The sequence below is a fragment of the Streptomyces bluensis genome, assembly GCF_014650715.1.
GTDB classification, from domain to species: domain Bacteria; phylum Actinomycetota; class Actinomycetes; order Streptomycetales; family Streptomycetaceae; genus Streptomyces; species Streptomyces bluensis.
This window is the reverse complement of record NZ_BMVM01000017.1, coordinates 57,672-114,326: the sequence shown is the minus strand read 5'-3', so window position 1 is coordinate 114,326 and position 56,655 is coordinate 57,672. Positions and strand designations below refer to the sequence as shown.

Sequence of the window (56,655 nt, the reverse complement as noted above, 5' to 3'; positions counted from 1 at the left end):
CGCCGATCCGGAGAGTCGGGTCCGACCAGCGGAGCCTTATGGCCGCCGGGCCCTTCGTGTGCCGTACGGCGTTGGCGACCAGTTCCGTTGCGGCGAGTTCGGCGGCTTCGGTGAGTTGGGGCAACTCGTGGAGGGCGAGGATCAGTCGGAGGGCGCGGCGGCAGATCGTGACGGCGCGGGGGTCGGTGGGGATGGAGAGGGTGTAGGTCCAGGGCTCGTCGGGTGCGGTGGGTTCCCCGGGTTCGGGCATAGGTAGCTCCTGGTCTGGGAGTGGGGGGTTGGAGAGTCGGGCTGCGCTGCGGTCGCGGGCGGTGGCTCTGCCGCGGCCGCCGTGGCAGGGCGGGGCGGTGCGCTTCCGGGGTCCCGGCGTTCCGCAGTGTGTGCGTCGCGTCACTGAACGTAGGGCCAAATGTTTCGCCGAAGCAAGTCGTTCGCGTAACCTGACACCCGATCGGGGTCGTTCAACCTCCGGTATCGCCAGTGCTCTTGGGGAATGAGAAGGCATATGCCCGCAAGGATCCAGCCGACTGCCCGTCAGGTGCGCGTGGGCACCGAACTGCGCAAACTGAGAGAGGCTGCGGGGCTGACTTCCCGGGAGGCGGCTCGGTTGCTCGGCACGAACCCGGCCCAGATGAGCCAGATCGAAGCAGGTAACGCCGGGGTCAGCAAGGAGCGTGTGCGGAGACTCGCAGTGCAGTACGCCTGCGCCGACAAGGAGTTGGTCGACGCCCTTGTGGAGATGGCGGCGGACCGAACACGCGGCTGGTGGGAGGAGTACCGGGATGTCCTCCCACCCGAGTTCCTGGATTTGGCCGAGCTGGAGTACCACGCGAGGTTCATGCAGGTGATTGCGACCGCTCATGTGCCGGGCCTGCTCCAGACCGAAGAGTATGCGCGCGCCGTGTTCGGATACTGGGTGCCGCCGCTCCCGAGCAGTGAGCTGGAACTGTGGGTTGCGTACCGGATGCGGCGCCAGGAGGTGCTCTCGCGAGAGCCCGCAGTTCCCTACGAGGCTGTCCTGCACGAGTCCGTACTGCGTACTCGCGTCGCCGACCGACGGGTAGCACGTGCTCAACTTGACGCGTTGCTGTGTCAGTCGGAGCGCCCCAACGTCTCGGTGCGAATCGTTCCCTTCGATGTCGATGGGTTCGCCGGCGCCAGTTCGTCGTTGGTTTACGCGGGCGGTCGGGTGCCAACCCTGGACACCGTGCAGCGGGACACCCCGTACGGCTCCGCATTCCTGGACGCCTCCGCTCAACTCCTCGTCATGCGAACGCTCTTCCGTAAGGTGGAGTCAGCGTCCCTTGACCCCAGTCGGTCGCGGGAGTTCATCCACCGTCTGTTGAAGGAGATGTAGGCGTGATCCAGTGGCAGAAGTCCACGTACTCCGGTGGCGCGGCGGGAAACGAATGCGTAGAACTCGGCTGGGATGAAGGCGAGTTGATCCTCCTTCGCGAAAGCGACTCCGGCACCCGAATACTCTCCGTCACCCCCACCGCGCTCGCCGCACTCCTCCGGGGCATCCAGGGCGCCCGCATGCCGACCCGCCTGTGAGCGACCCGGAGTTCGCCGTCCACCGTTTGGCGAAGGAGCTGTGACGTGACTCCGTGGCAGAAGTCATCGTTCTCCGGTGGTGCCGACGGCAACGAGTGCGTCGAACTTGGCCACGGCGAAGTCACGTTGCTTCTCCGCGAAAGCGACGACCCCGCCCGAATACTCCCCGTACCCCCCACCGCCCTCGCCGCACTCCTCCGGGACATCCAGGGCACCCGAACGTCGACGCGCCCGTGAGCGACCGGTAGCCGCACGGGGCACTCCGGGCGGGGGCGGGGTCATTCGTCGGGTGGGGGCTCCAGCGCTTCCTCCTCCAGGAGGCGTTCCGCGATGTCGTCGGCCCAGGACTGGGCCCACCGGCGGAGGGCCGTGATGGCCTGTTCGTCGAGGCCGGAGTGGGTGAAGTTCCTGTCGGCGACCCACTCGATGCCCTCCAGTCGGGACTGGAGGTCGGTGAGGTCGAAGGCGTCGAGGGCGTGGCGGCGGCCCAGTTCCTCCAGTTCGGTGAAGCTCCAGCGGTCCGCGGCGGCGTGGACGGCGACGAGGTCGCGGGCGAGGCCGCGGTCGGTCAGGGCCCGGACTTTCGTGCCGATGACGTCTTCGAGGGAGAGGGCCGGGCCGAGGGCGGTCGGGACGGGTGGGCGCCAGAGGGTTTCCTTGAGGATGTCGAGCGTGTGGTCCTCGTCCGTGGCGGGGTCGGTGACGATCAGACGGCTGGCGAGGGGGTCCGTTTCCCGGGGGCGTACGCGCCAGCCCCGTTCCTCCAGGCCGGCCCGCACCGCGGCCGCGATCGACTCCATGGGCTCGGGGCTCTCGGTCGCCACCTCCAGGGCGCCCGGCGCGGGCCCCGCGACCAGGCCGTGCGCCTGCACCGCATGGTCGCCGGAGAGGGCCAGGGCGTAGGGGGCGCCGATCGCGAGTACGTCGAGCGGGAGGCGCCGCCCGGTGTCAGTTTCGTTCACGTGGCGGCTCGGGTGGGGGAGTGGCCATGCCCTGATTATCGCGGGGTGGTGCGGCGACGCGGTGGCGTCACGCGGCACGTCGGAGGATCACCGTCCGCATGCCGCCTCCGGCACCGTTCTCCTCCCGTACCACCCGCAGCCCGGCCGTACGACACTGCTCCAGCACCCAGGCGTGGGCGAGCCGCAGCTTGCGGTAGCTGCGGGCGTGCAGGGTCCAGGCGCCCTCGGGGGCGGAACGGGTGTGGATCAGGTCGTGCACGACGACCGTGTAGTCGTCGTAGTCCTCCGGGTACTCCAGGAAGCAGGTCATGATCCGGTCCTGCGCGGAGCGGACCGGCAGGAAGCGGTCGGTGCCGGTGAGCGGGACGGTCAGGTCGCGGTAGGAGAGGACGGCCGTTCCGTCGGGGGCGAGCGCGCCGGCGATGTCGTTCAGCAGGGCGGCCACATCCCCCCTGGTCGGGAGGTGGGTGAGCGTGTCGCCCAGGCAGACGACCGCGTCCGCCGAGCCGGGGCGGACCAGTTCCCGCAGGGCGGTGCGCAGATCGGACCGTACGGGCCGGATCGCCGGTACGTCGGCGGCGTGCGCCGACAGTTCGTCCAGCAGCGACTGGCTCAGGTCGACCGCGAGGACCAGGTCGACGCCCGACTCGGCCAGGGCCAGGCTCGTATGGCCGGGGCCGCAGCCCAGGTCCACCGCCAGCGAACCGTCGGCCGGGCCCGGGACCACGGGCACCACACCCCAGTCCGCCAACTGCGCGCGCTGGGCGGCGGCCAGCGCACCGAGGTCGCCGCCCAGCATCCAGGTGTAGTGCTCCGCGAGGAAGCCGTCGTAGTGCTCGGCGGCGGCGGGTGTGGTGGGTGCCGTGGGCGTGGTGGGCGTCATCGAGGTGGGGGTCCCTTCGCATCCAGTGGATGGCAGGAAATCTAGGGTCGGATACGGGAGTATGGGGGAAGAGCCGAACCAAATTCGGTTCACCGCCGAGAATGACGGCCATGGACGACATTGATTCGGCGATCCTCAGCCATCTCCAGCGCGATGGACGGCTCACCAACCGGGAGTTGGCCCGCCTGGTCGGTATCGCGCCCTCCACCTGCCTGGAACGGGTCCGGGCGCTGCGGGCTCGCGGTGTGATCACCGGGTACCACGCGGCCGTGCAGCCGCGCATGCTGGGCCTGTCCCTCCAGGCACTGGTGTTCGCGCGCCTGCGTCCGCTGAGCCGGGAGGTGATCTCCGGCTTCGAGGCGTATCTGGCCCAACTGCCCGAGGTCGTCTCCGTCTTCGTGGTCTCCGGCGACGACGACGTGGTCGTCCACGTGGCCGTGCCGGACATCGAGCAACTGCACGCGTTCCTCATGGACCGGGTCAGCGCGCGTCGGGAGGTGGTGAGTTTCCGCAGCTCGGTGATCTATCAGCAGACGAGTACGCGGGTGCTGACGCCTGTGAACGGACGCCAGGGAGACGAATGAGCTGGTGCTTCAGGCAGGCGATCGCACTGCGCCCGACGGCGGCACAGAATGCGCTAGCGTCCGTGCAGTCCGCGGGAGCCGGGACCGTTGGTTGTTCCCACCCTCGGTGCGTGGGGAAGGTTTGATCACCACGGAGTCGCAGGAGGGGGCCCTTGAGCTGGCAGGACGAGTACACGCCGCCGTATGTCGGGGAGTACCGCATCGAACGTCGCATCGGAGCAGGCGGCATGGGGGTCGTCCATCTGGCCGTGTCGCCGTCGGGCCGAAAGGTCGCCCTGAAGATCATCCGAGGGGAGTTCGCGGACGACACCGACTATCGCGCTCGCTTTCGGCTTGAGATCGATGCCGCGCGACAGGTCAGCGGGGCATTCACCGCCTCGGTCGTCGGCGCCGATCCCGATGGCGAGCCCCCGTGGATGGCGACGCAGTACTTTGACGCCCCGACGCTTTCGGAACGCGTCCGCGAGACCGGCGCGTTCGACGAGGACGCCGTGTGGCAGCTCGGTCGCGGACTTGCCGAGGCTCTGCGCGACATCCACCGGGCCGGCCTGGTGCACCGCGACCTGAAGCCGAGCAATGTGCTGCTGACCGAGGACGGCCCCCGGGTCATCGACTTCGGCATTGCCCGGGTGCTGAAGGCCGAACCCCTGACGCGGACCGGCAAAGTCCTCGGCACCGTCTCCTTCATGGCCCCGGAACAGCTGAACACGCCGCGTGAAGTCGGGCCGGCGGCCGACGTGTTCGCGCTGGGTGGAGTCCTTGTGCATGCGGCGACGGGCCGGGGGCCCTTCGACGGTGACCCGGACGCCCCGCCCATCGCGGTCGCGATGAAGATCGTGCACGACGATCCAGACCTCGCCGGAGTCCCATCGGCCCTGCGTTCCGTCGTCGAGAAGTGCCTGCTCAAGGATCCCACCGGTCGCCCCTCCCCCGCCGAACTGCTTGCTCTGCTCCGGGAGAAAGGCGCAGTGGAGGCAGGACCGGAGAAATCGACGGGGACGACGGCACCCGAAGGTGTCACGAACGGTCCCCGGCTGCGGCCCCGGACGCTCGCCTACGTGCTGACCGCCGTGACCACGGTCGTGGTTGCAGTGGCGGTGCCGATGATGCAGGCGGACGACGCGGGAGGAGACCGTGGCGACGCCAAGGGCTCCTCCTCACCCTCGGCCGGCGCCTCGCCGACACGGACTGCACCCGCCATCGAAAAGGTGGCGGCCATGCGGCCGCAGGGGTGGGCATTGTGGGAAAAGAAGCCGGCCACCACCACCGTGGGGCGTAGCTGGGATGACCTTCCCGGCTGCGCCGGTACCGGAGACATTCTTGTGTGCACGGAAGACGGTGGTGTGGTCGAGCGGATCGACGCGGCCTCTGGACGGGTCATATGGAGCGAGCGGTACGACGAGAACTTGCGGCGTGGGTCACTCGTGGGGTTCGCAGGAGAGACTGCCCTGGTCGAGGACCCGGACCGGGAGCAGCTCGTGGGCTTCGACGTGAAGACCGGTGACCGGCTGTGGTCGGCCGAGTCGTCGGGGACTCCGTCTTCCCTCGTGCAGAAGTCCGCGGTCACCATGGTTCACCCGCATGTGGACGGGACCCGGATCGACCGCAGGGACGCACGGACGGGAAAGCTGGTCGCGTCCAGGACGTTTCCCGCCGGCGAGTATGTCGAGGTCTTTGACGGCGGAAACGGCGTGCTGCACCTGTTGAAGTACGGGGCGGACGGGGGCTTCATCACGTCCGTCGCCGTCCTCGACGCCGACACGTTGCGGACGGCGAAGGCTCTCGCCACCTTCGATGAGGACCCTGGCTCGCCGATCGCGGCCGACGGCGACACGGTGTCCTTCCTCCTGGACGGCAAGAGCATCACCCGCGTCACCCGCAAGGACGGAAGCGTGAAACGTCTCCCCCTCCGGGGTGCGCCTGTCGGCACTGCCCGCGCGCAGGGCAGCGCGGTCTATCTCAGCCGGCCGGATGGCACGCTCGCGTCGTACGACCTGCGGACGGGCCGCCGGAACTGGATCCTGGAGACGGAGGCAGAGTCCCCCGCCCGGCCCGTGCTCGCCGGTGGTCGTCTGTACAGCCTGGCCGGCGATGGACGGATCATCTGTGTCGACGCCACAACGGGCAAGACGGTGTGGTTGAGCGCGGCGCGGCGCGATCCGAACACGAGCATCGCGAGCCTCACCAACGAACGCCCTGAACCCGTGGTACTGAACGGCGTGGCGTATGCGGGCTCCAGCACGGGGTCCATTTTCGCGGTCGCCCCGCCCTCGGCTTGAGGAGACCGGGCCGCGCCTGACGGTGCGGCCCATGGTCGACCGGGTGGGGGCTACCTCGCCACGAACTGGGTGAGGATCGCCTGGACCTCGTAGATGTCCACGCCCTTGGTGAAGGTCTTCTCGATCGGCTCGTGGGTGCCGGAGAGCCAGATCTTGAGCTCGGCGTCGAGGTCGAAGTGGCCGGCCGTCTCGACCGAGAAGTGCGTGATGCTGCGGTAGGGGACCGAGTGGTACTCCACCTTCTTGCCGGTGAGCCCCTGCTTGTCGACCAGGATCAGGCGCCGGTCGGTGAACAGGATGGTGTCGCGGATGAGCAGGTACGCGGCGTGGATCTGCTCCCCGTGACCCAGCAGACGCTCGTAGTCCTGCTGGGCCTTGCCGGGGTTGACGGTGTGCGCGTTTCCGAACAGTGCCATGTATCGGGGGACGCGCGCGGGGGCGTGCGAGGTTGCGAGCAGAGGGCCTGGAACATATCGTCCCAGGCCCTCTGCTCATGGTGCGTGTACTACGCGTTCGGCTTCTCCTCCAGGCGCGGGAAGAGGATCGCGCCCTTCGTGACCGTCGTACCGGCCGGGAGCCTGCCCCACGCGCCGGCTTCCTGGACCTGCTGGTCCGCGAGGGCACCGAGGGAGGCCTCGGCGCCGAGGGAGTCCCAGAGCTTCTGGGAGGTCTCCGGCATGATCGGGTTGAGCAGGACCGCCACCGCACGGAGGGACTCCGCGGCGGTGTAGAGGATGGTCGCCAGGCGGGCCTTGCCCACCTCGGAGTCCGCTGCGTCAGCAGCCTGATCAAATGCGGTCTTGGCGACCTTCCAGGGCTCCTGTTCCGTGATGTAGCCGTTGACCTGCTTGATGAACTCGAAGACGGCCAGGATGCCGCCCTGGAAGTGCAGCTCGTCACCGATCTTGCGGTCGGCCTCCGCAGCGGCCCTGGCGAGGCCGTCGTGGATGGCTTTCTCTGCTGCGCCGTCATCCGTCGACGCCGGGAGCGTGCCGCCGAAGTACTTGCCGACCATCGCCGCCACACGCGAGGCGAGGTTGCCGTAGTCGTTGGCGAGTTCGCTCGTGTAGCGGGCCGAGAAGTCCTCCCAGGAGAAGGAGCCGTCCTGACCGAAGGCGATCGCGCGCAGGAAGTACCAGCGGTACGCGTCCACGCCGAAGTGCGAGGTCAGGTCCTGCGGCTTGATGCCCGTCAGGTTCGACTTGCTCATCTTCTCACCGCCGACCATCAGCCAGCCGTTGGCGGCGATCTTGCCGGGCAGTGGCAGGCCGTTCGCCATCAGCATCGCGGGCCAGATGACCGCGTGGAAGCGGAGGATGTCCTTGCCGACCAGATGGACGTCGGCCGGGAAGGTCGACTCGAACTTCGCCGGGTTCTCGTTGTAGCCGACCGCCGTGGCGTAATTGAGCAGCGCGTCGACCCAGACGTAGATCACGTGCTTGCGGTCCCACGGGATCGGGATGCCCCAGTCGAATGTCGAGCGGGAGATCGACAGGTCCTGCAGGCCCTGGCGCACGAAGTTCACGACCTCGTTGCGCGCGGACTCGGGCTGGATGAAGTCCGGGTTGGCCTCGTAGTGAGCGAGCAGCTTGTCGCCGTACTCGCTCAGCTTGAAGAAGTAGTTCTCCTCCTTGAGGATCTCCACCGGCTTCTTGTGGACAGGGCAGACCTTCTGGCCCGCGTACTCGCCCTCGCCGTCGAGCAACTCGCCGGGGAGCTTGTACTCCTCGCAGCCGACGCAGTAAGGGCCCTCGTAGCCGCCTTGGTAGATCTCGCCCTTGTCGTACAGGTCCTGGACGAACTCCTGCACACGGTCCGTGTGCCGCTTCTGGGTGGTGCGGATGAAGTCGTCGTTCGCGATCTCCAGGTGCTCCCAGAGGGGCTTCCAGGCCTCCTCCACGAGCTTGTCGCACCAGTCCTGCGGGGAGACCCCATTCGCTTGCGCGGTGCGCATGATCTTCTGACCGTGCTCGTCCGTGCCGGTGAGGTACCACACCTTCTCGCCGCGCTGGCGGTGCCAGCGTGAGAGCACGTCGCCTGCGACGGTCGTGTAGGCGTGGCCCAGGTGAGGAGCGTCGTTGACGTAATAAATGGGGGTGGTGACGTAGAACGCCTTTCCACCCTGCTTCTCGGATCCAGTGGCCGCCATGGACGAAATCCTACTGGTCCCGTGAAGATCGACTCACACGCGTTTCGGGGGGCGGACACTGTCCCGTCCGCCCCCCGATGGCTGCTGCGTGGTGTCTTGGGCTACGGGCGCCAGTTCGCCAGTACGCCTTCGTAGAGTTCCTTGTCGGTCAGCTCGCGCGGGGTCTCGCCGGCCAGGAAGTGGGCCGTGTTGTCCGTCTTGAGCTTGCGGAGGTAGTCGAAGGCCTTGTTCTCCGGGTCACCGAAGGCGACGAAGGAGAAGAAGACGGCGGGGTGGTTCTTCGCCGCGTTGGTGAGGGCCTGGGTGGCGGGGGTCTTCGCGTCCGGGGCGCCGTCCGTCTGGAAGATCACGAGCGCGGGGTTCTCGGTGCCGGACCTCTCGTAGTGGGCGACGATCTCCTCGACGGCCACGTGGTAGCTGGTACGGCCCATGCGGCCGAGGCCCGCGTGGAGGTCGTCGATCTTGTTCTCGTGCTCGTCGAGGGTGAGCTCGCCGGTGCCGTCGAGTTCCGTGGAGAAGAAGACGACGTGGACCGTGGCGTCGGGGTCGAGGTTGGCGGCGAGGGCGAGGGCCTGCTCGCCGAGGGCCTGGGCGGAGCCGTCCTTGTAGTACGGGCGCATGGAGGCGGAGCGGTCGAGGACGAGGTAGACCTTGGCGCGGGTGCCGGTGAGGTTCTGCTTCTTGAGGGTGGCCGCGGCGGCCTTGTAGGCGGTGGTGAGGGTGGGGGCCTTGGTGCGGATGCGCGCTGCGGGGTTCGCTGCGGCGGGCTCGGGGGTGTTCTCGGCCTCGGCTTCGCCTTCGGCCGGGTTGTCGTTCCCACCCGCACCACCCGTGCTGCCTTCGTCGTCGGCTGCGGGTGGCCCCTGTGGGGCCTGGTCGCCGTCGGCGGCTGCGGGTTCGGTCGGCTGTTCGGTGGGCTGGGTCGGCTCCGTTGATTCGGCCGACTCGGTTGATTCGGTGGACTCGGTTGATTCGGTCGGCGTGGTCTGCTCTGTCGGCTCTACGGCGACTGTGGCCGGCTCCGGGGTCTCGGTGGCCACGGGCTCGGGCTCCGGCTCCGGCTTGGCCTCGGCCTTCTCCTCCGGCTTCGGCTCCGGCTCAACGGCGGGTTCCGGGGTTGCGGCGGCCACGGGGGCCGGCTCAGCGGTGGGCTCGGGCTCCGTCACGGCGGTGGGCTCGGGCTCGGGCGCCGGTGTCGTGGGCTCCGGCTCGGCGGCAGGCGCCTCGGGCTTCGGCTCCGCGGCCACCTCCGCCTCCGGCTCCGGCTCGGGCTCAGGCTCCCGCTCGGGGGCCTTCTCCGGCTTCGGGGCGGGCTCCGTCACGGCGACGGGCTCGGGCTCGGGCGCGGCGGTGGCCTCGGGCTCGGCCGTCGGCGCCGCGGGCTTCGGCTCCTCCGGCCTCGGCTTCGGCACCGTCACGTTGTCGAAGGCCGCCGAGACCAGGTCGTCCGCCGCAGACGGGCTCTGCTCGGACTTGGGAGACGGGGCCGGGACCTTCGGCTCCCGGTCCTGCGAAACGGCTTCCGTGGCAGTGGAGACAGCCTTCGGAGAGGTGGAGACAGCCTCCGTGGAAGCGGTGGATGCAGCCGATGGAGAAGGCGTCGGTGCAGGAGCAGCTGCCGTGGAAGGAGCCTGCGTGGTCTCGGGCGAGGGCTCCCGCGAAGAGGCTGTCGCGTCGGCGTCGCGCCCCTTGCGTGAGCGGCCGAACGCGTTCCGCAGGAGAGAAAGAATGCCCATGTTGCGCAACCCTTCGCGTGTGTTGAAGCCCGTCGATCCCTGGCCAGGACGGACACGTAAGGTTAGCGGCCGACGGGGGCGATCTTGGGCTGGGGCAAGAAGAGTCGGTAGACCGTTCCGCGCGCCCGTGTCAACATGGCCTCGACCTCCCCAGCTTCACCACTTGTTCACCCGCTGTCCGCGTACTCGAACGCATTCGCCCCTACCGTCCCAATCACATCAAGGGCACGCATCGGGAGAGTAAAGTGCGCAAACTGTTGCCAGTGGTTGGAGTAAACGGGGCGAGCGCGTCGCACCCCGGGGGGCGGTCCGCCATGACCTGCCGGTTCCGGTGTGGTGACGCCTGCTTCCACGAGGTGCCGAACACCAGCACCAATGAATACGTCGGTGACGTCATCGCCACCGCGCTGAGCCGGCGGACGATGATGCGCGCCGCCGCCGTCGTGACCGTGGCCACCGGTGCCGGTGCCGCCGTCGTCACCCCCGCCGCCGCGGGCACGACCGACACGGGTACCGCCGCCGACGCCCCCGCCGCCACGGCCGCCAAGCAGGGCAAGGCCGCCCGCGGTCTGCGTTTCGCCCCCGTCGCCCCCAACACCACCGACGCCGTGGTGATCCCCGACGGGTACCAGCAGAACGTCGTCATCCGCTGGGGCGACCCCATCCTGCGCGGCGCCCCCGCCTTCGACCCCGAGAACCAGACGGCCAAGGCCCAGGCCGGGCAGTTCGGTTACAACAACGACTTCCTCGCCCTCCTCCCGGTGCCGGGTGAGCGCGGACGGCAGATCCTCGTCGCCAACCACGAGTACACCGACGAGGTGCTGATGTTCCGCGGGTACGACCCCGCGAACCCCACCCGCGAGCAGGTCGAGATCGCCTGGGCCGCGCACGGTCTGGCCGCGGTCGTCGTCGAGGAGGACAAGCGCACCGGCAAGCTCACCGCCGTGCCCCGGCACCACCTCAACCGCCGTGTCACCGCCACCACCGAGTTCCGGATCACCGGCCCCGCCGCCGGGTCCGACCTGCTGAAGACCTCCGCCGACCCGACCGGCACGAAGGTCCTGGGCACCCTCAACAACTGCGCGGGCGGCACCACGCCCTGGGGGACCACCCTCCACGGCGAGGAGAACTTCAACCAGTACTTCGCCAACAGCAGCCGCGCGACCGACAAGCGGTACGGCATCGGCACCGGGGCCTCCGAGCGCAAGTGGGAGAGGTTCGACAAGCGGTTCGACGTCGCCCAGGAGCCGAACGAGGTCCACCGCTTCGGCTACATCGTCGAGTTCGACCCGTACGACCCGACGTCGACGCCCCGCAAGCACACCGCGCTCGGCCGCTTCAAGCACGAGGGTGCGACCATCCGGCTGACGGCCGACGGCCGTCCCGTCGCGTACTCCGGTGACGACGAGCGCTTCGACTACCTCTACAAGTTCGTCGGCAGCAAGCGGATGAAGCAGGGGACGTCGCGTGCCGTGCGCGAGCACAACCTCTCCCTGCTCGACGAGGGCACCCTCTACGTCGCCAAGTTCACCGGCAACTCCCCCGCCATCGAGATCGACGGCACGGGCAAGCTGCCGAGCGACGGCGAGTTCGACGGCAGCGGCGAGTGGATCCCGCTGGCCACCGCCACCGCCGACGGCGCCGTCTCGCACGTGGACGGGATGACGGCGGAGGAGGTCTTCGTCTTCACGCGGCTCGCCGGTGACAAGGTGGGCGCCACGAAGATGGACCGCCCCGAGGACGTCGAGCCCAACCCCGTCAGCGGCAAGGTCTACGTCGCCCTGACGAACAACAGCAACCGCGGTGTCGGCTCCAACGCCAAGGCGGACGAGGCCAACCCCCGCAACGCCAACAAGCACGGCCACATCCTCGAACTCACCGAGCGCTGGAACCGGCCCGAGAGCACGACGTTCGCCTGGCAGCTGTTCCTCGTCGCGGGTGACCCGAACGACCCGGCCACCTACTTCGCGGGCTTCCCGAAGGACCAGGTCAGCCCGATCTCCTGCCCGGACAACGTCGCCTTCGACCCGCACGGCAACCTGTGGATCTCCACCGACGGCAACGCGCTCGGCTCGCACGACGGCCTGTTCGGCGTGGCGACCAAGGGCGAGCGGCGCGGTGAGCTCAAGCAGTTCCTGACCGTGCCGAACGGCGCCGAGACCTGCGGCCCGATCGTCCAGGACCGCCGCGTCCTCGTCGCCGTCCAGCACCCGGGCGAGATCGACGGCGCCTCCGTGGAGAACCCGAAGAGCGCCTGGCCGGACGGAGAGGGCAAGATCGTTCGCCCGTCCGTGGTCTCGGTGTGGGCCGTGGACGGCAGCGACATCGGCGTCTGACGGTCCGTGACGCGGACGTAGCGGGGTACCGGAATGGCGCGGTACCGGCGTAGCGAAGGAGAGCCGTAGCTGCGACGTGCCGCGTATCTACGCGGGTTTCCTCTCGCGGTACGTGTGCTCGTACGGCTCGTAGGGCTCGTACGGTTCACACGGCTCGGACGACAAAGGGGGCGCTCCCAGGCCCGGGGGCGCCCCCTTCGCCATGAGCCACTCCCGGTACGCCGGTGCCTGGCGGACCGTGTCCCAGTACGCCTCGACCAGCACCGGGTACACGGAGTCCAGCATCTCCTCGGTGCGGGCCGCGAGGATGAGGCGTACACCGAGGGGGTCGCCGTGCAGGCGGCGTACGGCCATACCGGGGCGGGACTGGCAGGTCGGCTGGCAGACGGTGACGACCTCGCCGGTCGCGACGAGGGACGCGGTGGTGTGGTAGTCGCCGTGCAGGATGCGGGGGTTGAGACCCGCGGTGCGCAGCATGCGGTGCACCGCGTCCCACTCGCCGTCCACCGTCGGGTCGACCATCCAGCGGTCCTCGGCCAGGTCTGTCAGGCGTACGACGGGCCGGGCGGCGGCCGGGTGGTCCATGGGCAGCGACACGAACTGCGGCTCGCGCTCGACGAGGACGCGGATGCCGAGTTCGGGCGGGATGCGCAGCGGGCACCCCTCCACCTCGTGCACGAACGCGACGTCGAGCTGGCCGTCGGCGACCATGCGCAGCAGGGCGTTCGCGGAGACGTCCATCTGGAGGAGGGGTTCGCGCGGGCCGTCCCGCAGGCGGCGCAGCCAGCCCGCGAGGGCGGGGCTCGCGGTGGAGCCGACGCGGAGCTGAGGGCCCGTCACGGCGGCTGCGCGGGCCTCGGCCACCAGGGCCTGCAACTCGGCCACGAGGGGGCGGGCCCGGCCCAGCACCACACGGCCCAGCGCGGTGGGGCGGCAGCCGGTGCGCTCGCGGAGGAACAGGGTGCCGCCCAGCGCCTGCTCGATACGGCGCAACTGGGTGCTCAACGAGGGCTGTGCCACGCCGAGTTGGCGTGCGGCGCGGTGCAGGCTGCCGGTGTCGGCGATGGCGCACAACGCGCGTAGATGTCTCACCTCAAGCTCCATGGTGCAAGCTCTCTGCTTGTCCCAGCTCCATGTCAGTGGAGACTAGAGCGCGAGCATGGGTTGCACCAGACGCACAAACCCCATGCAACACAGGCGAGTTGGACGGCCGACGGGCGGACGACGGGGCGCCCGACGGGCGAACGACGGACGGACGGTCGGCGCCGGCTGATAGCCGCGTGCTATCGCCTGTTGGCGTCATCACAGCCATCGCACAGGCGCCCAGACTCGATGACGACTTCACCCCCCACCCAAGGAGTCATCGATGCGTCTGCGCACACGCATGCCCAAGTCCGCCCGTGTGGCGGCGATCGCCCTCGCTCTCGCGGGCGCCGGCCTGAGCACGGCGGTCCCCGCGTCCGCCGCGCCCGCCCCCGAGTCGTCCGTGTCGTATGTGAAGTACGAGGGTTCGTCGGAAGAGGCCAAGGCCAACCGGGCGTTCTTCGAGGCGGTGATCCGGTCGGTCGCCGAGAAGCGCGCCGCCAACCCGCAGGCCGCGGCCGTCACCGTCGTCTACGACGCCTCCCGCGCGCCCACGTTCGCCGGCCAGATAGCCCGCTCCACCTCGATCTGGAACGGCGCGGTGGCGAACGTGAAACTCCAGTCGGGCTCGGCGTCGAGCGCCGACTTCAGCTACCGGGAGGGCAACGACCCGCGGGGCTCCTACGCCTCCACGAACGGCCACGGCAGCGGCTACATCTTCCTCGACTACGCGCAGAACCAGCAGTACGACTCCACGCGCGTGACCGCCCACGAGACCGGGCACGTGCTCGGCCTGCCGGACCACTACTCCGGCCCGTGCAGCGAGCTGATGTCGGGCGGCGGCCCCGGTACGTCCTGCACGAACGCCAACCCGAACGCGGCGGAGCGGGCCCGCGTGGACCAGCTGTGGGCCAACGGCTTCGCCGAGGCCCTGGACAAGGCGCTCGGCAAGGCCCGCTAGCGGGGCCCGATCAGGCGCCACCCCCCACGGGTGCGGGCCGCCCTCCTGCACAGGGCGGCCCGCACTCATCCGTCGGTTGTCCGGCTCACGGAGTCAGGCAGGTCGCGCCCGGGATCTCGGTGGGCACGGCCGGCGCGGCGGGGTCGACCAAGGCGGTCACGTCACCGGGGGTCTGGAGTGCGCAGTTGAGGGTCCCCACGGGGTCCGGCACCGCGACGGCGGGCGCGGACGTGGCGCCGAGGGCGCCGAGTGCGGCAAGGGTTCCGAGCAGGACGGCAGCCGTACGCTTCATGAACATCACCTTTTCGGTAGGAAGTCGGTAAGAAGGCTGACAAGGTGGAGCATTGCCCTCATCGGCCGTGCGTACGTGCCGCGTCACCCCTGCGGGAGTGACGTAACGATCCGCCACGGGCGCGGTGTTGACCGGCGACCGGGAACGCCCTGCTGACGCCGTGCCGCGGGTCAGGACCGCGACACGGTGTGGAACTCCCGTACGACCTCGATGCGGCCCACGATGTGCGCGTTGAACTCCGTCAGCTCCTCCGCCGGGACCCAGAGCTCCAGGATGGTCCGGCCGCCGGCCTGCCGGACCGGGTACCGGGAGACGAACTCCGTGTCGATCTCGAAGCGGGTCACGTAACCCGAGCCGGAGGCGGGCACGTTCCAGTCGCGGGCGATGCGCACGGCGTAGTCCTCGTTGAGGACCGGGTAGAAGATGGGCTGCTCGGGCAGTCGCGGGGGCCAGGCGGTCCAGCCGGAGGCCTCCACGAGCGCGAGCTCCTCCGGGCCGGTCGGGCGCCACAGGGTGGTCGTGGGCCGGGTGGTCGTGGTCGTGGGCTGGGTGGGCATGAGGGGCGACCGTAGTCCGGCGGGTGCCGTCGCGCCATGGAATTACGGCGGTCCGCCGGCGGGGCGGTGGCGTCAGGTCTGGGGCTGTGGCTGCTCCTGCGGGGTGGGCACCGGCGGGGCAGGCTCGGGCGGGGGCTGCCGGTGGTGGCCGTGGTAACCCGTGACCCAGGCCGCCAGTGCCACCGACACGCCCAGCACCACCAGCAGCCACGTCACCGTGCGCAGGGTGGCCGTCAGGGCGTCGTAGACGGCGGCCCCCGCCGCGCGGGACACGTCGGGCGGCAGGTCGGTGAGCGTCATATGGCGGCCCACGGCCACGGCGATCCCCAGCAGGACACCGCCCAGTGCCGTACCGACCCCCGTCGCGAACACCGCGCCGCGGCGGCAGGCGGACACGAGGACGCCGGCCACGGCCAGTGCCAGGGCGAGTGACGGCAGCCAGAACGCGGTGAGTTCGAGCACGCGGTATCCCTTCCGGAGCCGGTCCAGGTCATCGGACGCCAGCACGACGACCTCGGTGTGTTCGACCGGGATGCGGTGGGCGAACGGCACGCGGTCGCGTACGAGCCGCTCCTTCACCCGCTCGGTGACGGGCGCCACGTCGAGCGTCACGGGCGCCGTACCGTCGTCGCGCACCGCCCGCAGCACCGTGTCGTGCGCGGCCCGGTTCGCCGCGGTCCACGCCGCGCGGTACGCGGCGGTCTGCGTGAAGGACCGCACGGCGTCGTGCGTGAACGCCCGCACCGGCCCCTTCAGCGGCGGCCTCACATGGACCTCCCGCATGATCCCGGCCGTGACCGCGTCCGCGATCGCGTTCCGCACGTGCGGGTCGGCGGCCAGCGGTGCCGTCGCCGCCTCGTACCGTGCCGCGTCGCCGATCTCGTACGTCGCCCACGCCGACAGCGCGCCGAGCGGCGCGAGCAGGGAGGCGAGCGCGATCAGCACGGCCGACAGGGCGCTCCGGACACGTCGAGGCACCCTCTCAGGCAAGGCTCCTCAGCCACCGCGCGCGAGCGGTCGGACCGCCGATGACTGCATATGGGCGCACAGGACAAGCCGTACGGGGACAGCGGGGCGGGGCCGTCACCTGTCCCGGTGACCCTCGGCGTCCTCGTGCGTGTAGTACCGGTAGAAGGCCATCGCGCCCACGACCACCGCGACCGCCAGGGACAGGAGGGAGGACTGCAGGACGCTCGCGTCGCTCTGGCTGTAGATGAAGCCGAAGGCGATGCCCGCGAAGGCGGCCCACGTCGCGGCGTGCAGCTCGCGCCGCAGCCGGGGCGCCAGCGCGCGGACACCCGTGAGGGCCCCCATGAACACGAAGGCGCTCACGAATCCCAGGAGGATGTTCCAGCCCGTGATCGGACCGCCCGCGCGGTTGACGGACGCGGTCCAGTAGCCGTAGACCAGCCCCACTGTCACGGTCAGCGCCCATCGGACCACGTTGTGTGTGCGCTCGCTGAGGACGTCGGGGAGGTCCGGCGCGTGCGGGACCCAGACCTCGGGCCTTCCGGTTGTCTTCGGCGCCGGTGTGGGATGAGCCATGGGAGCGCTCCTCTCTCCGCTGGTCCCGCTGGGCCCGCTGGATCTCTCTTCTCTGTTCTCTCCTCCGCCCGCCTTCCAGCGCACACCCCGGGTGGGCGCCTGGCAAGTCGGGATGCGAGTTCTGTGACAGCGTGTTTCGCTGGGCCCCATGAGGCGGTACGCGGCGGCGCGGGGCCGACGGCGGCCCCGGCACTGGTCGAGGCGGTCGCCGCTCGACCGCCTCGACAAACTGTGGCGGCCGGAACACCAACCGGATTTCGCGGGGCAGCAGAAACCGAAACCGCTACAGGTGCGCGGGCGCAGTATCGCCTGGGTGCCGCCGCTGGTGCTGCTGGTCGCCGTTCCGGTGCTGGACCTGTCGACGGCGGGCAACTTCCGGGTCATCTCGTGGGTCGTGCTCGTGCCGGCCGTCGCGGCGGCCGTGTGCCGGGTGTGGACGACGGTCACGTTCGCGGTGCTGGCGGTCATCGCGTATCTCCTGTTCTACGCCTCGCCGGGCCAGTACCGGACCGGGCTGGCCGACTTCGTCCTCGTCGTCGTCGGCGGGGTGCTGTCGGTGCTGGCCTGCGCGGTGCGCGTCCGCGGGGAGGAGCGCATGCTGCACATGCGGAACGTCGTCGAGACCACCCGGCGCACCGTGCTGCGCCCGCTGCCGCCGGGCTGGGGCGGCCTGGACCACGCGGCCGTGTACCTCTCCGCCGACACCGAGGCCCGCGTCGGCGGCGACTTCTACGACATCCAGCCCGGCCTGCACGGCACCCGCGTGCTGCTCGGCGACGTCCAGGGCAAGGGGCTCGGGGCGGTGGAGGCGGCGTCCGCGCTGCTGGGGACGTTCCGTGAGGCCGCCTACCACGAGGCCCGGCTGAGTGCGGTGGCCGAGCGGCTGGAGGTGCGGATGCGGCGGCACGTCCGGTACAGCGCGTCGATCGGGCGGGAGGACGGGGACCGGTTCGCCACGGCGGTGCTCGTGGGCTTCCCCACGGCCGAGCGGGACCACGGGCTGGTCGAGGTCGTCAACTTCGGCCACGAACCGCCGCTGCTGGTCGCTCCCGGTGGTGTGCGTGTCCTGCCGCCGGGGGACGGGGTCCCGCTGGGACTGGGTGAGTTGACGGACGAGTCGCTGCCGCCGGTGCGGATGTTGCGGCTCGCGCCGGACGAGACGCTGCTGCTGGTGACGGACGGGGTGACCGAGGCACGGGGCGCGAACGGGGAGTTCTTCCCGTTGCAGGAGCGGCTCGCCCGTGTGCTCCTCGTCGCGCCCGACATGGCGACGGACCCGAACCGTCTCGTCCGGCTCGTCCGGGACGGGACGCTGGAGTACTGCGGGGGGCGCCTCGCGGACGACACGACGATCTTCGCTGTGCGGCGGCATGGGCGTACGTGAGTGCGGGGTCGGGGCAGGCGACGGAACCCCGGAGAGCCGACAGCGTCGTCCCTTTGCAGCCGCACCGGTTACCGTGCTGCTGTACGTGATCGATGGGGGAGGAACCGATGCCCGGAACCGTCCTGCTGCTCGCCGCCTCGCCCACAGGCAAGGCGTGCCTGGTGGACGCGGCCTCCGTGCTGCCCATACTCGCCGCCGTCGCCCCACCCGTCCTGGCCGGCACCGACACGGCCAACGTCGTCGAACTGGCCGACCCGCTGGAGCCCCAGGCCGTACTGACCCGGCTGCGCGCCGCCGCCGGCGCACCCGGCCCGCTCACCATCTTCCTCACCGGCCAGCTCCAGCTCGACCGCCGCCAGCACCTGCCCCACCTGGCGCTCGCCCGCACCACTCCGGCGACCGTCCGCTACACCGCCTTCCCCTGGCACTGGATCCGCGAGGAACTCCGCCTGCGCCCACCGGGCTCGACCGCCCTCATCGCCGATCTCCACGCCGACGCGGAGACCTGGCAGCACCTGCGCACCCTCTCCCTCGACGTGGGCCCCGGCGTCACGCTCCACGGTCGCGTCGCCCCGCCCCCACCGCGCCGTGCGGTGGCGCAGCCGTCGTACATGAGGGCGATCGCGACGATCCTCCGCAGCGGTCAGCGGCCCCCGTTGCCCCAGCTCCACCACCAGGCGCTGTCCCGGATCGCGAGTGACGGACAGGGCGCGTACGGCGATGTCGTGCTGTCGTGGGAACCCGCGCCCGGAGTCGGGGGCCCCGTTCCCGGCGGCTCCGCCCCCGGCGCCCCGTACCGTTCGGCACCGCCGCGTCCCCCTGCGCCGCCCGCACAGACCGCGACGACCGCGCCGGTCGCGACGACCGCGCCGGTCGCGACCACCACGCCAGCCGCGACCACCGCGCCGGCTGCGGTCATCGAGTCGGCCACGCCCACCGAGTCGGCCGCGGTCACCGACCCCCACTCGGCCATCACCACCGCCGTCCAGGCCGAGCGCCACGACGAGGCCGACGCGCTCGCCGCACGGCACGAGCAGGACGCCCAGCGCGCCTACGGGGCCGCCTCCGAGCAGGCGCTGCACTGGACGGAGGTGCGGGCCGACCTGGCGATGTTCGCGGGGGACGCCGCGCGCAGCTGCCGTACGTGGATGGCGGTCGCCACCGCCCGGCTGGCCGCCGGACAGGCCCCGGACGCGCCCGCCGTCGAGACCGCCGTGGACCGGGCCCACCACCAGTGGGGACGTGTCGACGACGTGGCGCGGGCCCGCGAACTGGGGCCCGCGCTCGCCGAGTTGCGCCGCCGGGTGCCGGGCCGCCGCGAGGGCGCGCTCCAGCACGTCCAGCGGCACCTGGAGGAACTCCGGCGGGACCCGCCGAAACAGAGGCCGGCCCAGCATGTGCCGGGATAGGTCGCCCGTCGGCGGTCGGTGTTTCCCCTCGGGCGGGGCTTGGTAGGAAGCGGTTGTCCGGTGGGCGTGTGAGGGGCAGGCGTGAGGGGGAGCGGCATGGCGCACGGGGGCGGAAGTGAAGGCGGCACGGGCAGCGGGCGGGGCGGGGCGGGAGGGCGGTTGGGGGCGGAGTTCTTCACGCCCGGGACCTCGTCCTTCACCGAGTTCCTCGCGGCCCATCGCCCGGAACTGCTGAGCACGCGGCGGCGGGTGCCGGACGGTGTCCGGGTCGCGCCCGACCGGGTACCGCACGGCACCACGGTCCTCGCCCTGACCTACCGCGACGGCGTACTGATCGCCGGTGACCGCAGAGCCACCATGGGCAACCTCATCTCCCAGCGCGATCTGGAGAAGGTGGTCCCCGCGGACGACCACACGGCCGTCGCCTTCGCGGGCACCGTGGGGCTGGCGCTGGACATGGTGAAGCTCTACCAGGTCGAGCTGACGCACTTCGAGAAGATCGAGGGCACCCCCATGTCGCTCCGGGCCAAGGCGGCCCGGCTGGCCGGTATGACCCGGCAGAACCTCGGCCAGGCGATGCAGGGCCTCGCCGTGGTGCCGTTGCTCGCCGGCTACGACCTCACCGCGCCCGGCGGGGGAACGGGGCGCATCTTCGCCTTCGACGTCGCCGGCGGCCCCTTCGAGAAGTACGGCTTCCACACCGAGGGCTCCGGCTCCCCGTACGCCCGGGGCGCGTTGAAGAAGCTGTACCGCCCGGACATGTCCCGCCGGGAGGCCACCCTCGCCGCCCTCCAGGCGCTCTACGACGCGGCCGACGACGACTCGGCCACCGGCGGCCCCGACATCGGCCGCCGTATCTTCCCCGTCGTCTCCGTCATCACGGAGGCGGGCTTCGAGCGACTGCCCGAGCCGGAGACGGAGGAGCTGAGCCGCGAGATGATCGAACAGCGGCAGAACCGCCCGGACGGACCGACGGCGACGCCGTGAACAGGGCGGCAGGGGCGGAAACGTAACAGCACACTCGTTCGAGTGAACGTCTCCGGATTCCCCGCGTGGGTCGTCGGTCTACGCTGAGAAGGTCGCGCTGAGCGAAGGAGGTCTGTCATGGCGACGGCGGAGCCGATCATCATGCCGGGGTACCAGGGCGAGGCCATTCACGGTCCTTACGACGACCCTGACGGCGACAGCGACGCGGACACCGACGTGCCAGACCACACGGGCGCGAGCGTGCAGCAGGTCTTCGAGCTCTTCAGTGCGACGGCCCCGAAGGGCTGGCGCGTGGAGTTGATCGAAGGGGAGATCTGCGTGACGCCACCGGCCAATGGGGAGCATGAGGAGTTCGTGTCGGAGCTCAGCGACCAGGTCACTGAGCGACGCAAGGACCGGTCCCTGCGCAACTACACAGGCATCGGCCTGGACGTCCCCGGCGCTTCCAGGACAGGCCACGTCGTCCCCGACCTCGTCATCGCCCCCAAGGGCAGTTTCGACGACGACGAGGAGTGGCACGAGCCCTCGGGTGTCCTCCTGGTCGCCGAGGTCACCTCGGACAGCACGGCCGACCGCGACCGTGGCAAGAAGATCCACGGCTACGCCCGCGCGGGCATCCCGGTCCATCTGCTGATCGACCCGGAGCAGGGCGAGGTGACGGTGTACTCCGAGCCTTCCGGCGACGACTACGCCCAGGGGCCGAAGTACAAGCTGGGTCTCGCCGTGCCGCTTCCCGCCCCCCTGGGATTCGAGCTCGACACGGCGGAATTCTGAGTGGCGCCCGCGGCGCCCGTCATGTTGGCCGTGTCGCGTTCGCCGCGGTGATCAGGGCCGTCGTCGCGAGCAGCGCGGCGGCGAGGGGACGGGCATGGCGGATGAGCAGGTGTCGGAGCACAGCAACCTCGCAGCGGTGTGGTCAGCAGCGCATTAAGCGGGTTTAAGGCGCTGCTTAACGTAGAGGGTTGAAGCCTCAACAGCAAGGGCTTCCCGGGTAGTTGGCGATAAGCACGAGCACAAGTGCGATTACTGGCATGCTTACTCCATGGCAGCCACGGCCGACCGCGACGATCCCGAGACCATCGGGCGCAGAGTGCAGCACCTGCGTACGGAACGCGGAATGACGCAGAAACAGCTGGCCGATCAGGCCTACACGCCCGCCTACATCTCCACCGTGGAGTCCGGGCGGGTGCGCGCCTCCGATGACGCGCTGAAGCACATCGCGCAGCGGCTCGGCGTCGCCTACGAGGAACTGGCGACCGGGCGCCCCGCCCACCTCGCCGTCGACCTGCGGCTCCGGCTGACCGACGCGCAGCGCACGCTCGCGACCGGCGAGGCCACGGTGGCGGCGGAACAGTACGCGGCGCTCCTCGCGGAGGCCGAGGCGCACGAACTCGTCGCCGAACAGGCCACCGCGCTGCTGGGGCTCGGCGAATGCGGTCTGGACACCGGCGACCTGACCGCGGCCCTGCGGTACTTCGAGCGGGCGGAGAACGTCCTGCACGACGCTCCGCTGACCGCACGGGCACCCGCCCTGCGTGGCCGCGCGGTCGCCCACTACCTGGCCGGTGAACTCCGCTACGCCTGCTACCTGCTGGAGTCCACGCTCGACGAGCTGAACCGCGGCGGCCTGCACGACCCCGACGCCCTGCTCCTGCTCTACGCGAGCGCCATCTCCCCGTACATGGACATGGGCGCGCACGCGCGGGCGGCCAAGGCGGCCGAGCTGGCCCTCGCGCTCGCCCCCCAGGTGGCGGACCCGGCGCTGGTGGCCCGTATGCACCGCCAGGTCGCGCGCACCCTGATCGCCGAGGGCCGCGTCGCCGAGGCCGACGCCTCCCTGGCCAAGGCCGCCGAGCTCTACCGCCAGCTCCAGATCCGTACCGAACTCGCCAACTGCCACTGGATGCGCGGCTACCTCTACACACAGAACGGTGAACTGGAGCGTGCGGAGGGCGAACTGCGCGAGGCGCTCGCCATGCACGCCGGCCGCAAGGCCGCCCTCTACAGCAGTCAGGTGACGGTGGAACTGGCCGACGTCCTGCACCGGCTCGGCAAGTCGGAGGAGGCCGCGGCGCTGCTCCGCGACGTCCTCGGGCACCTGTCGCCGGAGCGCGGCGCCGTGCACTCCGCGGCCGCGCACCGTCTGCTCGGCATCATCGCGGAGGCCAAGCGGGACTCCGAGACGGCGGAGGAACACTACGTCCGGGCGCTGAGCCTGCTGGAGCGCGCGGGCGCGGCGGGCGACCTGGCCGACCTGTGCCGGCTCCTCGGGGACCTGCTGCGCCGTACCGGCCGGGTGGAGGCGGCGCTGGACGCGTACCGGACGGGACTCGGGCACCGTACGGCGCCCGGGACGACGACCCTGGGACCGGCGCCCGCACAGCCGCCTCTGTGACGGACCGGAGGTGCGGGCTCACCGGGCCGGACGACGAGCGGCTCGATCGGCTCCGCCGGCCCCAGCCGCTCCGCCGGCATTCGGTTCCATCGGGGGCGCCTCGACGGAGTACACCTCGATGCCGTACGCGGCCCTCCCCTGCGCGACGGCATACGACACGGAGTACGTCCCGGTCAGCACGGCGAGGAGCGCGGCGGCGGTGACGTACTTCTCTCTCCGGGGCATGAACGGACAACTCCAGGTGATAGATGGACCGACGTACGGGACCTGTACGCACCACGGGGGCCACCGGGTTGCACGGGAATCCGGGGAACTTGAACGAACCTCTGGGGACTCGGAGAGGACTCAGGCACACGCGCGGCGAGGGGCATGACCGAGGAAGAGTTCGACGCGTTCTACTCCGCCGCCTTCCCCCGGCTGACCGGGCAGCTCTACGCGTTCACGGGGGACCACGGCGAGGCGCAGGACGTGGTGCAGGAGGCGTTCGTCCGCGCCTGGGACCGGCGGCGGGACTTCCTCGTCGACGAGGCGCCCGAGGCGTGGATCCGGACCGTGGCGATGCGGCTCGCGGTGAGCCGCTGGCGGCGGGCGAGGCGCTGGCTGGAACTGGTCCGCCGTACGCCGCCGCCCCAGCACGTGCCCGGCCCCGACCCAGAACGGGCCGTCCTGGTCGCCGCGTTGCGCACACTGCCCGATGCCCAGCGCATGGCGCTCGTCCTCCACCATCTGTGCGACCTCAGTGTCGAGCAGGTAGCCTCCGAGACCGGGGCCCCCGTGGGGACGGTCAAGGCCCGTCTGTCCCGTGGCCGGGCGGCGTTGGCACGGGAACTGGCCACGGCCGAGGGGGAGGGGGAGGACCACCGTGTCCGATGATCTCACCCGTGGACTACGGCAGTTGGCCAAGAACGCCGAGGTACCGCCGCCCGTCCCGGGTGCCGAGGTCCGCCGTGTCGCCGTACGCCGTCGACGCCGCCGCCGTACGACCGCGGTCGCCGCGGGGGGAACCCTCGCGGCCGCCCTGGCCGCGCTGCTGACGGTGAGCCTCGGCAACCTCAGCCGCGGCACCGACGACCGTCCCGCCCCGGCCGCCAGCCCCGTCGGCACGCCCGCGACACCGGCGACCGCCGACGCGACGGTGGACCTGTCCCGCGAGGTGCTCGTCATCGACAGCCGGGAGTTCCCCGTCCTCTCCGGCTCGGCGGACGCGCCCACACCCCTGCCCACGGGCCGTATGACGGTCACCGGCAAGAAGTCCGCCAAGCTGGCGTCAGGTCGGACATGGGTGATCTCGCTCAGGGCGCCGGACGGGAGCACGACGTTCCTCGGCTCCAGGGCGGACGTCGAGGAGGCGCCGGGCGACTACACCGGAACGCCCGGCTGGATCGGTCTGCGGAGAGACGAGGCGCGGTGGGTCTATGAGCGGCTGTCCGAGGGATCGGTGGTGGAGGTGACGGGGACCGCGCCGACACGCGATCCGGCCCCGCCGTCGGCAGCGCCTCCGGCGCCGTCCGTGACACCGGCACCGACAGCGACACCGGGACGGTCCGTGAGACCCGAACAGGCACCGGCCGGGACAGCGACGCCTTCGGCGATGGTGGACGCGGGACCCTCCGGATCTTCGTGACGCGGACCGCGGGCCCTGACGTGGGTACGCCACCCGTGGGGACTCGCTCACCCGGACGCACCCCTGCGCTGGTGGGCGCCCTCCGGCGGTGTTGGCCTGGGACGAAACGTCATGTTCCCGGGAGGCCGGCGCCATGCGACATCCGTATCGACTTCCCGTCCTGGCGTTCGCCGCCGGGTTGTTCGTGCTGGCGGCGGCCTGGCTGTGGCAGGAGAGATGGGTCGGCCCCCGGTCCGCCGCACCGGTGACCGGGAAGACCTCCGCCGCCGCACCCTCGGCGCCGGCCGCCCCCACCCTCACCGGCACCCGGCTCAGGAGCGCCCTCCTCGGCAAGGGTGACCTCGGCGGCGACTGGGCCCCGACGGACGGCGCGGCCACCTGGCGGGACGGGCTGCTCAAGGGCAGGGCGGACCGTCCCGAGTGTCAGGAACTGCTCGACGCCGTGTACGCCGAGGACCTGCTGGGCGAGCCGAGCGGCGCGACGGCGGTCGAGAGCTTCGACGACACCGAGTACGGCGCCCAGGTGCGGTACCAGGTGGGCGCGTACCGGAGGAAGGAAGTGGACGCGAAGCTCAGGCACATCGGCCAACTCGCCCGCGTGTGCCGTAAGTTCACCTCCACCGGAGCTTCCGGCGAGACGTACGGCGTCCGGGTGGCCCCCGTCCGGCTCCCGGGTGTCGGCGACGCCCGCCAGGCGCTCCGCATGACCGTCAGTGGCGAGGTCGACGGCGAGCAGGGCGAGTTGACGCTGGACGTCGCCGCCCTGCGCGTCGGCGACGGTGCCGCACTCCTCACGCACGGCGGCCTCTACGGCATCGACACCGACACCACCCGGCACGCCGCCCAACTCGCCGCCCAGCGCCTCCGGGACACCCTCGCGGGCAAGCCACCGCGCTCCGCCGGTCCCTCCGAGCAGGCCGCGGAGGAGGGGCAGCAGGAGCGCCACGAGGAACCGGCGTACGAGGCGAACCCGGCGTAGGTGCGGGAGGAAAGGGGTCAGGTCTGCTCCGGGCCGCTCTCCGGGATCTCGCGGTCCTCGGCGAACAGGTCCTCGGCCGTGGTGGCGGTCAGGGACCGGTCGAACCAGTGGATGAGGGTGTCGAGGTCGGTGCAGGAGGTGATGCGTTCCCGAGTGTTCTCAGGGACGGGGATGCCGCGCTTCTCCAGCACGCGCAGGATCAGCGAGGCGCGGTCCTCGGCCTTGCCTTCAGCCTTGCCCTTGGCTTCGCCTTCGAGGTACGTCTCCTCGAAGAGGGTTCCCCGGCCCGGGAAGTAAGTGGCGACCATCTTCTCCAGCTCTCTCCACGTCACTTTGGCCGGAGTGTTCTCCAGGCCGACTTCCAGAAACTCGCACCAGTACTTCGCTGTTGCCCTGTCGAACGCCCGCATCCCGCGGGCCACGATGTCCAGTATGGCGGTGATGTTCTTGCTTTCGCTATGCACGATGGCGGAGACCGTCGCCAGCGCCGGTTGCCGTGCCACCTCCGACTCGTCGGTGATCTCGGGAACGTTGTCCGGCCCCAACACGAACGGACGCGTGACCTGGGTCGCCCAGGGGCCGACGCGGCACTCGAAGGGTCCGGTCGCCCAGGTGGCGGTGGGCCGGTTCCTGCAGACCGCCACGAGCAGCACCGGCAGGTCGAACTTCGCGTGCAGGTACGCGACGTAGTACGCCCAGTTGGCCCCCTTGTCCGGGGCCCGCTGGGTCTGGGCCTCGACGGCGACCAGGAATCCGTCCATGTCGGAGGGTTCGACCTTCAGTACCGTGTCGACACGGCGCTCCATCGGTCTGATCTCCGTCGCGTCGGGTGTGAGCGCCTCGACGATCGCCTTCGTGGGCGGCGGAAGCCCCAACGCGTCGAAGACGGGGGCGAGTGCCTCCGGATGCTCCTGGAAGATCCGGTGCGAGGCCTCGTGGGTGGATGTGACCATGTGCGCAACGTAGGTGGATCACGCGGCGCGATGAGTGGCTAAGACGGTGCGTTCACCCTTTCGAGGGTCGAAGAAACGTCACAGTGCTCGCCGACGTCCGCGCCGGCGGCCCGTCGTGGGTCAGCTCCCGGGCGCGAGGTCACCGGAAAACCGGTTGCACGGGGTGAGGTGACGCCTTGTAGCGTGGCCCCCATGTGTGCGATCGCAGTAGTGATCAGGACCCGCCGCTTCTAGCGGTGGGCCTTCCGCGACCTTCGGCCTGAGTGGCCGCGCCCCTGGCGCCGCCGCTCGATCCCGCCGAACCGATGCGCGAAGTGATCCGCCGCTCCCGAGAGACCTCGCCGGGCGGCCGTTCCGCGCTGCCCGGCTTCCCCTCGAAGCCGCGGAGATCCTGTGCGCACCCAGCGTCCCCATTCCCAGCGTTCCGATTCCCAGCGTTCCCAGCGTCCAGGCCGGCACGAGCTCGGCCAGAACTTCCTCGTCGACCCGGCCGCCATCGAACTCGTCATCGACACGGTCGCCGGCCTCGCGTCCCGCAGTGACGCGCCCCTCATCGAGATCGGCGCGGGTGACGGCGCGCTGACCCTGCCGTTGCAGCGGCTCGGGCGGCCGCTGACGGGTGTGGAGATCGACGGCCGGTGTGCCGCCCGGCTGGCCCGCTGTACCGGCCCGGCGACCCGGATCGTCCACGGCGACTTCCTGGACTTCCATGTCCCGGCGACGCCGCACGTCCTGGTCGGCAACCTGCCCTTCCACCAGACCACCGCGATGCTGCGCCGTATCCTGCGGGCGCCCGGCTGGACCGAGGCCGTGCTGCTCGTGCAGTGGGAGGTGGCGCGGCGGCGTGCCGGTGTGGGTGGGGCGACCATGATGACGGCGCAGTGGTGGCCGTGGTTCGAGTTCCGGCTCGTGTCCCGGGTGCCCGCCTCGGCGTTCCGTCCGCGCCCCGGTGTCGACGGCGGACTGATGACCATGGCCCGCCGGTCACGTCCCCTCGTACCGGTCCGGGACCGGCGGCCCTACCAGGACTTCGTGCACCGGGTGTTCACGGGCCGCGGCCACGGCCTCGACCGGATCCTCGCCACCGCCGCCCCGGACATCCCCCGCCGCGAGGTCCGCCACTGGCTGCGGCAGAACCGGATCGCCCCCACCGCCCTGCCCCGTGCTCTCGGCGCCCACGAGTGGGCGGAGCTGTTCGGGCTCCGGGGCCGTTCAGCCCGGCGGGCCGGTCAGTGACTGTTCTGCCCAGATCACCTTGCCCTCCGGCAGGAAGCGGGTTCCCCAGCGCTGGGTGAACTGGGAGATGAGGAACAGTCCGCGGCCGCCCTCGTCGGTGGCGCGCGGGTGGCGCAGGTGGGGAGCGGTGGCGCCGCCGTCGAAGACCTCGCAGATCAGGGTGCGTTCGAGGATGAGGCGCAGTCGGATCGGGCCGGTGGCGTGACGGATGGCGTTGGTGATCAGTTCGCTGACGATGAGCTCGGCGGTGAACGCCAGCTCCTCCAGGCCCCAGGCGCCGAGCTGGCGCATCGTGATCCTGCGGGCCTGGGCGACCAGCGCCGGGTCGGACGGCAGGTCCCAGTACGCCACCCGGTCCGCGTCCAGCCGCCGGGTGCGGGCCAGCAGCAGCACCACGTCGTCGCACGGGCGCTCGGGCACCAGCGCGTCGACCACGGTCTGCGCCCGCCGGTCGAGGGAGGCCGGGGCGACATCCGGCGGGGGGCTCGCCACGACGCGTTCCCCCTCGGTGCGTCCCCCCTCCGTGCGTCCTCTCTCCGTGCGGCGCCCCTCCGTGCGGCGCCCCTCCGTATGTCCCTCTCCCGTACGTCCCTCCCCCATACGTCCCGCGACCGTCGGTGGGCGGGCGCCCGCCGTCGCCGATCCCGCCAGCGCGCGGCACAGCATGTCGGGGGTGGCCTCGGCGAGCAGGCCGTCGGTGTGGAGGGCGATCAGCGTGCCCGGCGGCAGGGCCAGGGTGAGGGACTCGAAGGGGGGACCGTCCACGCCCAGGGCCGGCCCGATCGGGAGGTCGTCCGCGAACGTCACCGTGCCGTCCGGCGTGATCAGCGCCGGCGCCGGGAGGCCGGCCGAGGCCATCACGCACTCGCCCGCCACCGGGTCGTGGACCACGTACAGACAGCCCGTCCCGACCGTGTGCCCGCTGCCCACGCCCGGGCCGTCGCCCTCCTGCCGGGCGGACTTGGCGACCAGGTCGTCGAGGTGGGCGAGCACCTCCTCGGGCGGCAGGTCGAGGGCGGCGAGGGTGCGTACGGCGGTGCGCAGGCGGCCCATGGCGGCGGCGCCGTCGATGCCGTGTCCCGGTACCTCGCCGACGACGAGGGCGACGCGGGCGCCGGAGAGCGGAATGACGTCATACCAGTCGCCGCCCAGGCCGGTGAGTTCGTCGGCGGGGCGGTAGCACGCGGCCGAGTCCACCGCGTCCTGCTCGGGCAGACGGCGGGGGAGGAGGCTGCGTTGCAGGACCAGGGCCGCGCTGCGTTCGCGCGTGTAGCGGCGGGCGTTGTCGATACACACGGCGGCGCGGGACACCAGTTCCTCGGCGAGGCCCAGGTCGACCTCGTCGAAGGGGTCCTTGCGGCGCTCGCCGCGGAAGAACTTGGTGATGCCGAGCGTGATGCCCCGCGCCCGGACCGGCACGATCATCGCGGTGTGCAGGCCGGCGTCCCGGAAGGTGGCCTCACGGCCTCCGGGCAGGGTGTCCGTCCACAGCTTGGTCAGCGGGTCGAGCCGTGCCCGGTACCAGGACGTACCGTCGGTCAGGGCGAGCACAGGGGGCGTGCCGGGCAGGTACGAGGCCAGGTCGCCGACCTCGGGAACGGCCCCCGGCATCCCCACGAGCACCGACTGCCGCCCGGCGCGCCGCAGCGGGACCGCGTCGGCACCGCTCACGGGCTCGGGGTCGGCCCCCTTCAGGACGGAGTCCAGCAGGTCCACGGCGACGAAGTCGGCGAGCGCGGGCACGGCCACCTCGGCGAGTTCCTGCGCGGTGCGCGCCACGTCGAGGGTGCGGCCGATCTGCTCTCCGGCACGGTCGAGGAGGGCGAGCCGCTGCCGGGCGCGGTGGCGTTCGGAGACATCGACGACCGTGTAGTAGACGCCGAGCGGGTTGCCCTGGTCGTCGTCGAGCCGGGTGAACGTCAGCAGGTGCGCCGTCTCGCGGTGCGGGGCCGAGCGGAACCGGCCCACGTGCTCGTAGTCGACGACGGTCTCGCCGGTCCTCAGCACCTGCCGCATCACGGCCTCTATGCGCTGGGAGTCCAGGCCGGGCTGTACGTCGGCGAGCCGGAGCCCGATCCGCTCGTGCGCGGGGCCGCCGCCGAACGTCTCCAGCGCGGTGTTCGACCATACGAACCGCAGGTCGGTGTCCACCATCGCTATGCCGACGGGCGACTGCACGACCATGCTCTCCAGTACGACTCGGCTCATGTCCCACCCGGGAGCGTCGTCCATGTCGGAGAGCAGCAGAATCCACTGGGCGGCACGGCCGCTGTCCGGTGCGAGCCCTGCCGGCGTCGGCGTGTGCGGCGTCGGCGTGTGTGGCGTCGGGGTGTTCCCGGTCGTGGGGGTTCCCCGCATCGGCACGGCCCGCACCATGAGCCGGACCCGTCGCCCGTCGCGGTGACAGGCGGTGAGGACACCCGACCAGCCGCCCCTGCCGCTGTACGCCTCGGCCAGGGTGCCCAGCCGGGCCGCGTCCTCGGGGACCAGGAGTTCGGCGAGCCTCCGGCCCACCACCTCGGCGGCCGGGTACCCGAGCAGGCGCTGGGCGTCCCGGGTCCAGCTCGTCACCGTCCCGCGTGCGTCGAGCAGCAGCGGCGCGGCATCGGCCACGTCGAACCGCTGTCGGGTGACACCACTGTCCCTGTCGGTCCCCACGGCGACCCTCTCTGCTCGGAGACGCCCCTCTCTCCCCATTATTCACCTTGTGTGATCGCCGGACAGCGCTCGTGTGACCGGCAGTGCGTTCCTGGCTTCCTGGTGGGGCGGGGCCGCGGTTCAGGCGGAGGCCGCGAGTGCCTCGGGGCCGTGCCGGAAGTCGGGGTCGACCTGGGTGGCGAGGTTCAGGCCGGTGGCCTCGTCGGCCCAGGCGGAGGCGTTACGGAGGTGGAACTCGACGGCGTGCCGCTGGAAGGCGGCCCAGTCCTTCGCACGGGAGTCGACGGCCGTACGGAGGCGGCGCAGCGTCTCGGTGTTGTGCGCTTCCAGCTCCCCCTCCTCGCGCCCCTGCTCCCGCGCGCGGACGAAGGAGGACTGGACGCAGTGCGCCAGCAGGTCGTCGCCGACCTGCTCCTTCAGGAACAGCAGGTCGTCCTCGCCGGTGACCTTGTTGGCCACGACGGCGATCGGGATCCCGAACTCGGCGGCGTGGTCGCGGTACTGGCGGTAGACGGAGACGCTCTTGCGTGTCGGCTCGACCACCAGGAAGGTCATGTCGAACCGGGTGAACAGCCCGGAGGCGAAGGCGTCGGCGCCCGCGGTCATGTCGACGACGACGTACTCCCCGGCCCCGTCCACGAGGTGGTTGAGGTACAGCTCGACGGCGCCGAGCTTGGAGTGATAGCAGGCCACGCCGAGGTCGCTCTCGTCGAAGGCCCCGGTCACCATGAGCGGCACCCCGGCCACGTGCCGCACGTGACGGCCATGGATCTCGTCGTCCCCCAGCAGCCGCAGCAGGCGTGAACCACGGCCGGGCGGGGTGGTCTTCACCATGGCGTCGCGGGAGGTGATCCGCGGATTACTGCCCCGCAGGAAGTCCTTGATCTCCCCGGTCCGCGCGCTCAGCGGCGGCGCGCCGAACGCGTCGTCCTCGTCGAGCCCCAGCGCGTACGCCAGGTGCTGGTTGATGTCACCGTCGATCGCGACGACCGGCACACCGGAGTCGGCCAGATGCCGCGAGAACAGGGCGGACAGGGTCGTCTTGCCACTGCCGCCCTTACCGACGAAGGCCACGCGCATGGCTGGGCACCTCCTTGGGACCTCGGTTCAAGGCCCTATTGAAAATGGATGTCATGAGCATAGCCTCGGAGCGTCCGAGGCCCTTGTCAAACCACAACGAGGCAACTCACCTGATGGGACGGTGTAATCAAATTTGAATAGTGGTCGGGAGGGGTGTACTGTCGCCGTCGTTCATCGCTGGTCAAATTTGATGAGTAAGGGAAGGGAGAACGCGTGATCCAGCTGCCCGAGACCGGATACGCCCCCACCGACGAGGACCGCGCGAGCCTGGACGCCTGGTTCGCCGAGTACGACGCGGCGAGCGCGAGGCGCGATGTCGAGCGCATGGCCGACATGGCCGTGTTCCCGCTCAACCTGGTGAGCGACGACACGGCGGGCGACGGCCGTTCGGCTCAGTGGGACCGCGAGCGGTTCGTCGCCGTGATGACGCGGGTCATGGGAGACGGCGGCGAGGACATCACGTTCGAGTCCACGCGCACGCCCGTGTTCCTGTCCCCCGCCATGGCCGTGGTCTTCACGGACTCGGCCATGACCACGGCCGGGCACACCCAGCACCTCCGGTACGCCGACATCCTCGTCAGGCGGGGCGGGACGTGGGCGTTCCAGACGATGCTGCAGAGCGGCTGGGGCGACAACCTTTAGGGCGACAGCGTGAGCAACTCCGCGCCGCCGTACGTATCTCCTGGAAGGCAGTTCTGACATCTGTAGGGACAAGAGATGTACGAGCGACACGGAGACGCGGCGTGCTGACGAAGCAACGGCTGGTGCGCGGGACCGCGGCCGTGGTGGGACTGGTGGTCCTGCCGCTGGCCGCGGGCTGTAGCGGTGGAGGCGACGCGGAGCCGAAGGGCAAGGCGCCGATGCCGTCGGATGCCGCGGCGGTCGCCGTGGTGGCCCCGGCGAAGGTCGAGGTGATCGCGGACCTCACCGGCTGCAAGGTGAAGATCCGTACCGAGGCGGACGAGCTCCGCGAGGGCGTGTGCCACACCCCCGAGGGCGACTACCTCATCACGACCTTCCCCGAGGAGAAGTTCAAGCTGACCTGGCTGGAGACGGCATCCATCTACGGCGGCAAGTACCTCGTCGGGCCACGCTGGGCCGTCAGCGCCAAGCCGAAGACGCTGGAGCCGCTGCGGAAGAAGATCGGCGGGACGATCCAGGATCTGGGCGCCGGGTTCGGGAGCGCGTCGAGCGGGTCCCCGAGCACTTCACCGAGCACTTCACCGAGCGAGAGGTAGACGTGAGCGTGGTCAGGGTGCCGTCGGCTCGTAGTCGCTGATCACGTACAGCGCCTCGTCGTCGATCGCGTTCTCCTCCTGGTCCAGCGAGATCCGCACCGGGTGCCCGTCGTCCGCGTACTCCACCTCCGCCGCGTGGGCACCCTCGGCGCGGGCCCGCTTCCACTGCTCCAGCAGCCCGCCGATCGTGGGCACGTCGACGAGGGAGCGCCGCACCCCCCGCTTACCGCTCTCGTCCAGGCCCACCGCCTCCACCACCTCGCCGTCCCGCACGGTCACCCGGAACCTCCCGATCAGCGCCCGCTCCCCCTCGCTCGACTCCAACGTGTAGCTGTACGAGGACGGCTCCGCCCAGGGGGCCGTGCTCACCGCCCGTTCGGCGGACTCGGTCCCGCACGCGGCCGCCGCCCCCGTCAGCAGAACCGCGAGGGCGGCGACACGCAGGGGGTGGGGGCGGGTTCGTACGGCGGTGGCGGTGCCGGTTGCGGTGGTGCGTGCGGCGTGCATGGAGGCCCCCTTCGGTGACGGTCACTTCTGTGACGCGGTGGGGGCGGGGAACGTTCGGCGACGGCGTTCGAGAGGCAACTTCTTGCGTGGCGGCGGCGACCTGAAGGCGAAACCGTTCCCCCACACGAGGAGTTCGCCATGCGCAAGCACCTCGCACGCCTGTTCACGGTCTTATCGGTCTTCGCCGCACTCGTCATGCTGGCCGGCACGATGTCGCCCAGCGCGCAGGCCGCCGAGCCCCGCGCGAAGGCCGCGGACGTATGGAACCCGCCCGCGAACCTGGTGCAGCCGCTGGACGAGGTGTGGCGGCACGTCGAGTCGACGTACCCCGACCTCAACGGCTTCCGCAACTACGGCTGGGACCAGGTCATGGCCAACCGGGGCAGCATCAACTACTGCGTCCGCTGGGAGTCCGACGCCCCCGTCAGCGCGGCCCTGCGCGACAGCATCCACGCCGCGCTGAAGAAGCAGTTCGGGAAATGGATGTCGGCGATGGTGGACAACGGCACCGGGCACAACGCGTGGCCGTACACCAACGTCCCCGTCAACATCGTCGGCTGGGCGGTGAAGAACCGCTCGACGCTCCAGTGGACCGACAACTCCGTCGACATCTACACCAACATCCTCGACAGCGGCGGCTCCCCGCAGTGCCTCCCCGACTGCGGCCGCTTCTTCCACCAGGACGGCAACTACTCCCGCTGCCCCGGCGGCGTGGCCCGCCACTACGACCAGTCCCTCTGGCTGACCAAGGGGTTCCAGGGCGGCGCCGGCGGCGACTGGGGCCAGCGCATGGGCCAGGAGTACTTCACCGGCGCCCTGGGCCAGGAGAACATCCATATCTATCTGCACGAGGTGGGCCATACGTTCGGTCTGGACGACTTCTACGACTGGAGCCCCACCGGCCAGTGCTGCTTCCTCATGAAGGCCGGCTCCGCCGCCCAGATCACCGACTTCGACAAGTGGATGTTCCGCGACTTCTGGCGCCACATGAAGCATCGCTACGGTCTCTGAGCCCCACGTCGTCGTCGGGTGGGGGCTGCGGGGTGCGGGCCACCCCGCGGCTCCTGCACCGAGGTGGTCAGGGCGGTGCGGAGCCAGTCGTGGGCGGCGCCGAGGGTGGGGGTGTGCGGAGTGGCCAGTTCGGCGGCGAGTCGCCAGTAGCGGTCCATCACGGGGTGGGCGGACCCGTCGAGTCTCAGGCTCAGGCGGCGGCGGAAGCCGGGGGTGTCCCGGGCGCCGTGGGCGTGGGCGTAGGCGGAGACGAAGCAGTCGAGTGCCTCGCCCTCATGAGGTGCCCGCCCTGAGCGCAGGGCCGGCGCGGCCAGGTCGTACGCCTCGCCGAGGCCGTCGTAGAGCACGACCGGGCGGTACTCCGGATCGCGCTCCGGAGGCGGGGGCCGCCAGTCCTGGCCCGGAGGGCAGGGCATCGTGACGAGGGCGTGCAGCCGGGCGAAGGCCAGCACCTGCGCCGGGGTCGGATCGGCCGGCGGCTGCGGTACGGCGGCGTCAATGATCCACGAGACCTGCCGGGCCGGAAGCCGTACGGGCAGCACGCGCCGCCAGAAGCGGGCCGGTGCGGCCGTGTCCGGCGGGAGGGCGCCGTCGAGGAACGCACCGATCAGCCGCACCCGGTCGGCGCGCTCCTCCCCGGTGCCCTCACCCAGCAGGTGCAGCGCGGCCCGGCGCCAGCGCAGGGCGGCCAGTTGCGAGCCGAGCTCCTCCAACTGCCCGGCGATGACGTCCTCCCACGCGTCCTCCCGGTCGAGGACCCGGTCGATGTCGCCCACCGGCAGGTCGAGCGTCCGCAGCGAGCGGATCAGCCGGAGCCGGTCGAGCGCCTCGGGGCGGTACCGGCGGTGGCCCCCGGCGCTGCGGGCGGCCTCGGGCAGCAGACCGCGATCGGAGTAGAAGCGGACGGTCTTCACGGTGACGCCCGCCCGCTCGGCGAGCTCCCCGATGCTCAACATGTCGTCCGGCGTCACGGCTTGAACCTCCCTCAGGGGGAGTTCCTACCGTACCGGCGAGCACGGCGAGCACGGCGAGCACGTCGAGCACGGCGAGGAGAAGACGAAGGAGGCGAGGCGATCGTGACGGCGTTCGTACTGGTGGCGGGCTGCTTCACCGGGGACTGGATCTGGCAGGAGGTGGCCGAGCGGCTGCGGGAGTCGGGTGCCGAGGTGCACCCGGTGACCCTCACCGGCATGGGGGACCGCCGCGACGAGGCGGTCCCCGGCACGGACCTGGAGACGCACATCGAGGACGTGGTGCGGGTGATCGACGGTGTCGACGCCCAGGACGCCCCGGAGGTGGTGATCGTCGGCCACGACTACGGCATCCACCCGGTGCTGGGCGCCGCCGACCGCCGCCCGGAGCGGATCACCCGCGTCGTGCACCTGGACACGGGCATGCCCCGGGACGGCGACACGGCGGGGCAACTGGTGCCGGACGAGGAGATCCGCCGGCAACTCAGCGACGGCCGGACCCCCTGGCGGATCCCCGCGCCCTCGTCCGAGCAGTGGCAGCGCTGGGGCAGCACCGACGGGCTGACGGACGAGGCGCTGGCCCGGCTGACCCGGTACGCCGCACCGCAGCCGACGGGCACGCTCACCCGGCCGCTCAGGCTCTCGGGCGCGGTCACCGCCCTGCCCGCCACCGGCGTCCTGTGCACCGGGAACGGCCTGAACATCGCCCTGATCGAGGACCTGGTCGCAGGCGGACTGCCGCAGTTCCAGCACCTCGCGAAGCCCGAGACGAGCTTCTTCGAACTCGCCACCGGACACTGGCCGATGCTCTCCCGCCCCGAGGAACTGGCGGAGGTGCTGCTCAGGGCCGCGGAGGGGGAGGGACACCGGATCACCCCGACAGGGGCGGTGCCCCCGTACCTCCGGCCCTTCGTCCTGGACGTACCGGAGCGGCCCCGCGAGCGGGTGGGACGGATCGACCTCTACCTCCCGGACGTCCCCGACGAAGTATCGGAGGCGGCCTCCGACAGGCCCCGCCCGGCGGTGGTGTTCGTCCACGGCGGCCCCCTCCCCGCCGACGTCCGGCCCACACCGCGCGACTGGCCGGCCTTCGTCGGCTACGGCCGGTACGCCGCGAGCCTCGGCGTGGTCGGCGTGACCGTGGACCACCGGCTGCACGGCTTTGACGACTACGGGCGTGCCGCCGCGGACATCACCGAAGCCGTCGAACGGGTCAGGGCCGACCCGCGCGTCGACCCGGAGCGCATCGCGCTGTGGTTCTTCTCCGGCGCCGGGCTGCTGCTCGCCCACTGGCTGGCCGGGCCCCCGTCATGGCTGCGGTGCGCGGCGGCGACGTACCCCATCCTCGCGCCGCTGTCCTCCTGGGGAGCCGTGGACCCCCGCTTCCGCCCGGCCGACGCGGTGAACGGCGCGGGACGCCTGCCGGTCGTGCTGACCCGGGTGGGCCTGGAGAACGCGGAGATCGCCGCCACGGTCGAGGACTTCCTGGCCGCGGCCAAGGAGTGCGGGACCGGCGTCGAGGTGATCGACGTGCCGGACGCGCACCACGGCTTCGAGTCGATCGACCACATCGAGCAGTCCCGCCAGGCCGTGGCACAGGCGATGCGGGCCGTGCTGGCTCACCTGGGGCCCTGCTGATTCCCGGGCGTGGCGTCAGCCGGAATACGGGCGCCCCTCAGACCTCCGGCAGTTCCTCCCCCTGCACCGCCTGGATGTTCAGCTCCACCCGCAGCGTCGCTCCGATCGCCGCGATGCCCGCCTGGAGGATCTGGTTGTAGCTGATGGCGAAGTCGTCGCGGTGGAGTTCCGTGGTGGCGCGGAACGCCGCCCGGATACCGCCCCAGGGGTCCGGGCCCGTGCCGAGGTAGGCGAGGTCGAGGTCGACGGGGCGGACGACGCCGTGGAGGCCGAGCCGGCCGTGGACGGTCCAGCGGTCGCGGCCGCCGGGGGTGAGGCCGGTCGAGCGGTACGTGATGGTGGGGTACTGCTCGGTGTCGAGGAAGTCGGGGGAGCGGAGGTGGTCGTCGCGCATGCGGTTGCCGGTGTCTATGGACGCCGCCTGGATCACCGCTTCCACGCGGGAGCGCACGGTGTCCCGGGCCACCTCGAAGCGCCCGCCGAACTCGGTGAACCGGCCCTGGACACTGGACAGTCCCAGGTGCTGGGCGACGGCCACGACCGAGGAGTGCACCGGGTCGATGGTCCACGGTCCGGGCGGGGGAAGTTCCACGCCGCCCTGGCGGGCGAGGACGACCTGACCGAGCTCCGCCCGGCCGCTCGCCGTGACGAGTGCCGTCGACGCGGTGGGGGCGTATCCGAGGGCGGTGACGATCGCGGTGTAGGGGCCGGGTTCGAGGGGAGTGGTGTCCTTCACCCTGCCCTCGGCGTCGGCCTCGGCGCGCAGGACCTGGATGCCGGACATGTCAGTCACCGTGACCACTGCGTGGGGTACGGCCCAGCCGTCCCGGGTGCGGACGCGTGCGCTGAGGGCCATGGCGCTTCTCTTTTCTGTTCGGTGCGTGCCGTCCGTCCGTGCGCTGAGGCGCGCTGAGGGGGGTCCGTACGGTCACGCGGTGCGGTGCACCCCCAGAGGGGGAGGCCGGGGGTGCACCGCACCCTAGTACCCCGACAGACGGGTCTCCGGCGACGGGGACACGGCCGTCCCGTGCCGCTCCTGCCGTGGCCGGAGCCCTTTCCCCGGGCCGGCCCGCGGGCGGTGCCCTCCGCTCAAGGTGCCGCCCGCGGACCGGGGTTCTGGAGGGGGTCGCCCAGAGGCCACCCAGGGGGTCGCCCACGGGCCGCCCCCGGGGTCGCCCAACTACCCCTCGCCGTGGACCAGTTCTATGTCGTGGTCCTCGACATCGGTGCCGGACAGCGTGATCCCGGCCGCCTGGGGCGGGTAGCCCGTCGCGATGACCGTGTACGCGCCGCTGTCGAGGTCGGAGAAGGCGTACGCGCCGTCGTCGCCGGTCGTCGCCGAGGCGACCACGTTGCCCGCCGCGTCCACGAGCGTCACCCGCGCGTCGCCCAGCGGGGCTCCGCTGCCGCCGCGCACCGTGCCACGCACCTGCACACCCGGGTGGAGCTCCACCTCCAGCCGCGTGGTTCCGCTGCCGATCTCCACCGGCTGGGCCAGCGGGCGGTGCTTGGGCGAGTTGACCGCGAGGGTCACGGTTCCCGGTACGAGGTCGGTGAGGGTGAACTCGCCCAGGGTGTCGGTCCCTCCGGTGGCGAGTACGTCGCCCCGGACGTCCGTCACGATGACCACGGCACCGGAGACCGGGGCGCCGCTGTCCGCGGACCGGACCACACCCGCCAGCCTGCTCGTGCCGCTCAGCAGGACGTCGTACGTGACCGCGGCGTCGCCCACGACGATGTTCGTGGCCTGGGGCTGGTAGCCGTCCGCGGAGGCGATGAGGACGTACGGCCCCGCGCCGGGCGCGGCCACACCGTACGAACCGTCCTCCCGCGTGACCGAGCGGCTCAACTGCCGTCCTTCGAGCGAGATCAGCGTCACCGCCGCCGCGCCCACCGGGGTCTTCTCCGCGCCGAGGACGTGTCCGTTCACCGGGATGCCGCCGCTCGCGTCGTCAAAGGCGGGAGTCGCGGCGCCGGCCGGCGCGGGGGTCGGTGACTTCTCCGCCGAGGGCGCCACTGTGGTGTCCGGGGACGCGGGCTCGGCGGCCGCCTGTGCCGCCTGTGCCGTCTGCGCCGCGTCGGCGGCCGGCTGCTGGCGCGGGATGAACAGGGCGATGGCGAAGGCGAGGAGGGCGGCACCGGCGCCGACCGCGAGGACCACCTTGAAGCCGTTCTCGGAGGGCAGGGCGTGGCCGCCGAAGTCGGTGGTCATCTGGGCGAGGATCACACCGGCGATGGCACTCGCCGTCGAGGTGCCGATGGACCGCATCAGGGTGTTGAGGCTGTTGGCGGCGGCCGTCTCGGACGCGGGCACGGCGCCCATGATGAGCGCGGGCATCGAGCCGTAGGTGAAGCCGATACCGGCGCCGATGACGCAGGAGACCAGGACGAAGTGCCAGACCTCCGACATCAGGACGATGTTCAGGCAGTAGCCGGCCGCCACGATCAGCGAGCCGATCAGCAGGGTCACCTTCGGGCCCTTGGCCTTGGTGACGGCGGCGGAGACCGGCGCGAGGGCCATCATCACCAGACCGGAGGGCGCCATGACCAGACCGGCCGCGAGCATCGACCTGCCCAGGCCGTAGCCGGTCGCCTCAGGCAACTGGAGGAGCTGAGGAAGCACCAGGGACATCGCGAACATGGCGAAGCCGACGGCGATCGAGGCGAGGTTGGTGAAGAGGACCTGGCTGCGGGCGGTGGTGCGCAGGTCGACCAGCGGCTGCGAGGTGCGCAGCTCGAACAGGCCCCAGAGCAGCAGTACGACGACCGCGGCGCAGAACAGACCGAGGGTGGTGCCGCTGGTCCAGCCCCAATCGGCGCCCTTGGAGATGCCCAGCAGCAGGCAGACCAGACCGGCCGCCATGCCGAGTGCGCCGAGCAGGTCGAAGCGCCCGCCGGTGCGGACCCTGGACTCCGGTACGAAGACGGGGACGAGGACGAGGGCGAGGACGCCGAGGCCGGCCGAGGTCCAGAACAGGACGTGCCAGTCGTAGTTGTCGGCTATCAGGGCGGCGGCGGGCAGGCCGAGGGCGCCGCCGACGCCGAGGGAGGCGCTCATCAGGGCGGTGGCGGAACCGAGCCGTTCGGCGGGCAGTTCGTCGCGCATGATGCTGATGCCGAGGGGGATGACGCCGGACGCCAGACCCTGGAGCACCCGGCCGACGATCATCGGGGTCAGGGAGTCGCTGAGCGCGGCCGTGACCGAACCGGCGATCAGCATCACCAGGCTGACCAGGAGCATGCGGCGCTTGCCGTACATGTCCCCCAGCCGTCCCATGACCGGGGTGGCGACCGCGGCCGCGAGCAGGGTGGCGGTGACGGCCCAGGCGGTGTCGGAGGCCGGGGCGTTCAGCAGCTGGGGCAGTTCCGGGACGATCGGGATGACGAGGGTCTGCATGAGCGAGACCACGATGCCGCCGAAGGCCAGCGCCACCACGACGAGGCCGGCCCGCGGTGCGGCGGGCCCCACGTCGGGGGCGGGTCGGGCAAGGGCATGGGACATGGCCGGGCCTCCGTAGGGGCGAATCGGGGTGTGCACGGGGTACGCGGTGTGCACGGCGTGCGCGACAGGGTAAATCTAAGTCAGTTGATTGACTTAAGCAAGATAGCCTGATGGGCGCCTTGTGAGGATGCGCGGCGCGGAAGCCGTGGCGGGGAACCCGGAGTGGAAGCCGTGGGTGCCGCCATACTTCGGAGCGCCGTGCCGCCCCGAAGTATGGCGGCACCCACTGCCTGATGGCCACCGCGACAGCCCCTGACTCCCGGCCTCCGGCTCCCGGCTCCCGGCCTCCGGCTCCCGGCCTCCGGCTCCCGGCTCCCGGCCTCCGGCTCCCGGCTCCCGGCCTCCGGCCTCCGGCTCCCGGTCTTCGGCTCCGGGAGCCGGAAACGACCGGCCCTAGCCGACCGGTACCGGCGTCACCGCCACGGCCAGCGGGTACGCGCCCGTCTTCAGGGCGGTGCCCACCGCACCGGTCGCCGTCGTGACCGGTACGAGCGTGCCGGCGTCCGCGGTCGTGACGTACGCCGTCGTGCCGTTCCAGTCGAGGGCGACGTCGAACGCGGACCGGCCGACGGTGACCGGTGTGCCCGGCGCGCCCGTGACCGTGTCGACAGGTGTGACCGTGTCACCCGTGCTCGCGCTGACCCACAGCGTGCGGCCGTCGGGGGAGAGCGCGAGGCCGTACGCCTGGCCGGTGACCAGGAGGGTCGGGCGGGTGTCGTTCGTGGCGGTGTCGATCGGAGTGACCGTCGACGAGGCGGAGCCGCCAGAGTTCGACACGTAGACCGTCCGCCCGTCGGGTGACGCCACCACGTCGAACGGGTTCGGGCCCACCCGGATCGCCCTGCCCGCCGTGGCCGAGGCGCCGGACAGGTCGACCGGAGTCACCGTGCTGTCATGGATGTTGGCCACGTAGAGGGTGGAGCCGTCCGGGGTGATCGCCATGTTCTCCGGGCCGTCGCCGACCGCGATCCTCGCGCCCGCCGTGCCCGTCGTGAGGTCGATGGGCTGGACCGCGTCGTCGGCGTAGTCGGCGACCCAGAGGGTCCTGCCGTCGGGGGTGAGGGCGAGACCCGCCGGTACGTCGCCGACGGCCACCGTCCGCGTGACCTCGCCCGAGACCACATCGATGACGCTCACCGTGTCGGAGCCCTGGTTGGCCGCGTACGCGGTCCGCCCGTCCGCGCTGACGACGACCTCGCCGGGGTTCTTCCCGACCGGGATCTCCGTCGCCGTACCGGACTCCAGGTCCACCGAACTGACCGACGCGCCGCTGAAGTTGGCGGTGAGCGCGCGGTCGCTGCCCTTGCCGTCCGTGACGCGGACCGGGATCGCGCGACTGACGAGCCCGTCACCCGCCACGACGACGGACCGGACTCCGTCGTCCGCTCCGGGGCCCGCCGTGAAGGTCACCGTCGCCGTGGCCTTGCCGCCCGCCGGGACGGTGAGCGTGCCGGAGGACGGGGAGACGGTCAGGCCCTGGGGGACGTCGAGCGTCCAGTGCACTGTCTTCTCCGCCGTGGAGCGGTTGTCCGCCACCGTGAGCGTGACCTTGTCGCTCGCTCCCGGCGCCAGCGTCAGCGACGACGGCGCGAACGAGGCGTCCGGGCCGGGATCGGGCGCGGCCCGCAGCGTGGCGTCGAACAGGAAGCGGTCCATGACACCGGGGGCGATCTGCTGCGGTACGGCGTCCAACTCCTTCCTCTGCTCCTGGAGTTGGTCGTAGTACGTCGATACGGCCGTGTCGTCGCCGTTGGCCTGGGCGAGCATCAGCTTGACGGCTGTGCCGCCGGCGTCGCCGTACGCGCCGAGCTTGTCCAGCCACGCCGAGGTCTCCGTCAGGAACCCCGGGTTGTCGAGGCGGGCGCGCAGGTCGGCGGGGACGTCGGCCATGGAGGCGAAGTAGGCGGAGAGCCTGCGGGCCGCGCCCTTCGTCGCCTGCCCGCTTCCGTTCTCGTACGCCGTCGTGAAGGCGGCGATGAGCGGTCTGAGGGTGGGGGACTCGGTGGTGTCGAGAAGCGAGGAGTAGCTGTTCTCGGCGAAGATCCGCAGGGGTGCCGCGGCGGCCGGGCCGCCGAGGTCCCTGACCGAGGCGAGGAAGGCGGCCCTCGGGTCGTACGCCTCCGGGTTCCAGGCGTAGTCGGCCGAGGTGAACAGGGCGAGCTTGCTGGCCTCGGCCTGGACCATCGGGTTGGCGGTGATGCCGGTGACCTCGGCCGTCACGCCCGGCTCACGGCCCGTGTAGGGGCCGAGGAGGAGACGGCTGGTGGTGTAGTCGTTGACCGGGTAGTTGTCCCAGATGAGGATCGGGTGCCCGAAGACCTCGCGGGCCTGCCGGGCCTCTTCGGTACTGATCGTCGGGGCGATGACTCCTACGCCGGTCCACTCCACGACCACCGAGCGGTCGAGCTTCTCGCGCAGGGCCGTCTTGTACGGGGAGTCGGCGAGGTCGGAGTACTCGGTCGGCACCATCTCCAGCGGCTGGACGTCGCCGTGCGCGTCGACGAAGTCCTTCACCACGGAGTTCAGCAGCGCCGCCTGGGCCGTGCCCGCCGCTCCGCCTCCGGTGCCGTACTCCACCTGGTCCTGCGGGCAGTTCCAGGTGGTGTAGCTGATGTCGTCCAGCGGGACGGCGAAGGAGCGCACGCCGATCGCGTACAGCGACTCGAACTTGGCGACCAGGGCCGCGCGGTCGCTCGCCGAGGAGTAGCAGACCGACAGGCCGGGCGAGAGGGCGTACGTGAACCGGACGTGGTTCTCCGCCGCGCGGTCCACGAGCTGCTTCAGGCGGGCGAGTTGGTCGGCGGGGTACTCGTCGCGCCAGTTCGCGCGCAGGTACGGGTCGTCCTTGGGGGAGTAGACGTACACGTTCTGCTTGGTACGGCCGTAGAAGTCGAGCTGGGACAGGCGGTCCTGGTGGGACCAGGGGGCGCCGTAGAAGCCCTCGATCACGCCGCGGAGCGGGGTCTCGGGCCAGTCGCGGACCGTGGTGGCGGGGACGGAGCGGCGGCCGGTGACCAGCTGCCGCAGGGTCTGGGCCGCGTAGTACGTGCCCGTGGTGTCGACGCCGGACAGGGCGACCCGGCCCCGGCCGGCGGCGAGGGCGTAGCCGCCGGAGGGGAGCCCGTTGGGCGACGTCGCCCCCAGCCGGGACAGCACCTTGGCGGTTGCCGGGTTCTCGCCCGGACCGCCGACGTAGACGGTGAGGGCGGCGGGGGGTACGGGGTCGCCCGCCGTGACGGTGGTGATGGTGCGGGCGCCGGCGGCGCGGAGGGTCTTCTCGACGAGCCTGCGCGCGGACGGGTCGGTGTCGCGGCCGACGACCTCGACGACACGCCGGGGGACGGGAAGGAAACCGTGACCCGGCCGCACCTGCTGGGGAGTGGGCCACACTTCGGGGACGGGTTCCGTGGCGCTGACGGGTTCCGTGGCGCTGACGGGTGCGGTGGCGCTGCGGTCGTCCGCCGCCACGGCGGGGGCCGGGGCGAAGCCCGGCGCACAGAGAGCCAGGGCGGCCAGGAGGCCGACCAGTACCGGCTTGAGTGCCGGTCTCCGGTTCAATGTTTTATCCATCGGGGGGGAATGCTGGTTGAAGCATTCACCGCACGCAAGACCGCGAGCGGCGGGTAACCGCAGTGCGGCAAAGGGTTGTTGGAGCGTGGGGCCTACGGTCAGGCGACCGGCGCCGTCGTGCCGCGTACCACCAGCTGGGGCGGGAGGACGATCTCGCGGGGTTCCGTGCGGCCCTCGTCGAGGCGTTCCAGTGCGGCCGTGACCGCGTGGTGGGCCTGTTCCTCGGCGCTCTGGCTGACCGTCGTCAGGTTGAAGCAGCTGAGGCGGGAGAGCGCGTCGTCGTCGTACCCGGCGACGGACACCGCGCCGGGGACGGGGACCCCCGCCCGGCCGAGGGCGGTGAGGACGCCGATGGCGCACTGGTCGTTGAACGCGACGACGGCGGTGGGCAGTCCGCTGCCGCTCAGGAGCCGGCCGGCGGCCCGCTCGCCCGCCTCCTCCGTGTGGTCGCCGTGCAGGACGCGGATGTGGTCGTCCAGGCCGTGGCGGCGCATGGCCTCGCGGTAGCCGCGGCGCCGGTCGGTGGCGATGACGCCCTTGCCGCCGTCGACGTACGCGATCGAGCGGTGGCCGAGCCCGGTCAGGTGGTCGACGATCTGGCCGACCCCGTCGTCGTCGGCCGTGCGTACGACGTCCAGCTCCGCGTCGGGGATGCGGCGGCCGACCGAGACGACCGGCGCCTTCTGGTGGAGGGCCGTGAGCGTGGCGGCCGGGGCGACCGGGCCGAGCAGGATCAGCGCCTCGCTGCGGAAGGCGAGGAGGGTTTCTACGGCGGTGGTCTCGTCGCGGGTACGGGTCTGGGTGCTCAGGACGAGGTCGTAGCCGACCTGCTCGGCGGCCGTGTGGAGGTGTTCGACCAGCTCGGCGTGGAACGGGCTGTGGATGTCGACCATCACGCCGAGCAGACGGCTGCGTCGGCGGGCCAGCATGCTGGCGTTGCGGTCGGGCTGGTAGCCGAGCTCCGCGGCCGCCTTCAGCACCCGCTGCCGGGTGCGCTCGCTGGGGCCGGGCACGCCGCGCAGAACGAGGGAGACGGACGCGGTGGACAGGCCCACGCGGGCGGCGACGTCTTCCAGGCGGGGGCGGGCTGCTTTCTCGGACACTGGTCCTCCGGCTCTCTCCCCCGGACTTTTCCTGCGTGAGCCTTGACACGCTCGTGAAACCGGGTCGATGGTATCAGCACTTAAATCGCTTCAAGCCTGCGTCTTGGCCACAGACCCCCGGGGAAAGGGGACCGGCTCCGGCGGCGGAGTGCGACCCGCCGCCGGAGCCGTTGGCGCTGGGCGGGCGCGCTGTGATCGGCAGGTTTTGGCCATGGGGCACGGTCGCGTGACCCTTGGAGTCGGGCTGCGCGGAGTGGCCGGGTGGCCGAAACCTGCCAATTGCTCGTTTCCTCAGCGGACGCCTTCCGGTGGGGGTGTCTTCAGGGTGCGTATGAGGGCGTGGAGGGGGGCCGTGGTCGTGGTGAGGATGGTGTCGGGTTCGTCGCTCTCGCGGAGGTGGATGGCGCCTCCGGCGCTGGTGGCCAGGTGGACGCAGTTCGATCCGTCGCCGCTGTAGGTGGACTTCTGCCAGTGGAGGCTGTGCACGATTCGGCTCTCTCAGATGTCTTGGGTGAGTCGGTGGATGAAGTCGCGTGACTTTGCGGGGCTGAGCGCGCTCGACTCCATGCGGTCGAGCACCGAACGGTACTTACTCAACTGTGCTTCTGCGTCGAGAAATTCGCAGGCCCTGTGATGCGTGTCCAACTGGACGGTGTCGAGCTCCGGTACGGGGCCCTGGATGTAGTCGATGGACTGACCCGTGGTGGGGAAGTGTTCCGCGCCGAAGGGGATCACTCTGACTGTGACGTGGGCCAGTTCGCTCATCTCAAGGAGGTGCTGGAGCTGGGCACGGGCCACGGACGGGCCGCCGAATCCCATGCGAAGCGCGGCCTCGTGGATGGTGGCCGTGTACGAGGGTGGGTTCTCCCGGTGCAGCACGCCCTGCCGTTTGATGCGGTGCGTGAGGCGGTGCTCGATCTCGTACTGCCGCATGGGCGGTGCGACTTGCCTGAAGAGTGCTCGTGCGTGGTCTGTCGTCTGCAACAGGGCCGGGACGTGGACGATGAGCGCTGCGCGCAGCCCGGTGGCGTGGTGTTCGAGTTCGGCGAGATCGACCAGGGCTGCGGGCAGGTGCTCGCGGTACTCCTCCCACCAGCCCCGCGTGCGTCGTCCTGTCATCGCGGCCAGTGCGTCGATGAGTGACTCGTCGGAGCACTCGTAGGCGGATGCGATCGCGCGCACCCGGTCGGCGCTGAGAGGCGTGCGTCCTGTTTCGATCATGCTGACGCGACCCTGGTTGACGCCCAGGTGAGCGGCGGCCTGGGTGACGTTGAACCCGGTTCGCTCGCGAAGTTTGCGCAGCTCAGCGCCCAGCCGTCGCTGGCGCAGGTTGGGATTGTTATTCGACGGCAAGACGTCTCCTTTCGGGCCGCAGCGCGGCTCTCGTGTCCCTCACACGAGGTAATTGCTGATGCATCTCCTGGCATAGAGAGATGTATCTCAACTGCTGCGCTACGGTGAGGTTACAAGCTCAACTCGCGCCGCTTGTAAGCCGGAAGCGCACCAAGCCAGGCATTGCCACCGCTCGGCGCCATCGTTGAGCGTCCCCAAGTCCCGTTCCTCCCCAGAGGTGTTCATGGTCACCGTATCGCCGCCCGACTGCTCGTTGCCCGAAATCTCCACTTCCGAGAAGTGGTGCTACGTCCTCCGCCTGCCTCACGACCCCCATTCCGCCCGCGTCGCCCGCATGACCGTACGCGCCGCACTCACGAGCCACGGCATGGAGCAACTACTCGACGTCGCCGAGCTGTTGACGTCGGAGCTGGTCACCAACGCGTACCGGCACGCCAAAGGTCCCGCGTCCCTGTGCCTCCGCGCGCTCGGGGAAGGGCGGCTCAGGGTGTTCGTGTGGGACACCAACCCGTACATCCCGCCACCCTTCGACGGGCCCCCGGCCATGGGTGCGCCGCCACCCGCACCACCCCCGAACGACGCCACTCGCGGGCGCGGGCTGCTGCTCGTGCGGCAGTGCGCGGACGCCTGGGGCGGGTGGCCGCTCGGAGGGGACCGGATCGGGCGGAGCGCGGGCAAGCTGATGTGGTTCGAGGTGGGTGGGGTGGGAGCCCGGTGTCAGTAGGAGGTCGCGTGGTGCCCGCCCTCGGTGAAGGTCGGGCGGTGGGCCCGGCGCCGTTGTCTGCCGTCGCCGCTACGGTGGTCGGCAAGGAGTGCAGACCGAAGGAGCCTCGCGTGACCACTCAGCCTGATCACGGACAGGAGCTGATCCCCCAGCCGGAGCGAACCCCCGACGCCGTCCGTGTCGCCCTCGCGCGCATCGCTCCCCATCGGCTGGGCGAGATGGAGCGACACAAGGAGCAGGCGCTCGCAGCCGCTATCGCAGACGGCAAGATCGGTCACCTCCAGCACTGGCTCACATACTGGCATGCACAGGTCGAGATCGAACGCCGCCCCGACCTGTCCGCTCGCTACCGCACCGCGCTTGCTGCGGTAAACGGCACGGGCAGCAAGGACGACCCCGCATTCCGGTCGGGCATGGACGAACTGACCGCCGTCGAAGCGGAGGCCCAGCGGGCGGTGACTCTGTGACGTGGCAGTGGGAGTACGACCCGGACGAACAGCACGTCGCAGGTGGCGCCCCTCCGGCATTCCTCGCCGAGGTCGAGAAGAAGGCCGACGAACTGGTCCGCGCCGCCGAAGCCTTCTACCTCGACGGCACCACTACCAGGGAGAAGGCCCGAAAGGAGGCTTCGCCCATGTGCCCGGCGGCTTCTTCAACTACCTGATCGTTCCCCGGCACGAACGGCTCTACATCATGCAGGTGAACCTTCCTGTGACTGGCACATCCCTCCCGAGTCGACTGCCTCGCCTGCCGCTGAGGGGCGAGGATTCGGTGAGCAACGCTCGTCTGTCTCGAACAGCGCGACCGGGTCCGAGACAGACGAGCGAGGAAGCAGGGAGTACGTCATGACCGACAACCTCACCGTGGCAGTCCTGGGCACCGGCATCATGGGTGCCCCGATGGCCCGTAACCTCGCGCGTGCTGGACTCGGGGTGCGCGCGTGGAACCGTAGTCGCGACAAGGCCGAGCCGCTGGCGGCCGAGGGTGTGTACGTCGCGGGTACGCCCGCCGAGGCGGTGCGGGGCGCCGATGTCGTGCTGACCATGCTGTACGACGGCCCGGCCGCCCTGGATGTGATGGAGCAGGCGGGGGACGCGCTGCGGCCGGGTGCCGCCTGGGTGCAGTGCACCACCGCGGGCCTTGAGGCGATCGGCGAGCTGGCCGGGTTCGCCGGCGAGCACCGGCTGGTCTTCTACGACGCGCCCGTTCTCGGGACCAAGCAGCCCGCGGAGGCCGGACAGCTGACCGTGCTCGCGGCCGGGCCCGTCGAGGGCCGGGACGTGGTGACGCCGGTCTTCGACGCGGTCGGCGCCCGTACGGTGTGGACCGGGGAGGACGGCGCGGCGGGCAGCGCCACCCGGCTGAAACTGGTGGCCAACAGCTGGGTGCTCGCGGCCACCAGTGCGACCGGCGAGGTCCTGGCCCTGGCGCAGGCCCTCGGGGTGGACCCGCAGGGCTTCTTCGACGCCATCGCCGGTGGCCCGCTCGACATGGGGTACCTGCGGGCCAAGGCCGGGCTGATCCTGGAGGGCCGGCTCTCACCCGCCTCCTTCGCCGTGACGACCGCCGTCAAGGACGCCCGGCTGATCGTCGCCGCGGGCGAGCAGCACGGCGTACGCCTCGACGTGGCCGCCGCGACCGCCGAACGCCTGGCCCGCGCCGCCGAACACGGCCACGGCGACGAGGACATGGCCGCCGCGTACTTCGCGAGCTTCGACGAGGGGGCGTCAACCGCTCGGTGAAGGAGGGGGGTTGGTGTGGTGTCAGTACACCGGTGGGGGGCCTGATCCTCCGTGGGGAGGATGTAAGGCGCATCGATGCGCCATGACAATTACCCCTGGCATGCCCGCAACCACGGACAACCAGGGAAGGATCGGCCTTGCGTATCACCCGGATCATCGGAACCGTCCTGGGCACCACGCTCCTGCTGACCACCGCGTTACCGGCGGCCTCCGCCTCCGCCTCCGCCTCCGCCGACACCGGAACGCTGGATCGTGCCGCCCTGCGCAGCACGTTGCGCGCCGTCCACGAGGCCGGTATGTACGGCGCCTACTCGTCCGTCCGTGAGGACCGTGACCGGTGGACCGGCGCGGCCGGACTCGCCGACGTGGACACGGGGCGGCCGGTCGCCCCCGGTATGCGGCACCGCGTGGGCAGCATCAGCAAGACGTTCACCGCCGTGGCCCTGCTCCAGCAGGTGGAGCGCGGCAAGGTCCGGCTCGACGCGCCGATCGGTGCGTACGTCCCGGACCTGGTTCCGGGGGAGCGGGGCCAGGACGTCACCGTACGGATGCTCCTCAACCACACCAGCGGGATCGGCGACTACATCCTCGGCGCCTTCCCCTCCCTCGCCCAGAACTCCACGGCGAGCCTCGACGAGGAGCGCTTCCGCTCCATCGCCCCGGAGGAACTGGTGCGCCTCGGCCTGGCGGCGCCGGCTACCGGACGGCCCGGCGAGCGGTGGTCGTACTCCAACACCAACTACGTGATAGCCGGGCTGATCCTGGAGAAGGTCACGGGCCAGGACGCCGGGACGTACATCACCCGCAACGTCATCGACCGCGCCGGGCTCCGCGACACCACGTACCCGCGCAGCCCGTACATCAAGGGCCCGCACGCCAGGATGTACGAGTCGTTCTACGGCCTGATCGACCCGCCCCGCGACTACAGCGTCTACGACATGTCCTGGGCGAACACGGCGGGCGCGATCGTGTCGACCACCGACGACCTGAACCGCTTCTACCGCACCCTGCTGGGCGGCGGACTGATCGGCCGTGCGGCCCTCGACGAGATGCTCACCACGGTCCCCGCGGGCGGTATCGACTACGGCCTGGGCATCTACGCCCAGGACCTGCCCGGCTGCGGCCGCTTCTGGGGTCACGACGGCGCGGTCTTCGGCGCCGGCACGATCGCGCTGTCCAGCCCCGACGGCACGCGTCAGATCGCCCTCGGCTTCAACCTCATGAAGTACCAGCGCCTCAACGAGGACGGCACCGGGCTGGAGCCGAGTCCGATCGACGAAGCCCTCAGCGAGCACATCATCCGTGCGCTCTGCCCGAGCACCGAGCCCGCGTCGGAGCCGCAGACGGCGGATGCCCGGATGCTTCCGGAAGGGCTGCCCGGCGTGGACTTCTCCCCCGGGAACTGGGTGAACCGGGTCGCCCGCCGCTGAGCGGCAGCCACGGGCGCGGAAGGTCCGTCAGCCGCCGAGGCAGATCACGAGCAGGCAGAGCTTCGCGGGTGACGTCGCCTCCGGTGCGGGGCTCGTCGGTGTGGTGCCCGTGTTCGAGCCGGAGCCCGAGTCCGACCCGGACCCCGAGCCCGAGCCCGAGTTCGCGTCCTCGGAGGGGGCGGGCGTGGGTGTCTGCGTGTCCGTGCCCGTACCGCCCTGGCTGCTCTGACCGCTCTGGCCGGAGCCCGATCCGTCGGAGGACGGCGAGCTGGGCTTCGGCTTCGGGACCAGCGGGAGCGTCGTGCGGGGGGCGGTGGCGGTGTCCGGCTGAACCCTCTGCGGGGCGGAGTGGGCCGGGGTGGCGGACTGCTCCTTCGGGGCGTTGGTCGCCGCGGACTGCGAGGGGGTGGACGAGGAGCGGGGCTTGTCGCTGCCCTGGGACTTCGGGTCGGTGCGCTCCGCCGTCGGTTCCTCCCCGCCGATGTTCGTGCGCGGGAGTTCCGGCGCGGTGGCCGCCTGGGCCCGGTCGCCCGAGTTCCGCTCCATCGACGAGAGGGTCAGGCCGCCTCCGATGAGCGCGACGGTGGTCGCGACCACGGCGCGGCGCTTGTTCTTCTTCCAGGCGGCCCGCTCGCGCCGCCGTGCCGCCCGCCCCTGCGGTGCGGGAGGTGCCCCTTCGCCGGTGCTCTCGAAGTCGCCGTACGGGTCGGTCGCCGGGGCATCGGCCAGGCCGGCGCCGAGCGCTGCCCCGCCCTGCGGGTGGGTGTCCTGCCACGTGTCCGATGCCGTGCGCTCCCACGACGGCACCGCGTTCGCCGCGTCGTCAGCCGCCGCCGCGGCGGGCAGGGCGGACACGGTACGACCGCCGTCGGTGACCGGGGCGATGTCCGGTGCGTAGGCACCGCACCCGGGGCACACCAGGGCGCTGTTGAGGTGTCGACGACACGAGGAGCAGTAGTCCATCTGTGGTCTTCCCGGGTTGACAGGCCGTCGACCCAGCCGGGCTGTGGCCTGGTCTGGTCACGGTCGCACGTGGTATCGAGCGGCCAACCACACTAACGAGCCATTCGAAAGTGTGTGTGCAGGCGGTGTGACACTCCTGCACGGATTCTCCGGCCCGTCGCGTGGCTTTCGGCCATGTGCCGTTCGTCGAAGGGCGGATGAAGGGGACGTTCCGGGGCGTCCCGCCTGTGGGTGCGGGCCTGCCTACCCCTGTTTTTTCGTCTCACCAGGCAACCCCGTCCCTCTTTTCACCCCTCTCACAGGTCGCTCACAGCTCGTGGGCTGTCCAGTCCGATGCCACTGACCATGGCACTCGCAGACGAGGAACCGATGACCAGACAGGAACAGCACAGCGGCGGCAGCAGCGGTAACGGCAGCGGCAACCGCGGCCGCGGTCGCTTACGGCGGACGGCGTTCGCCACCGGAGCCGCGCTCACCGTCGTCGTCGCCGGCGCCGGGGCCGCTCCCGGAGCCGGGGCGGATCCGGCGGGCGCGCCCGGGGAGCCCAGGCTCAAGCTGATAGCCGCGTCGAACTCCGTGACCCTCGACCGGTACGAGTGGGATGGCGGGGTCTACCTGGACCTCGGCACGTATCTCACGGTCGACGACGCGCCGTTCGAGTTCAGGGTGACCCGGGAGTCGTACAAGGACCCCGTCGTCGCCCGGCAGATCCTCCGCGACGGCACCACCACGAGGACACGGGAGCTGCCCGAGGGGATGGTGACGGACTTCTCCGGTCTGTCCGGCTTCCTCGACGTGACGATCGAGAACGCGGCCGGCGAGGTGGTGGCGAAGACCGACGGCACCTACTGCCCGAACAACGCCGCCGGGCGGATACGTCCGGACGCCCCGGCGACCGCGCACTACCCGGAGAGCTGCTCCACCAACCCGTGGACGCTGGGCTCGGTGTGGGGCGTCGAGCAGGGCTGGGCGTCGAACACCAGCACGGTCGACTACGACAAGCCGGTGGACCTGCCGGCGGGCGAGTACACGGCCAAGGTCTCGGTGGCCGAGAAGTACCGCGAGCTGTTCGGCATCCCCGACGACCGGCCGACCATCAAGGTGACGGTGCGGGAGTACGACGAGGACGGCGGCGGTGGCGCGGGCCGGGCCTCCTCCTCGCGGTCCTCCGCCCACGGAGCCGGCCACGGCGGCGGCCAGGGCAGCGGCCACGGAGCCGCTCAGGGCGCGCCCTCCGCCAAGGCCGCCGCCGGCGGCGCCCACCACTACGGCCCGCGCGGCGCCGACGCCCCCACCCCGGGTGCCCTGTCGCACGCGCTGGAGGACCGCGGCACGGCGACCCACCTGGGCGACGGGCGCGGCCACACCGACGGCTCGCGCATCGCGCCCGCGCTCCAGCCCAACGCCAAGCGGCCCACCGGCCGGGCGGGCGTCCCGGCGGACGTGCCCAAGCCGGACCTGCGTTCCCTGCCCGCCTGGGACATCGCCATCACGGACGGCGAGGACGGCGACGTACCGGGCAAGGACTACCTCGCCTTCAGCGCCAACGTCTGGAACGCGGGCCCCGCGCCCCTCGTCGTGGACGGCTTCCGCAGCCCCGGCAAGGACCTGATGGACTCGTACCAGTACTTCTACGACGCCGACGGCAAGCAGGTCGGGTACACGCCCAGCGGCACCATGGAGTGGGACGCGCGCAAGGGGCACGAGCACTGGCACTTCACGGACTTCGCCAGTTACCGGCTGCTGAGCGAGGACCAGACGAAGGAGGTGCGCAGCGGCAAGGAGGCGTTCTGCCTGGCCAACACCGACGCCATCGACTACACGGTGGAGAACGCCAACTGGCACCCGTACAACACCGACCTGTCGACCGCCTGCGGTCAGCAGAACTCGATCTCCGTGCGCGAGGTCCTCGACGTCGGCTCCGGCGACACGTACACCCAGTACCGTCCCGGTCAGTCCTTCGACATCACCGACCTGCCGAACGGCACCTACTACATCCAGGTGATCGCCAACCCGGAGAAGCGGCTCCAGGAGACCAACCTGGACAACAACGTCGCGCTCCGCAAGGTCGTCCTGGGCGGTGAGCCGGGCGCCCGCACGGTGCAGGTCCCGCCGCACGATCTGATCGACGCGCCGTAGTCCTCACCGTCGGTCCAGCGTCGTACAGCAGGAAGGCAGGAACCCCCAGGTCGGCGACCTGGGGGTTTCCTCTTGAGCGGGCGCTGTCAGGACGCGGTCACGGTGCGCGGAGGGCGTCCGCCGGTGGTGTGCGCAGGGCCTGGCGGGTGGGCAGGTCGATGGTGAGGAAGGCCGTCACGGCGACCGTGGCCGCGAGGGCGGGCAGGAGCCAGACGGGGCCCTCGGGCCAGGGGCGGCCGAGGAAGCCCTGTCCGAGCAGCGCGAGCGGGACGGCGGACAGCAGCAGGCCCGTGGTGAGCGCGGCGGCGGCGATCACGGCGGCCTCCCGCCGCATCATGACCCGGATCGCCGGTCGGCTCGTCCGCGAACACGACGGCCGGCTTCGCCGCCAACGCCCGTACCAAGGCGGCCCGTTGCTGCTGGCCGCCGGAGAGTTCCGCCGGGCGGTGGGCGAGCCGGCCGGCCAGCCCGACCCGCTCGACCAGTGTGCGCACCCAGTCCCGGTCGGGGCGGCGGCCGGCCAGGCGCAACGGCAGGGTGATGTTGTCCTCGATGGAGAGGGAGGGGATCAGGTTGTACGCCTGGAACACGAACCCGACGCGTTCCCGGCGCAGTTCGGTACGGCGGGTCTCGTTCAGGCCGGCGACCTCGTGGCCGTCGATACGGATGCTGCCGGAGGTCGGGGAGTCGAGTCCGGCGGCGCAGTGCATCAGCGTGCTCTTGCCGGAGCCCGAGGGGCCCATCACGGCGAGGAACGTGCCGGGCTCCACGGTCAGCGACACGTCGTCGAGGGCGCGGACGTCGCCCGGATACGTCTTGCTCAGGTGCGCCAGCGCGATGGCGGGCGCCTTGCGGGCGGTGGCTGTCGCGACGGGCGTGCTCATCGGCGTCCCCGCAGCTTGCGCGCGACGAGGGTGCCGGCGCTGAGCAGGGTGACCAGGCCGCTGGCCAGGTTCAGCCAGATGCCGGCGGCGGCGTACGAGGCCATCAGGTTGACGGCCGCGCTGATCACCAGCACGGTCCAGAGCAGCGTACGGACGACGTCGCCGCGGGAGACGGCGGGCGACTGTGTGCCCGGCGACTGTGTGCCGGGCGACTGCGTGCCGGGCGAGTCGTCGGTGGCGGTGAGGCGGTAGGGGTCCGTGTGGGCGCTCGTCATGGCGGGCTTCCTCTGCTCCGTGCGTTCCTTGTCGGCTGTCGTCACCGACGCTATGGATCGGGGCCCCTTCCGGCCGATCCCGCAGTCCGCCCGGTTCGGGGTACAGCAGGCTGTACTTCGCGGCTCTCGGGCTCACGTTGAACTCGTGTGCTGCGTAAGGTCGTTCGCCAACAAGGGAGGGAGGCCGCATGGCCATGCAGGACAACGCGGCCGACGAGTGGGGTGCGGGCCTCAAGGACATGGCCGTACGGGCCATGAGTGCCGCGGGCAGCGCGATCGGGCAGCTCGCCTCCGGACTCGGCACGGCCCTGCTCGCGCTGCTCGTGCTGGTCTGGCTGGGCGTCACCGCCGTGACGAGCCTCGTCGGGGTGGGGCTGCTGATGGTGCCTGCCGCGCTGAGCGCGCTGCACGCCCTGGCCGGCCGGGAACGCGCCCGGCTCGCCCGCCACGGCTCCGAGGTCTTCGCCCCGGACCCTCCGCCCACACGGCTGCGGCTCGCCCTCGCCGACTCCACCACCCGGCGGGAACTGCGCTGGGTGGTCCGGCACGCCACGCTGGGGCTGCTGCTCGGACTGCTCGGTGTCCTGCTGCCGGTGGTCGCCGTGCGCGACACGGCCTTCCCGCTGTTCTGGATGCTCCTGCCCGAGGACCCGACCGCCACGTCCATCGGCCTGGGCACCGCGACCTCCTGGCCGGACGCCTTCGCTGCGACCCTCCTCGGCGTGGGCTGGATCGCCATCATCCTCGGCCTCACCCCCGGCATGGCGCGGCTCCAGGCGCAGCCGGGACGGCTGTTCCTCGCGGCCGGGCCCGACACCGATCTCTCCCTGCGCGTCGCGGAGTTGACCGCCACCCGCGCCGCCGCCCTGGACGCCCACGCCACCGAGCTGCGCCGTATCGAGCGCTCGCTGCACGACGGCACCCAGAACCGGCTCGTCACGGTCACCGTGCTGCTCGGCGCCGCCCGCCGCCAGGTGGCCCGCGACCCGGCCGGAGCGGACGAGCTCCTCGAACGCGCCCAGTCCGCCGCCGAACAGGCGCTGGCCGAACTGCGCACCGTCTCACGGAGCATCCTGCCCCCGGTCCTCGCCGACCGGGGACTGGCCGGCGCGCTGTCCGGGCTGGCCGCCGAGTGTGCGGTGCCCTGCCGTACCGATGTCGAGGCACCCGAGCGGTGCGCCGCCTCCGTCGAGGCCACCGCCTACTTCGTCGTCGCCGAGGCCCTGACGAACATCGCCAAGCACAGCGGTGCCGGACAGGCCGCGGTGACGGTCCGCGCCCGCGGCGGCCGGCTGCACCTCCGTATCGAGGACGACGGCCGGGGCGGGGCTGGGGGCACCTCCCAGGCTATGGGCACTGGGGGAGAGGACGGCGGCTCCGGGCTCACCGGGATCCGCCGTCGTGTGGCGGCACACGACGGTACGCTCCGCGTGACCAGCCCGCCCGGCGGCCCGACAACCCTTGAAGTGGACCTTCCCTGTGGATCGTGACCTGCGCATCGTGATAGCCGAGGACGATCCGTTGCTGCGCGAGGGGCTCGCCCTGTTGCTGCGCGCCGAGGGCCTCGACGTGGTGGCCACGGCGGGCACCCCCGACGGGATCCTCGACGCCATCGACGCGCACAAGCCGGACGTCGCCATCCTCGACGTCCGCATGCCGCCCACGCACACCGACGAAGGCGTCCGCGCGGCGGTCGAGGCCCGGCGCCGCCGCCCCGACCTGGCCGTCCTCGTGCTGTCCGCGTACGTCGAACAGTCCTTCGCCACCGACCTGCTCACCGGCGGTGTGAACGGCCTGGGTTATCTGCTCAAGGAACGGGTCGGGCGGGTCGAGGAGTTCCTCGACGCACTGCACCGGGTGGCGTCCGGCGGCACCGCCATCGACCCCGAGGTCGTCGCCCAGCTCTTCACCCGCTCCCACCAGGACATCCGGCTGGAACGGCTCAGCCCCCGCGAACGGGACGTCCTCGCGCTGATGGC

Annotated in this window: 54 protein-coding genes (2 of these 54 running past the window's edge); 28 read left to right on the top strand and 26 right to left on the bottom strand. The window is 71.3% G+C overall.

All coding sequences use genetic code 11. The features are described 5' to 3' along the window. Positions 1-250, bottom strand: partial view of an ATP-binding protein gene (locus IE262_RS31685; protein WP_189878552.1) — the 5' portion only. It extends 200 nt beyond the left edge of the window; only the first 250 of its 450 coding nucleotides appear in the window; the start codon lies at positions 248-250; its stop codon lies beyond the left edge, outside the window. A gap of 255 nt (positions 251-505) precedes the next feature. Between IE262_RS31685 and IE262_RS31680 the strand changes: the two genes are divergently transcribed. From IE262_RS31680 to IE262_RS31670, 3 genes are read left to right on the top strand one after another with little or no spacing between them, the layout of a single operon-like run. Then, entirely contained in the window at positions 506-1,357 is an 852-nt protein-coding gene (locus IE262_RS31680; protein ID WP_134038444.1) for a helix-turn-helix domain-containing protein, read from the top strand. A 2-nt stretch (positions 1,358-1,359) separates the two neighbouring features. Next, positions 1,360-1,554, top strand: a complete 195-nt coding sequence (locus IE262_RS31675; protein ID WP_189878549.1) for a DUF397 domain-containing protein — start codon at positions 1,360-1,362, stop codon at positions 1,552-1,554. 45 nt (positions 1,555-1,599) lie between these two features. After that, on the top strand, positions 1,600-1,791 hold the full coding sequence (locus tag IE262_RS31670; protein WP_189878547.1) for a DUF397 domain-containing protein: 192 nt from the start codon (positions 1,600-1,602) through the stop codon (positions 1,789-1,791). Positions 1,792-1,832: 41 nt separating this feature from the next. Here IE262_RS31670 and IE262_RS31665 read toward each other — a convergent pair whose 3' ends face one another. Beyond that, complete coding sequence (locus IE262_RS31665; RefSeq protein WP_189878546.1) at positions 1,833-2,516, bottom strand: nucleotidyl transferase AbiEii/AbiGii toxin family protein; 684 nt, start codon at positions 2,514-2,516, stop codon at positions 1,833-1,835. 67 nt (positions 2,517-2,583) lie between these two features. Beyond that, entirely contained in the window at positions 2,584-3,399 is an 816-nt protein-coding gene (locus IE262_RS31660) for a class I SAM-dependent methyltransferase (protein ID WP_189878544.1), read from the bottom strand. Between the two features lie 110 nt (positions 3,400-3,509). Between IE262_RS31660 and IE262_RS31655 the strand changes: the two genes are divergently transcribed. Both IE262_RS31655 and IE262_RS31650 read left to right on the top strand, forming a co-directional pair. After that, a complete protein-coding gene (locus IE262_RS31655; protein WP_189878542.1) occupies positions 3,510-3,983 on the top strand; it encodes an Lrp/AsnC family transcriptional regulator in 474 nt (157 codons plus the stop codon). 152 nt (positions 3,984-4,135) lie between these two features. Continuing rightward, positions 4,136-6,262, top strand: a complete 2,127-nt coding sequence (locus tag IE262_RS31650; protein ID WP_229877654.1) for a serine/threonine-protein kinase — start codon at positions 4,136-4,138, stop codon at positions 6,260-6,262. Positions 6,263-6,312: 50 nt separating this feature from the next. On the opposite strand, the gene IE262_RS31645 is transcribed toward IE262_RS31650, so the two are convergent. The 3 genes from IE262_RS31645 to IE262_RS31635 all read right to left on the bottom strand — a co-directional run bounded on the left by IE262_RS31645 (position 6,313) and on the right by IE262_RS31635 (position 10,147). After that, positions 6,313-6,678 (bottom strand): PH domain-containing protein, encoded by a 366-nt coding sequence (locus IE262_RS31645; RefSeq protein WP_134038469.1) that lies wholly within the window; start codon positions 6,676-6,678, stop codon positions 6,313-6,315. Positions 6,679-6,767: 89 nt separating this feature from the next. Then, on the bottom strand, positions 6,768-8,411 hold the full coding sequence (gene metG / locus IE262_RS31640; RefSeq protein WP_189878539.1) for a methionine--tRNA ligase: 1,644 nt from the start codon (positions 8,409-8,411) through the stop codon (positions 6,768-6,770). Between the two features lie 101 nt (positions 8,412-8,512). Then, the gene (locus IE262_RS31635) at positions 8,513-10,147 is read right to left on the bottom strand and encodes a VWA domain-containing protein (protein ID WP_189878537.1); all 1,635 of its coding nucleotides are present in this window, start codon (positions 10,145-10,147) and stop codon (positions 8,513-8,515) included. 245 nt (positions 10,148-10,392) lie between these two features. Here IE262_RS31635 and IE262_RS31630 point away from each other — a divergent pair, with 245 nt between their 5' ends. Beyond that, positions 10,393-12,483 (top strand): PhoX family protein, encoded by a 2,091-nt coding sequence (locus tag IE262_RS31630; RefSeq protein WP_189878535.1) that lies wholly within the window; start codon positions 10,393-10,395, stop codon positions 12,481-12,483. 87 nt (positions 12,484-12,570) lie between these two features. Here IE262_RS31630 and IE262_RS31625 read toward each other — a convergent pair whose 3' ends face one another. After that, positions 12,571-13,587 (bottom strand): LysR family transcriptional regulator, encoded by a 1,017-nt coding sequence (locus tag IE262_RS31625; RefSeq protein ID WP_134038482.1) that lies wholly within the window; start codon positions 13,585-13,587, stop codon positions 12,571-12,573. A 262-nt stretch (positions 13,588-13,849) separates the two neighbouring features. Between IE262_RS31625 and snpA the strand changes: the two genes are divergently transcribed. Next, positions 13,850-14,527: a snapalysin gene (snpA, locus tag IE262_RS31620; RefSeq protein WP_189878533.1), complete on the top strand. Its 678-nt coding sequence runs from the start codon at positions 13,850-13,852 to the stop codon at positions 14,525-14,527. Between the two features lie 85 nt (positions 14,528-14,612). On the opposite strand, the gene IE262_RS31615 is transcribed toward snpA, so the two are convergent. From IE262_RS31615 to IE262_RS31600, 4 genes are all read right to left on the bottom strand, one after another. Continuing rightward, positions 14,613-14,819, bottom strand: a complete 207-nt coding sequence (locus IE262_RS31615) for a hypothetical protein (RefSeq protein WP_134038485.1) — start codon at positions 14,817-14,819, stop codon at positions 14,613-14,615. 170 nt (positions 14,820-14,989) lie between these two features. Then, positions 14,990-15,376, bottom strand: a complete 387-nt coding sequence (locus IE262_RS31610; RefSeq protein ID WP_134038488.1) for an ADP-ribosylation/crystallin J1 — start codon at positions 15,374-15,376, stop codon at positions 14,990-14,992. A 72-nt stretch (positions 15,377-15,448) separates the two neighbouring features. After that, complete coding sequence (locus IE262_RS31605; protein WP_189878531.1) at positions 15,449-16,354, bottom strand: hypothetical protein; 906 nt, start codon at positions 16,352-16,354, stop codon at positions 15,449-15,451. A 105-nt stretch (positions 16,355-16,459) separates the two neighbouring features. Then, positions 16,460-16,921 (bottom strand): hypothetical protein, encoded by a 462-nt coding sequence (locus tag IE262_RS31600; protein WP_229877652.1) that lies wholly within the window; start codon positions 16,919-16,921, stop codon positions 16,460-16,462. 148 nt (positions 16,922-17,069) lie between these two features. On the opposite strand from IE262_RS31600, the gene IE262_RS31595 reads away from it, so the two are divergent. The 5 genes from IE262_RS31595 (at position 17,070) to IE262_RS31575 (ending at position 23,096) form a co-directional block, all read left to right on the top strand. Continuing rightward, on the top strand, positions 17,070-18,305 hold the full coding sequence (locus IE262_RS31595) for a PP2C family protein-serine/threonine phosphatase (protein ID WP_189878529.1): 1,236 nt from the start codon (positions 17,070-17,072) through the stop codon (positions 18,303-18,305). A 107-nt stretch (positions 18,306-18,412) separates the two neighbouring features. Next, positions 18,413-19,714 (top strand): hypothetical protein, encoded by a 1,302-nt coding sequence (locus IE262_RS31590; RefSeq protein WP_189878527.1) that lies wholly within the window; start codon positions 18,413-18,415, stop codon positions 19,712-19,714. Positions 19,715-19,810: 96 nt separating this feature from the next. Further along, complete coding sequence (gene prcB / locus IE262_RS31585; protein ID WP_189878525.1) at positions 19,811-20,701, top strand: proteasome subunit beta; 891 nt, start codon at positions 19,811-19,813, stop codon at positions 20,699-20,701. A 117-nt stretch (positions 20,702-20,818) separates the two neighbouring features. After that, on the top strand, positions 20,819-21,475 hold the full coding sequence (locus IE262_RS31580) for a Uma2 family endonuclease (RefSeq protein ID WP_189878522.1): 657 nt from the start codon (positions 20,819-20,821) through the stop codon (positions 21,473-21,475). Between the two features lie 268 nt (positions 21,476-21,743). Beyond that, positions 21,744-23,096 carry a helix-turn-helix domain-containing protein gene (locus tag IE262_RS31575; protein WP_189878520.1) on the top strand — a complete coding sequence of 451 codons (1,353 nt, stop codon included), beginning with the start codon at positions 21,744-21,746 and terminating at the stop codon, positions 23,094-23,096. Positions 23,097-23,114: 18 nt separating this feature from the next. On the opposite strand, the gene IE262_RS31570 is transcribed toward IE262_RS31575, so the two are convergent. Further along, on the bottom strand, positions 23,115-23,321 hold the full coding sequence (locus IE262_RS31570) for a hypothetical protein (RefSeq protein ID WP_189878518.1): 207 nt from the start codon (positions 23,319-23,321) through the stop codon (positions 23,115-23,117). A gap of 144 nt (positions 23,322-23,465) precedes the next feature. Between IE262_RS31570 and IE262_RS31565 the strand changes: the two genes are divergently transcribed. From IE262_RS31565 to IE262_RS31555, 3 genes are all read left to right on the top strand, one after another. Further along, entirely contained in the window at positions 23,466-23,969 is a 504-nt protein-coding gene (locus IE262_RS31565) for a SigE family RNA polymerase sigma factor (RefSeq protein ID WP_134038514.1), read from the top strand. Further along, positions 23,959-24,720 (top strand): L,D-transpeptidase, encoded by a 762-nt coding sequence (locus IE262_RS31560; RefSeq protein WP_189878515.1) that lies wholly within the window; start codon positions 23,959-23,961, stop codon positions 24,718-24,720. The genes IE262_RS31565 and IE262_RS31560 overlap by 11 nt, the downstream gene beginning before the upstream one ends. Positions 24,721-24,853: 133 nt before the next feature. Then, entirely contained in the window at positions 24,854-25,699 is an 846-nt protein-coding gene (locus tag IE262_RS31555) for a hypothetical protein (protein ID WP_189878513.1), read from the top strand. A 17-nt stretch (positions 25,700-25,716) separates the two neighbouring features. On the opposite strand, the gene IE262_RS31550 is transcribed toward IE262_RS31555, so the two are convergent. Then, the gene (locus tag IE262_RS31550; protein WP_189878511.1) at positions 25,717-26,652 is read right to left on the bottom strand and encodes an RpnC/YadD family protein; all 936 of its coding nucleotides are present in this window, start codon (positions 26,650-26,652) and stop codon (positions 25,717-25,719) included. Between the two features lie 393 nt (positions 26,653-27,045). Between IE262_RS31550 and erm the strand changes: the two genes are divergently transcribed. After that, a complete protein-coding gene (gene erm / locus IE262_RS31545; protein ID WP_189878508.1) occupies positions 27,046-27,888 on the top strand; it encodes a 23S ribosomal RNA methyltransferase Erm in 843 nt (280 codons plus the stop codon). Here erm and IE262_RS31535 read toward each other — a convergent pair. Both IE262_RS31535 and IE262_RS31530 read right to left on the bottom strand, forming a co-directional pair. Next, positions 27,865-30,546, bottom strand: coding sequence for a SpoIIE family protein phosphatase (locus IE262_RS31535; RefSeq protein ID WP_229877651.1), 2,682 nt, complete (start codon positions 30,544-30,546; stop codon positions 27,865-27,867). The genes erm and IE262_RS31535 overlap by 24 nt on opposite strands. A gap of 120 nt (positions 30,547-30,666) precedes the next feature. Next, positions 30,667-31,626: an ATP-binding protein gene (locus IE262_RS31530; protein ID WP_189878506.1), complete on the bottom strand. Its 960-nt coding sequence runs from the start codon at positions 31,624-31,626 to the stop codon at positions 30,667-30,669. Between the two features lie 213 nt (positions 31,627-31,839). Between IE262_RS31530 and IE262_RS31525 the strand changes: the two genes are divergently transcribed. Both IE262_RS31525 and IE262_RS31520 read left to right on the top strand, forming a co-directional pair. Next, the gene (locus IE262_RS31525; RefSeq protein ID WP_189878504.1) at positions 31,840-32,268 is read left to right on the top strand and encodes a nuclear transport factor 2 family protein; all 429 of its coding nucleotides are present in this window, start codon (positions 31,840-31,842) and stop codon (positions 32,266-32,268) included. 101 nt (positions 32,269-32,369) lie between these two features. Continuing rightward, a complete protein-coding gene (locus IE262_RS31520) occupies positions 32,370-32,864 on the top strand; it encodes a hypothetical protein (RefSeq protein WP_229877649.1) in 495 nt (164 codons plus the stop codon). 12 nt (positions 32,865-32,876) lie between these two features. On the opposite strand, the gene IE262_RS31515 is transcribed toward IE262_RS31520, so the two are convergent. Continuing rightward, positions 32,877-33,371: a DUF6174 domain-containing protein gene (locus IE262_RS31515; protein ID WP_229877647.1), complete on the bottom strand. Its 495-nt coding sequence runs from the start codon at positions 33,369-33,371 to the stop codon at positions 32,877-32,879. A gap of 138 nt (positions 33,372-33,509) precedes the next feature. Between IE262_RS31515 and IE262_RS31510 the strand changes: the two genes are divergently transcribed. Next, the gene (locus IE262_RS31510) at positions 33,510-34,382 is read left to right on the top strand and encodes a hypothetical protein (protein WP_189878502.1); all 873 of its coding nucleotides are present in this window, start codon (positions 33,510-33,512) and stop codon (positions 34,380-34,382) included. Here the strand turns inward: IE262_RS31510 and IE262_RS31505 are convergent. Then, positions 34,370-35,338, bottom strand: coding sequence for a helix-turn-helix domain-containing protein (locus tag IE262_RS31505; protein WP_189878606.1), 969 nt, complete (start codon positions 35,336-35,338; stop codon positions 34,370-34,372). The two genes, IE262_RS31510 and IE262_RS31505, sit on opposite strands and share 13 nt — an antisense overlap. 120 nt (positions 35,339-35,458) lie before the next feature. Between IE262_RS31505 and IE262_RS31500 the strand changes: the two genes are divergently transcribed. Continuing rightward, positions 35,459-36,991 (top strand): alpha/beta hydrolase, encoded by a 1,533-nt coding sequence (locus IE262_RS31500; protein ID WP_189878500.1) that lies wholly within the window; start codon positions 35,459-35,461, stop codon positions 36,989-36,991. A gap of 37 nt (positions 36,992-37,028) precedes the next feature. Here the strand turns inward: IE262_RS31500 and IE262_RS31495 are convergent, their stop codons facing one another. The 6 genes from IE262_RS31495 to IE262_RS31470 all read right to left on the bottom strand — a co-directional run bounded on the left by IE262_RS31495 (position 37,029) and on the right by IE262_RS31470 (position 46,519). Next, positions 37,029-37,847, bottom strand: a complete 819-nt coding sequence (locus IE262_RS31495) for a YceI family protein (RefSeq protein ID WP_134038536.1) — start codon at positions 37,845-37,847, stop codon at positions 37,029-37,031. Positions 37,848-38,171: 324 nt separating this feature from the next. Beyond that, positions 38,172-40,493 carry an MFS transporter gene (locus IE262_RS31490; RefSeq protein ID WP_189878497.1) on the bottom strand — a complete coding sequence of 774 codons (2,322 nt, stop codon included), beginning with the start codon at positions 40,491-40,493 and terminating at the stop codon, positions 38,172-38,174. A gap of 393 nt (positions 40,494-40,886) precedes the next feature. Next, positions 40,887-44,063: a beta-N-acetylglucosaminidase domain-containing protein gene (locus IE262_RS31485; protein ID WP_189878496.1), complete on the bottom strand. Its 3,177-nt coding sequence runs from the start codon at positions 44,061-44,063 to the stop codon at positions 40,887-40,889. 98 nt (positions 44,064-44,161) lie between these two features. Then, positions 44,162-45,166, bottom strand: a complete 1,005-nt coding sequence (locus IE262_RS31480) for a LacI family DNA-binding transcriptional regulator (protein ID WP_189878494.1) — start codon at positions 45,164-45,166, stop codon at positions 44,162-44,164. A gap of 291 nt (positions 45,167-45,457) precedes the next feature. Next, a complete protein-coding gene (locus IE262_RS31475; RefSeq protein WP_189878492.1) occupies positions 45,458-45,652 on the bottom strand; it encodes a DUF397 domain-containing protein in 195 nt (64 codons plus the stop codon). Positions 45,653-45,664: 12 nt separating this feature from the next. Beyond that, complete coding sequence (locus IE262_RS31470) at positions 45,665-46,519, bottom strand: helix-turn-helix domain-containing protein (protein WP_189878490.1); 855 nt, start codon at positions 46,517-46,519, stop codon at positions 45,665-45,667. Positions 46,520-46,742: 223 nt separating this feature from the next. Between IE262_RS31470 and IE262_RS31465 the strand changes: the two genes are divergently transcribed. From IE262_RS31465 to IE262_RS31445, 5 genes are all read left to right on the top strand, one after another. Beyond that, complete coding sequence (locus tag IE262_RS31465; protein ID WP_189878487.1) at positions 46,743-47,243, top strand: ATP-binding protein; 501 nt, start codon at positions 46,743-46,745, stop codon at positions 47,241-47,243. Positions 47,244-47,353: 110 nt separating this feature from the next. Continuing rightward, positions 47,354-47,710: a hypothetical protein gene (locus tag IE262_RS31460; RefSeq protein ID WP_189878485.1), complete on the top strand. Its 357-nt coding sequence runs from the start codon at positions 47,354-47,356 to the stop codon at positions 47,708-47,710. Then, on the top strand, positions 47,707-47,907 hold the full coding sequence (locus IE262_RS31455; protein WP_308432820.1) for a hypothetical protein: 201 nt from the start codon (positions 47,707-47,709) through the stop codon (positions 47,905-47,907). The genes IE262_RS31460 and IE262_RS31455 overlap by 4 nt, the downstream gene beginning before the upstream one ends. Before the next feature lie 181 nt (positions 47,908-48,088). Beyond that, positions 48,089-48,985, top strand: a complete 897-nt coding sequence (locus IE262_RS31450; protein ID WP_189878483.1) for an NAD(P)-dependent oxidoreductase — start codon at positions 48,089-48,091, stop codon at positions 48,983-48,985. Between the two features lie 137 nt (positions 48,986-49,122). Then, positions 49,123-50,415, top strand: coding sequence for a serine hydrolase domain-containing protein (locus tag IE262_RS31445; protein ID WP_189878480.1), 1,293 nt, complete (start codon positions 49,123-49,125; stop codon positions 50,413-50,415). Positions 50,416-50,442: 27 nt separating this feature from the next. On the opposite strand, the gene IE262_RS31440 is transcribed toward IE262_RS31445, so the two are convergent. Then, on the bottom strand, positions 50,443-51,378 hold the full coding sequence (locus IE262_RS31440) for an SCO2400 family protein (protein ID WP_189878478.1): 936 nt from the start codon (positions 51,376-51,378) through the stop codon (positions 50,443-50,445). A gap of 369 nt (positions 51,379-51,747) precedes the next feature. On the opposite strand from IE262_RS31440, the gene IE262_RS31435 reads away from it, so the two are divergent. Beyond that, positions 51,748-53,517 (top strand): lysyl oxidase family protein, encoded by a 1,770-nt coding sequence (locus IE262_RS31435; protein ID WP_229877641.1) that lies wholly within the window; start codon positions 51,748-51,750, stop codon positions 53,515-53,517. 86 nt (positions 53,518-53,603) lie between these two features. Here IE262_RS31435 and IE262_RS31430 read toward each other — a convergent pair whose 3' ends face one another. Next, positions 53,604-54,401, bottom strand: coding sequence for an ABC transporter ATP-binding protein (locus IE262_RS31430; protein ID WP_229877640.1), 798 nt, complete (start codon positions 54,399-54,401; stop codon positions 53,604-53,606). Then, positions 54,398-54,676, bottom strand: coding sequence for a hypothetical protein (locus IE262_RS31425; RefSeq protein ID WP_189878474.1), 279 nt, complete (start codon positions 54,674-54,676; stop codon positions 54,398-54,400). Before IE262_RS31425 ends, IE262_RS31430 begins: the two co-directional genes overlap by 4 nt. A 194-nt stretch (positions 54,677-54,870) precedes the next feature. Here IE262_RS31425 and IE262_RS31420 point away from each other — a divergent pair, with 194 nt between their 5' ends. Together IE262_RS31420 and IE262_RS31415 are read left to right on the top strand one after the other, a co-directional pair. Beyond that, positions 54,871-56,166 carry a sensor histidine kinase gene (locus tag IE262_RS31420; RefSeq protein ID WP_373305194.1) on the top strand — a complete coding sequence of 432 codons (1,296 nt, stop codon included), beginning with the start codon at positions 54,871-54,873 and terminating at the stop codon, positions 56,164-56,166. A gap of 1 nt (position 56,167) precedes the next feature. Then, positions 56,168-56,655, top strand: the 5' portion of a protein-coding gene (locus IE262_RS31415; protein ID WP_189878604.1) for a response regulator transcription factor. 172 nt of this gene lie beyond the right edge of the window; the window shows 488 of its 660 coding nt (coding positions 1-488); the start codon lies at positions 56,168-56,170; the stop codon falls past the right edge of the window.

Coding starts and splice junctions, on each gene's coding strand:
- IE262_RS31580 (WP_189878522.1), top strand. CDS start 20,819: ATGGCGACGGCGGAGCCGATCATCATGCCGGGGTACCAGGGCGAGGCC.
- IE262_RS31645 (WP_134038469.1), bottom strand. CDS start 6,678: ATGGCACTGTTCGGAAACGCGCACACCGTCAACCCCGGCAAGGCCCAG.
- IE262_RS31655 (WP_189878542.1), top strand. CDS start 3,510: ATGGACGACATTGATTCGGCGATCCTCAGCCATCTCCAGCGCGATGGA.
- IE262_RS31440 (WP_189878478.1), bottom strand. CDS start 51,378: ATGGACTACTGCTCCTCGTGTCGTCGACACCTCAACAGCGCCCTGGTG.
- snpA (WP_189878533.1), top strand. CDS start 13,850: ATGCGTCTGCGCACACGCATGCCCAAGTCCGCCCGTGTGGCGGCGATC.
- IE262_RS31550 (WP_189878511.1), bottom strand. CDS start 26,652: ATGGTCACATCCACCCACGAGGCCTCGCACCGGATCTTCCAGGAGCAT.
- IE262_RS31505 (WP_189878606.1), bottom strand. CDS start 35,338: ATGTTGAGCATCGGGGAGCTCGCCGAGCGGGCGGGCGTCACCGTGAAG.
- IE262_RS31450 (WP_189878483.1), top strand. CDS start 48,089: ATGACCGACAACCTCACCGTGGCAGTCCTGGGCACCGGCATCATGGGT.
- IE262_RS31425 (WP_189878474.1), bottom strand. CDS start 54,676: ATGACGAGCGCCCACACGGACCCCTACCGCCTCACCGCCACCGACGAC.
- prcB (WP_189878525.1), top strand. CDS start 19,811: ATGGCGCACGGGGGCGGAAGTGAAGGCGGCACGGGCAGCGGGCGGGGC.
- IE262_RS31465 (WP_189878487.1), top strand. CDS start 46,743: ATGGTCACCGTATCGCCGCCCGACTGCTCGTTGCCCGAAATCTCCACT.
- IE262_RS31515 (WP_229877647.1), bottom strand. CDS start 33,371: ATGCACGCCGCACGCACCACCGCAACCGGCACCGCCACCGCCGTACGA.
- IE262_RS31495 (WP_134038536.1), bottom strand. CDS start 37,847: ATGGCCCTCAGCGCACGCGTCCGCACCCGGGACGGCTGGGCCGTACCC.
- IE262_RS31575 (WP_189878520.1), top strand. CDS start 21,744: ATGGCAGCCACGGCCGACCGCGACGATCCCGAGACCATCGGGCGCAGA.
- IE262_RS31565 (WP_134038514.1), top strand. CDS start 23,466: ATGACCGAGGAAGAGTTCGACGCGTTCTACTCCGCCGCCTTCCCCCGG.
- IE262_RS31570 (WP_189878518.1), bottom strand. CDS start 23,321: ATGCCCCGGAGAGAGAAGTACGTCACCGCCGCCGCGCTCCTCGCCGTG.
- IE262_RS31625 (WP_134038482.1), bottom strand. CDS start 13,587: ATGGAGCTTGAGGTGAGACATCTACGCGCGTTGTGCGCCATCGCCGAC.
- IE262_RS31600 (WP_229877652.1), bottom strand. CDS start 16,921: ATGGCTCATCCCACACCGGCGCCGAAGACAACCGGAAGGCCCGAGGTC.
- IE262_RS31590 (WP_189878527.1), top strand. CDS start 18,413: ATGCCCGGAACCGTCCTGCTGCTCGCCGCCTCGCCCACAGGCAAGGCG.
- IE262_RS31435 (WP_229877641.1), top strand. CDS start 51,748: ATGACCAGACAGGAACAGCACAGCGGCGGCAGCAGCGGTAACGGCAGC.
- IE262_RS31530 (WP_189878506.1), bottom strand. CDS start 31,626: ATGCGCGTGGCCTTCGTCGGTAAGGGCGGCAGTGGCAAGACGACCCTG.
- IE262_RS31680 (WP_134038444.1), top strand. CDS start 506: ATGCCCGCAAGGATCCAGCCGACTGCCCGTCAGGTGCGCGTGGGCACC.
- IE262_RS31610 (WP_134038488.1), bottom strand. CDS start 15,376: ATGCCCACCCAGCCCACGACCACGACCACCCGGCCCACGACCACCCTG.
- IE262_RS31430 (WP_229877640.1), bottom strand. CDS start 54,401: ATGAGCACGCCCGTCGCGACAGCCACCGCCCGCAAGGCGCCCGCCATC.
- IE262_RS31485 (WP_189878496.1), bottom strand. CDS start 44,063: ATGGATAAAACATTGAACCGGAGACCGGCACTCAAGCCGGTACTGGTC.
- IE262_RS31660 (WP_189878544.1), bottom strand. CDS start 3,399: ATGACGCCCACCACGCCCACGGCACCCACCACACCCGCCGCCGCCGAG.
- IE262_RS31615 (WP_134038485.1), bottom strand. CDS start 14,819: ATGAAGCGTACGGCTGCCGTCCTGCTCGGAACCCTTGCCGCACTCGGC.
- metG (WP_189878539.1), bottom strand. CDS start 8,411: ATGGCGGCCACTGGATCCGAGAAGCAGGGTGGAAAGGCGTTCTACGTC.
- IE262_RS31420 (WP_373305194.1), top strand. CDS start 54,871: ATGCAGGACAACGCGGCCGACGAGTGGGGTGCGGGCCTCAAGGACATG.
- IE262_RS31510 (WP_189878502.1), top strand. CDS start 33,510: ATGCGCAAGCACCTCGCACGCCTGTTCACGGTCTTATCGGTCTTCGCC.
- IE262_RS31595 (WP_189878529.1), top strand. CDS start 17,070: ATGAGGCGGTACGCGGCGGCGCGGGGCCGACGGCGGCCCCGGCACTGG.
- IE262_RS31490 (WP_189878497.1), bottom strand. CDS start 40,493: ATGTCCCATGCCCTTGCCCGACCCGCCCCCGACGTGGGGCCCGCCGCA.
- IE262_RS31555 (WP_189878513.1), top strand. CDS start 24,854: ATGCGACATCCGTATCGACTTCCCGTCCTGGCGTTCGCCGCCGGGTTG.
- IE262_RS31635 (WP_189878537.1), bottom strand. CDS start 10,147: ATGGGCATTCTTTCTCTCCTGCGGAACGCGTTCGGCCGCTCACGCAAG.